The 57671-nt window shown below is 70.5% G+C and carries 44 protein-coding genes, 3 pseudogenes and 2 riboswitches (2 of these 49 cut by a window edge); of the genes and pseudogenes, 22 read left to right on the top strand and 25 right to left on the bottom strand.

Annotation, left to right across the window (positions count from 1 at the left end; translation table 11 throughout):
• The 6 genes and pseudogenes from ACQKM2_RS07085 to ACQKM2_RS07060 all read left to right on the top strand — a co-directional run.
• Window positions 1-844, top strand: partial view of an NAD(P)/FAD-dependent oxidoreductase gene (locus ACQKM2_RS07085; RefSeq protein WP_427707281.1) — the 3' portion only. The gene continues 269 nt to the left of window position 1, outside the view; only the last 844 of its 1113 coding nucleotides appear in the window; its start codon lies off the left edge, out of view; its stop codon occupies window positions 842-844.
• A 175-nt stretch (window positions 845-1019) separates the two neighbouring features.
• Window positions 1020-2078: an AMP-binding protein gene (locus ACQKM2_RS07080; RefSeq protein WP_427707280.1), complete on the top strand. Its 1059-nt coding sequence runs from the start codon at window positions 1020-1022 to the stop codon at window positions 2076-2078.
• Complete coding sequence (locus ACQKM2_RS07075) at window positions 2078-3490, top strand: aldehyde dehydrogenase family protein (protein WP_427707279.1); 1413 nt, start codon at window positions 2078-2080, stop codon at window positions 3488-3490. The genes ACQKM2_RS07080 and ACQKM2_RS07075 overlap by 1 nt, the downstream gene beginning before the upstream one ends.
• A gap of 27 nt (window positions 3491-3517) precedes the next feature.
• On the top strand, window positions 3518-4399 hold the full coding sequence (locus ACQKM2_RS07070) for an LLM class F420-dependent oxidoreductase (protein ID WP_427707278.1): 882 nt from the start codon (window positions 3518-3520) through the stop codon (window positions 4397-4399).
• 126 nt (window positions 4400-4525) lie between these two features.
• Window positions 4526-5158, top strand: a pseudogene (locus tag ACQKM2_RS07065) (histidine phosphatase family protein); the annotation flags it as partial.
• 269 nt (window positions 5159-5427) lie between these two features.
• Window positions 5428-6573, top strand: coding sequence for a DUF475 domain-containing protein (locus ACQKM2_RS07060; RefSeq protein ID WP_427707277.1), 1146 nt, complete (start codon window positions 5428-5430; stop codon window positions 6571-6573).
• 173 nt (window positions 6574-6746) lie between these two features.
• Here ACQKM2_RS07060 and ACQKM2_RS07055 read toward each other — a convergent pair whose 3' ends face one another.
• The gene (locus ACQKM2_RS07055) at window positions 6747-7655 is read right to left on the bottom strand and encodes an aldo/keto reductase (protein WP_427707276.1); all 909 of its coding nucleotides are present in this window, start codon (window positions 7653-7655) and stop codon (window positions 6747-6749) included.
• 719 nt (window positions 7656-8374) lie between these two features.
• Here ACQKM2_RS07055 and ACQKM2_RS07050 point away from each other — a divergent pair.
• The 5 genes and pseudogenes from ACQKM2_RS07050 (at window position 8375) to ACQKM2_RS07030 (ending at window position 14129) form a co-directional block, all read left to right on the top strand.
• Entirely contained in the window at window positions 8375-9202 is an 828-nt protein-coding gene (locus ACQKM2_RS07050) for a polysaccharide deacetylase family protein (RefSeq protein WP_427707275.1), read from the top strand.
• A pseudogene (locus ACQKM2_RS07045) lies at window positions 9169-9579 on the top strand (glycosyltransferase family 2 protein); the annotation flags it as partial. The gene ACQKM2_RS07050 and the pseudogene ACQKM2_RS07045, both read left to right, overlap by 34 nt.
• Before the next feature lie 418 nt (window positions 9580-9997).
• Window positions 9998-11998 carry a hypothetical protein gene (locus tag ACQKM2_RS07040; RefSeq protein WP_427707274.1) on the top strand — a complete coding sequence of 667 codons (2001 nt, stop codon included), beginning with the start codon at window positions 9998-10000 and terminating at the stop codon, window positions 11996-11998.
• Window positions 11999-12002: 4 nt separating this feature from the next.
• Window positions 12003-13481, top strand: a complete 1479-nt coding sequence (locus tag ACQKM2_RS07035; RefSeq protein WP_427707272.1) for a branched-chain amino acid ABC transporter substrate-binding protein — start codon at window positions 12003-12005, stop codon at window positions 13479-13481.
• A gap of 219 nt (window positions 13482-13700) precedes the next feature.
• Window positions 13701-14129 (top strand): nuclear transport factor 2 family protein, encoded by a 429-nt coding sequence (locus ACQKM2_RS07030; protein ID WP_427707271.1) that lies wholly within the window; start codon window positions 13701-13703, stop codon window positions 14127-14129.
• Between the two features lie 506 nt (window positions 14130-14635).
• Here ACQKM2_RS07030 and ACQKM2_RS07025 read toward each other — a convergent pair.
• Complete coding sequence (locus ACQKM2_RS07025) at window positions 14636-15724, bottom strand: C40 family peptidase (protein WP_427707270.1); 1089 nt, start codon at window positions 15722-15724, stop codon at window positions 14636-14638.
• A gap of 97 nt (window positions 15725-15821) precedes the next feature.
• Between ACQKM2_RS07025 and ACQKM2_RS07020 the strand changes: the two are divergent.
• Window positions 15822-16001, top strand: a pseudogene (locus tag ACQKM2_RS07020) (HSP18 transcriptional regulator); the annotation flags it as partial.
• A 317-nt stretch (window positions 16002-16318) separates the two neighbouring features.
• Here ACQKM2_RS07020 and ACQKM2_RS07015 read toward each other — a convergent pair.
• Both ACQKM2_RS07015 and kdpF (ACQKM2_RS07010) read right to left on the bottom strand, forming a co-directional pair.
• The gene (locus ACQKM2_RS07015; protein WP_427707269.1) at window positions 16319-18865 is read right to left on the bottom strand and encodes an ATP-binding protein; all 2547 of its coding nucleotides are present in this window, start codon (window positions 18863-18865) and stop codon (window positions 16319-16321) included.
• 1 nt (window position 18866) lies between these two features.
• Entirely contained in the window at window positions 18867-18956 is a 90-nt protein-coding gene (kdpF, locus tag ACQKM2_RS07010) for a K(+)-transporting ATPase subunit F (RefSeq protein WP_427707268.1), read from the bottom strand.
• Between the two features lie 211 nt (window positions 18957-19167).
• On the opposite strand from kdpF (ACQKM2_RS07010), the gene ACQKM2_RS07005 reads away from it, so the two are divergent.
• Complete coding sequence (locus ACQKM2_RS07005; protein WP_427707267.1) at window positions 19168-20730, top strand: Na+/H+ antiporter; 1563 nt, start codon at window positions 19168-19170, stop codon at window positions 20728-20730.
• A gap of 315 nt (window positions 20731-21045) precedes the next feature.
• Here ACQKM2_RS07005 and ACQKM2_RS07000 read toward each other — a convergent pair whose 3' ends face one another.
• The 10 genes from ACQKM2_RS07000 to ACQKM2_RS06955 form a co-directional block, all read right to left on the bottom strand.
• Window positions 21046-21120, bottom strand: a complete 75-nt coding sequence (locus ACQKM2_RS07000) for a 50S ribosomal protein bL37 (protein ID WP_427707389.1) — start codon at window positions 21118-21120, stop codon at window positions 21046-21048.
• A gap of 17 nt (window positions 21121-21137) precedes the next feature.
• Window positions 21138-21944: an SDR family NAD(P)-dependent oxidoreductase gene (locus ACQKM2_RS06995; protein ID WP_427707266.1), complete on the bottom strand. Its 807-nt coding sequence runs from the start codon at window positions 21942-21944 to the stop codon at window positions 21138-21140.
• Between the two features lie 649 nt (window positions 21945-22593).
• A complete protein-coding gene (locus ACQKM2_RS06990) occupies window positions 22594-25140 on the bottom strand; it encodes an ATP-binding protein (RefSeq protein ID WP_427707265.1) in 2547 nt (848 codons plus the stop codon).
• Window positions 25141-25176: 36 nt separating this feature from the next.
• A complete protein-coding gene (locus ACQKM2_RS06985; protein ID WP_427707264.1) occupies window positions 25177-25866 on the bottom strand; it encodes a response regulator in 690 nt (229 codons plus the stop codon).
• A 124-nt stretch (window positions 25867-25990) separates the two neighbouring features.
• Entirely contained in the window at window positions 25991-26707 is a 717-nt protein-coding gene (locus ACQKM2_RS06980; protein WP_427707263.1) for a potassium-transporting ATPase subunit C, read from the bottom strand.
• 6 nt (window positions 26708-26713) lie between these two features.
• Entirely contained in the window at window positions 26714-28822 is a 2109-nt protein-coding gene (gene kdpB / locus ACQKM2_RS06975; RefSeq protein ID WP_427707262.1) for a potassium-transporting ATPase subunit KdpB, read from the bottom strand.
• Window positions 28819-30483, bottom strand: a complete 1665-nt coding sequence (gene kdpA / locus ACQKM2_RS06970; protein ID WP_427707261.1) for a potassium-transporting ATPase subunit KdpA — start codon at window positions 30481-30483, stop codon at window positions 28819-28821. Before kdpA ends, kdpB (ACQKM2_RS06975) begins: the two co-directional genes overlap by 4 nt.
• 6 nt (window positions 30484-30489) lie before the next feature.
• Window positions 30490-30579: a K(+)-transporting ATPase subunit F gene (gene kdpF / locus ACQKM2_RS06965; RefSeq protein WP_427707260.1), complete on the bottom strand. Its 90-nt coding sequence runs from the start codon at window positions 30577-30579 to the stop codon at window positions 30490-30492.
• A gap of 240 nt (window positions 30580-30819) precedes the next feature.
• Window positions 30820-31575 carry a DUF4118 domain-containing protein gene (locus tag ACQKM2_RS06960; RefSeq protein ID WP_427707258.1) on the bottom strand — a complete coding sequence of 252 codons (756 nt, stop codon included), beginning with the start codon at window positions 31573-31575 and terminating at the stop codon, window positions 30820-30822.
• 34 nt (window positions 31576-31609) lie between these two features.
• Window positions 31610-31699 (bottom strand): potassium-transporting ATPase subunit F, encoded by a 90-nt coding sequence (locus tag ACQKM2_RS06955; protein WP_427707257.1) that lies wholly within the window; start codon window positions 31697-31699, stop codon window positions 31610-31612.
• A 238-nt stretch (window positions 31700-31937) separates the two neighbouring features.
• On the opposite strand from ACQKM2_RS06955, the gene ACQKM2_RS06950 reads away from it, so the two are divergent.
• From ACQKM2_RS06950 to ACQKM2_RS06920, 7 genes are all read left to right on the top strand, one after another.
• Window positions 31938-33827, top strand: a complete 1890-nt coding sequence (locus ACQKM2_RS06950) for an APC family permease (RefSeq protein WP_427707256.1) — start codon at window positions 31938-31940, stop codon at window positions 33825-33827.
• A 255-nt stretch (window positions 33828-34082) separates the two neighbouring features.
• Window positions 34083-36233, top strand: coding sequence for a potassium-transporting ATPase subunit KdpB (gene kdpB / locus ACQKM2_RS06945; protein ID WP_427707255.1), 2151 nt, complete (start codon window positions 34083-34085; stop codon window positions 36231-36233).
• 113 nt (window positions 36234-36346) lie between these two features.
• On the top strand, window positions 36347-36679 hold the full coding sequence (locus tag ACQKM2_RS06940) for a PadR family transcriptional regulator (RefSeq protein ID WP_427707254.1): 333 nt from the start codon (window positions 36347-36349) through the stop codon (window positions 36677-36679).
• A 2-nt stretch (window positions 36680-36681) separates the two neighbouring features.
• Window positions 36682-37056, top strand: a complete 375-nt coding sequence (locus tag ACQKM2_RS06935) for a DUF1048 domain-containing protein (RefSeq protein WP_427707253.1) — start codon at window positions 36682-36684, stop codon at window positions 37054-37056.
• A gap of 143 nt (window positions 37057-37199) precedes the next feature.
• Window positions 37200-38438 carry a serine hydrolase domain-containing protein gene (locus ACQKM2_RS06930; protein WP_427707252.1) on the top strand — a complete coding sequence of 413 codons (1239 nt, stop codon included), beginning with the start codon at window positions 37200-37202 and terminating at the stop codon, window positions 38436-38438.
• Between the two features lie 276 nt (window positions 38439-38714).
• A complete protein-coding gene (locus tag ACQKM2_RS06925; protein ID WP_427707250.1) occupies window positions 38715-40652 on the top strand; it encodes an amino acid transporter in 1938 nt (645 codons plus the stop codon).
• Between the two features lie 76 nt (window positions 40653-40728).
• Window positions 40729-40902, top strand: a complete 174-nt coding sequence (locus ACQKM2_RS06920; protein ID WP_427707249.1) for a hypothetical protein — start codon at window positions 40729-40731, stop codon at window positions 40900-40902.
• Window positions 40903-40945: 43 nt separating this feature from the next.
• Here ACQKM2_RS06920 and lysA read toward each other — a convergent pair whose 3' ends face one another.
• On the bottom strand, window positions 40946-42280 hold the full coding sequence (lysA, locus tag ACQKM2_RS06915) for a diaminopimelate decarboxylase (protein ID WP_427707248.1): 1335 nt from the start codon (window positions 42278-42280) through the stop codon (window positions 40946-40948).
• 16 nt (window positions 42281-42296) lie between these two features.
• Entirely contained in the window at window positions 42297-42659 is a 363-nt protein-coding gene (locus tag ACQKM2_RS06910; protein WP_427707246.1) for an SAV_915 family protein, read from the bottom strand.
• 293 nt (window positions 42660-42952) lie between these two features.
• Here ACQKM2_RS06910 and ACQKM2_RS06905 point away from each other — a divergent pair, with 293 nt between their 5' ends.
• The gene (locus ACQKM2_RS06905; protein WP_427707244.1) at window positions 42953-43462 is read left to right on the top strand and encodes a universal stress protein; all 510 of its coding nucleotides are present in this window, start codon (window positions 42953-42955) and stop codon (window positions 43460-43462) included.
• A 209-nt stretch (window positions 43463-43671) separates the two neighbouring features.
• On the opposite strand, the gene ACQKM2_RS06900 is transcribed toward ACQKM2_RS06905, so the two are convergent.
• The 5 genes from ACQKM2_RS06900 to ACQKM2_RS06880 are packed head-to-tail and all read right to left on the bottom strand — an operon-like array spanning window position 43672 to window position 51046.
• On the bottom strand, window positions 43672-44487 hold the full coding sequence (locus ACQKM2_RS06900; RefSeq protein ID WP_427707388.1) for an ECF transporter S component: 816 nt from the start codon (window positions 44485-44487) through the stop codon (window positions 43672-43674).
• A 53-nt stretch (window positions 44488-44540) separates the two neighbouring features.
• A complete protein-coding gene (locus tag ACQKM2_RS06895; protein WP_427707243.1) occupies window positions 44541-46196 on the bottom strand; it encodes an ABC transporter ATP-binding protein in 1656 nt (551 codons plus the stop codon).
• Window positions 46193-47380, bottom strand: a complete 1188-nt coding sequence (locus ACQKM2_RS06890) for an energy-coupling factor transporter transmembrane component T (RefSeq protein WP_427707242.1) — start codon at window positions 47378-47380, stop codon at window positions 46193-46195. The genes ACQKM2_RS06895 and ACQKM2_RS06890 overlap by 4 nt, the downstream gene beginning before the upstream one ends.
• A 4-nt stretch (window positions 47381-47384) precedes the next feature.
• Window positions 47385-48311 carry a hypothetical protein gene (locus tag ACQKM2_RS06885; RefSeq protein WP_427707240.1) on the bottom strand — a complete coding sequence of 309 codons (927 nt, stop codon included), beginning with the start codon at window positions 48309-48311 and terminating at the stop codon, window positions 47385-47387.
• The gene (locus ACQKM2_RS06880; RefSeq protein ID WP_427707239.1) at window positions 48308-51046 is read right to left on the bottom strand and encodes a prenyltransferase/squalene oxidase repeat-containing protein; all 2739 of its coding nucleotides are present in this window, start codon (window positions 51044-51046) and stop codon (window positions 48308-48310) included. Before ACQKM2_RS06880 ends, ACQKM2_RS06885 begins: the two co-directional genes overlap by 4 nt.
• A 143-nt stretch (window positions 51047-51189) precedes the next feature.
• Window positions 51190-51325, bottom strand: a riboswitch (cobalamin riboswitch).
• A 79-nt stretch (window positions 51326-51404) separates the two neighbouring features.
• A riboswitch (cobalamin riboswitch) is annotated at window positions 51405-51538 on the top strand.
• A gap of 97 nt (window positions 51539-51635) precedes the next feature.
• On the opposite strand from ACQKM2_RS06880, the gene ACQKM2_RS06875 reads away from it, so the two are divergent.
• Window positions 51636-53048, top strand: a complete 1413-nt coding sequence (locus tag ACQKM2_RS06875) for a hypothetical protein (RefSeq protein ID WP_427707238.1) — start codon at window positions 51636-51638, stop codon at window positions 53046-53048.
• Window positions 53049-53281: 233 nt separating this feature from the next.
• On the opposite strand, the gene ACQKM2_RS06870 is transcribed toward ACQKM2_RS06875, so the two are convergent.
• From ACQKM2_RS06870 to aceA, 4 genes are all read right to left on the bottom strand, one after another.
• Window positions 53282-53770 (bottom strand): DUF4430 domain-containing protein, encoded by a 489-nt coding sequence (locus ACQKM2_RS06870; RefSeq protein ID WP_427707237.1) that lies wholly within the window; start codon window positions 53768-53770, stop codon window positions 53282-53284.
• A 438-nt stretch (window positions 53771-54208) separates the two neighbouring features.
• Entirely contained in the window at window positions 54209-55102 is an 894-nt protein-coding gene (locus ACQKM2_RS06865) for a 3-hydroxybutyryl-CoA dehydrogenase (protein WP_427707236.1), read from the bottom strand.
• Window positions 55099-56697: a malate synthase A gene (aceB, locus tag ACQKM2_RS06860; protein WP_427707234.1), complete on the bottom strand. Its 1599-nt coding sequence runs from the start codon at window positions 56695-56697 to the stop codon at window positions 55099-55101. Before aceB ends, ACQKM2_RS06865 begins: the two co-directional genes overlap by 4 nt.
• 112 nt (window positions 56698-56809) lie before the next feature.
• On the bottom strand, window positions 56810-57671 hold the 3' portion of the coding sequence (gene aceA / locus ACQKM2_RS06855) for an isocitrate lyase (protein ID WP_427707232.1). It continues 425 nt past the right edge of the window; only the last 862 of its 1287 coding nucleotides appear in the window; its start codon lies off the right edge, out of view; the stop codon is at window positions 56810-56812.

Raw genomic sequence — 57671 nt, 5'->3', positions numbered from 1 at the left:
CGGCCTGCTCGTGCTGTTCACCGACGAACACCAGGTGCAGGAGTTCCGGCACACCCAAGCCGCCCAGCGGGCAGCCGGAGTGGATGTCGAACTCGTGACCGCCGCCGAAGCAGCGCGACTCAACCCACTGGTCGACGAGCGAAGCATCGTAGCGGCAGCCTGGTCGCCCGAGGCGTACGCCTGCGACCCCGCCGCGATCGTGCGCGGCTACGCCACAGCCGCCCGGCAGGCCGGCGCCGTCCTGCACACGGGAACACCCGTCACCGGCATCGACCCGGACGGGCGGGTCCACACGCCTGCGGGAACCATCCGCGCCGACACCGTCGTCTGCGCGGCGGGTCCCTGGGCGGGAACGGTCGCCGCCATGGCCGGCGTGCGCGTTCCTGTGACCACGTACCCCGTCGAAATGATCCTGGCCGACACCGCCGGCGGTGTCCCGCGCAACGCTCTGCCGATGACCATGCACCCGTCAAGCCTGCGCATCCGAAGCTGGGGGGAGCGCATTCTCGTCGGGATGGGCCGCCCCGCTCCCGGCGAAAGCCGACAGGCATGGCTGCAAAGGGTGTCACACCACCTCGGCACGACCTTCCCGGCCCTCGACGGCAGCCGCCTCGGACACGGGTGGAGCGGAGACCTCGACGTCAGTCCGGACGGGATGGCCTTCATCGGGCGCGACCACTCCCGCCGGTTCTTCTACGCGGCCGGATTCTCCGGTCAGGGACTGTGCCAGGCACCTGCCGCCGGGGAGATCGTCCGAGACCTCGTGCTCGGCAAGGAATCCTGGATCGACACGGCAGGCCTCTCCACCGCCCGTTGCCCCAGTGGTTCGGCCGAGACCGGATAGGAAGAGGCGGGCGCGGACCGTGAGCACTGCGAGGCCGTAGAAGAAGCGCAGGAATGGGCCGCGGCACCGGGTGGGCCGGCGTCGCGGCCCTGCGCGAGGCACCGCTCGGTGAGACCGGCGACCGGACCAACGCGCAGTTTCCAGGTATCTGTTCAACTACCCTGAGAGGAAGACCATGGTCGAGCACACTGGCGGTGAATTCGTCCGGGAGATGATGCGGTGGCACTTCAGTCCGGAGACCGGGTCACCGTTCTGGTTGAATCGGGCCAAGGACCTCGAGTTCGATCCGCTGACCGATGTCCGGGATTTCGACGATCTCGGTTTGTTTCCCAATGTGGTGGACGAGCTGCGCGATGTCGGCATCCGTGACCTGATCCCCCGTGGCTACGGCGACGAGCACGGGGTGGCCGTTTACGAAAGCGGCGGTACCACTGGGCAGCCCAAGCGAGTTGCGTACGCCGCGGAGTGGCAGCGGGGCAGCGTCGCATGGTTCAGCGAGCGGCTGGATGCTCACGGCGTACCTCGGAACGTCGACTGGGTCAGTGCGGTTCCCAGCGGCCCGCACAACGTCGGAGCGATGGCGGTCGACACCGCGATGGCTCGGGGTGGGCTGAACTTCAGCATCGATCTGGACCCGCGATGGGTGAAGAAGATGCTCGCGCAGGGCCGGACGGACATGGCCGAGGCATACACCGATCACATCATCGAACAGGTCGCCTACATCCTGGCCGGTCAGGACGTAGGCGTACTCTTCGGCACCCCGCCGATGCTGGAGCGCCTCGCGCAGCACGATGATCTGGTCGAGCTGGTGAACCGGAAGGTCCGCGCGATCATCTGGGGCGGTACACATCTGGACGCCGACACCCGGGATCTGCTGCGCGACGAGGTGTTCGTGAACGCCAAGATGGTCGGCGGGTACGGCGGCACGATGATGCTGGGGACATCGGTGGAGCGACCCGGCCTCCGTGACGACGAGCCGTGTGTGTTCGACTCCTTCGCCCCGTACACCACGTTCCGGGTGATCGACCCCGACACCGGCCAGGTTGTTCCGTACGGCGAGCGCGGGCAGATAGTCGTGCATCACATGAGCCGAACGGCCCTGCTGGTCAACAACATCGAGCGGGACTACGCAACCCGGATCGCACCGTTGGACGGCGGCTTCGGTGATGCGGTAGCCGACGTCGCACCCGTGGCGTCCTTCGGCGACACGAAGGTGATCGAGGGCGTGTACTGATGTTGCCCCTGGACGCTCTCGGCCCCGGCGGCCCCTATCGGTCCCGCCGCCAGGAGACCATCCAAGATCTTGCCGGAAACCAGGTCGCGACACTGAGTCTCGCGCCCCCGCTCTACATCACCCGCGCGATAAGGGCCATGCGCCGAGCGCCGGCGCTACCCGTCGACGCACGGATCGCGGCGTTCGCACAGGCGGGCCGAGCCTTCGCCACGCAGTCGATCGGAGGACTGACGCCGGAGGAATACCAGCGCACCGTCAGCGCGGTCACCGGGATACCGATCACGGTGGTGCGGAATGCCACCGACGAGATCTCGCGGGCCGCCGAGCGGATCCGGCAGAGCGTAGAGAACGCGCGGCCCGTCGCCGCGGCCGCCTCGTGGCGCGATCCGCGGGCCGAGGGCGGTGCGGCGGTGTGGACCCGGCGCGGTGAGGTGTTCGCGGTCCATGCGGCGGGCAATCACCCCGCGGTGCACCAGGGTTGGTTCGACGCCCTCGCGCTCGGCTATCGCGTCGCCGTGCGTCCCTCCCGCCGTGAGCCGTTCACTCCGCATCGGCTGGTCACTGCCCTGCGCGAGGCCGGTTTCGCCGACGAGGGAATCTCGTTGCTGCCCACCGACCACAACGCGGCCGACAGCATCCTCCGCCACGCCGACTTCGGAATGGTGTACGGCGGTGCGGATGTCGTGGCCAAGTACGCGGGCGATGGACGCATTCTGCCGCAGGGTCCCGGGCGCTCCAAGATACTCATCACCGCCGAAACCGAGTGGGAGCCGATCGTCGACACCCTCGTGGAGTCGATCAGCGGTGGTGGGGGTGTCGGTTGCGTCAACGCCACCGGCGTACTGGTCGAGGGCGACCCCGCCCCCGTGGCCGCGGCGATCGCCGAACGCCTCGCCGCGCTGCCCAGCCTGCCCCCGACGGACGAACGCGCGGTCCTGCCCGTGATGCCCCTCGATCCGGCCCGCCGATGGGACGCGCATCTGCGGCAGCGCGCGGCGGGCACCAAGGCGTGGCTCGGCGGTGACAGTATCGTCGGCGATCTCGGAGACGGTTCCGCGGCGCTCAGGCCGGCGGTGCACCAGCTGGACAGCCCGTTCGCCGAACAGCTCGGGATGGAACTGGGCTTCCCCTGCGTGTGGGTTGCTCCGTGGGACCGCGAGGCCGGGATCCGGCCGCTGCGCGACACCCTCGTCCTCACTGCCGTCACCGCCGACGAGAACCTGATCGACGAATTGGTGGCCGAGCCGTCCATCGCCAACGTATACGTCGGTGACCATCCGACGACGTGGATGGAGCACGGACTGCCGCACGACGGCTACCTCGCCGAATTCCTCATGCGCACCAAGACGATTCGACGCCGACCGACCTCAATGGACAACTCCGAGATCAGGCCGTCCCGCTCGGCGGGATGACGGGAGAACGAAAGGTACACAGGCACAATGCCTTCCCAACGCCCCTTACGCTTCGGTGTCAACATGTTCGTCCCCGGTTCGCGGCACGAGTGGCGCGCGAAGTGTCGCAGAGCCGAGGAACTCGGTTTCGATGTGGTCGGAGTGGCCGATCACCTGGGATTCCCCGCACCGTTTCCCGCCATGGTGCTCGCAGCTGAAGCGACCGAACGGGTACGGCTGACCACGTTCGTGTTGAACACGCCGTTCTACAACCCCGCTCTTCTCGCGCGTGACGTGGCGAGCACCGACCAATTCATCGACGGTCGTATGGAACTCGGGCTCGGAGCAGGCTATGTGAAGGCCGAGTTCGACGCCGCGGGGATTCCGTTCCCCAGCGGCGGAAGGCGGGTCGAACAGGTGGAACGAACGGTCACCACGCTGCGACGGCTGTTCAACGATGCTGAATACCAGCCGCGTCCAGCCCAGCCATCCGGGCCACCACTGCTGATTGCGGGCTGGGGCGACCGGCTGCTGCGGCTGGCCGCCACGCACGCCGACATCATCGCCTTTCCCGGAGGCTGGGCCAGCACCACCGGTGATGAACTCCATCTGGCTGGAATCGCGCAGATGGAAGAAAGACTCAGCTATGTGCGCGGCCTGCTCGGTGACCGCGCCGATGCCGTGGAGCTGAATCTCCTGGTGCAGCAGGTGATTCCGCCATCCGAGCACCCCTCGATGCCCGACAGGTTCGTGCCGCTGCCACCCGACGCCGCGCACAGCCCCGAAGAGGTACCCAGCGTGTTGATCGGAACCCCCGCGGATATGGCCCAACAGATCAAGGAACGCCGAGAACGCTACGGCTTCACCTACTTCACGATCATGGAATACAACATGGAGAGCTTCGCGCCGGTCATCGCCGCGCTTCGCTGAACAGCACACTCCGCCGCCATGCCGCCGACGACGACGGGGGCTGTGATCGAAAGGGGGTACCCGATGCGTGTCGGCCCGGCAACCAGTCGTGGAGCAGCCGGCGCGAACCTCGCGCTCGCCGCCCAGGGCAGCTCCACAACCCTTGTGCTGCTACGCCACGGTGAGACGGCATTGACGCCGGAGAAGCGGATATCCGGCAGCGGCGGCTCGGATCCGGCGTTGTCGGAGACCGGGCGACGGCAGGCCGAGGCGGCCGGGAAGGCACTGGTGGCACGCGGCGCGGTGCAGGCGGTGGTGTCCTCACCGCTGCGCCGGGCCCGGCAGACGGCCGAGGCGGCGGCACGACGGCTGGGCCTGGAGGTCCACGTCGACCAAGGGCTCACCGAAGCGGACTTCGGTGTCTGGGAGGGACTCACGTTCGCCGAGGTGCGCGAGCGCCACCCGGACGAGCTGGCCGCGTGGCTCGCTTCCCCGGAGGCGGTGCCGGGCGAAACCGGGGAGACGTTCACCGCGGTTGCCCGCCGGGCCGCGCACTCGCGGGACCGGCTCCTGGCTGGGTACCAGGGGCAGACAGTGTTGGTCGTTTCGCATGTCGGGGTGTTGCGAACGCTGGTTCGGCTCGCGCTGGGTGCGCCGCCCGCGTCGCTGTTCCGAATGGACCTGTCGGCGGCCTCACTGTCGGCCGTGGCCTATTACGGGGATGGGACTGCGTCACTGAAATTCCTCAACGACACGTCGCACCTGGCGGACCACCGCTGACCTTGGTGTGAAACGTGATCGCGTGACGTCGGGAACCGGCCGTCGGCATGAGTCGCCCGTTTCACGGGACCAGGGGTGCTGCTGGGCGTGGAACCTCTCGCGCCCCAGCACCTGCCGCTCCAGAGGGGCCGTCCACAAGGGTGTGCACGCCCCGCGCCGTTGGCCGGTATGCGTCAGGTCTGTGGGGCATCGCTCTAGACTTCAGGGTCAATGCTTCGTAAAGCCACGTACGGTGCGGGGGAGCCCCGCGCAAAACGATTGGGTAACCAGTGCTTCTGAAGACGTTCGGCTGGTCGTTCGCGGTGACGGCGCTCGGCCTGGTAGCGGCAGTGTTATACGGGGGATGGGCCGGCTTCGGGATCGTGGCGATCCTGTCCATTCTTGAGATCTCGGTGTCCTTCGACAACGCGGTGGTCAACGCCGGGATCCTGAAGAAGATGAATGCCTTCTGGCAGAAGATCTTCCTCACGGTCGGCGTGCTCATCGCGGTGTTCGGCATGCGCCTGGTCTTCCCCGTCGTCATCGTGGCGATCAGCGCCAAGATCGGGCCCATCGAGGCCGTCGACCTGGCGATGACCGACAAGGACATGTACAAGCAGCTGGTGACGGACGCCCACCCGTCCATCGCCGCCTTCGGCGGCATGTTCCTGCTGATGATCTTCCTCGACTTCGTCTTCGAGGACCGCGACATCAAGTGGCTCGCCTGGCTGGAGCGCCCGCTCGCCAAGCTCGGCAAGATCGACATGCTGTCCGCGTGCATCGCGCTGATCGTCCTGGTCATCGCCTCGATGACCGTCGGCGCCAACGCCCACCAGCACGGCGGCCTCCACGTGGACAAGGCGCAGACCGTCCTGGTCTCCGGCGTCCTCGGCCTGATCACCTACATGATCGTCGGCGGTCTCTCCGGCTACTTCGAGAACAAGCTCGAAGAGGAGGAAGAGGCCGAGCACGAGGCGGAGGAAGCGGCCAAGAAGAGCGGCAAGCCCGTCTCGGCCGTCGCCATGGCCGGCAAGGCCGCGTTCTTCATGTTCCTCTACCTTGAGGTCCTCGACGCCTCCTTCTCCTTCGACGGTGTCATCGGCGCCTTCGCCATCACCAACGACATCGTGCTGATGGCCCTCGGCCTCGGCATCGGCGCCATGTACGTCCGGTCGCTCACGGTCTACCTGGTCCGCCAGGGCACCCTGGACGACTACGTCTACCTGGAGCACGGCGCGCACTACGCGATCGGCGCCCTCGCCGTGATCCTGCTCGTCACCATCCAGTACGAGATCCACGAGGTCATCACCGGCCTCGTCGGCGTCCTGCTCATCGCCTGGTCCTTCTGGTCCTCCGTGCGCCGCAACAAGCGGCTGGCAGCCGAGGGAAAGCACATGGGGTCCCACGAAAAGGCCGAGGTTTCCTCCGGCGTGTGAGCCGGGCCGCCGGCGCGGTCCGCGGGACCGCCGCCAGGCGCCATGGTCGTGCGTGAGGCGAAAGAGGCTTGTCGCGGCCATGGCCCGCGGCCCGTGCAGAACGTCACCGGCCCGGCGTCCGTCGGGGTGATCGGCCTCGAACTGGCCGAACGTCTCCTTCTGCCCTCGCGAGTTCAGGCGGCGGCGGTGAGCGCCCCGAACTGCTCGTCGTCGAGCCGCACCCGTGCGGCGTTGACGTTCTCCTCCAGATGGACGGCACTGGACGTGCCCGGAATCGGGAGCATCACCGGGGAGCGGCGCAGCAGCCAGGCAAGGGCGAGCTGTGCGGGGCTCGCGTTGTGCAGCCGGGACGCGGCGTCCAGCGGGCTGCCGGGGCGGGCGAGTTCGCCTGTGGCGATCGGGAACCAAGGGATGAAGGCGATGTTCTCGGCCTCGGCATACGTGAGCACGTCTTCAGCCGACCGGTTCGCGAGGTTGTAAAGGTTCTGCACGGAGACGATGTCAGCGTGCGTGCGGGCCTCCTTGAGCTCCTCGACCGTCACCTCGGACAGTCCGAGGTGACGGAGCTTGCCCTCCTGCTGCAGCTGGGCCAACGCGCCGAGCTGCTCGGCCAGTGGGACGTCGGGGTCGATACGGTGCAGCTGGTACAGATCGATGCGTTCGAGACCGAGGTGTCGCAGGCTCAGCTCCACCCGTTGACGCAGATACTCGGGCCGGCCGTTGGGGCGCCAGTCGTCCGGACCCGGACGCGTCACGCCGCCCTTGGTGGCGATGACCAGGTCGTCGGTGTAGGGGTGCAGAGCCTTGCGGATCAGCTGCTCGTTTACGAACGGGCCGTAGGCGTCAGCCGTGTCGATGAAGGTGACGCCCAGCTCGACCGCTCGGCGCAGGACCCGGACGGCCTCGTCCGGATCGCGGGGTTCGCCCCAGACACCTGGACCGGTCAGTTGCATGGCGCCGTATCCGAGACGGTTCACCGGCAGGTCGCCGCCCAAGGCGAATGTGCCGGAGGCGTCGGCCGGACGTGTGCTGGACCGTGTGCCCAAAATCAATCCTTGAGAGTCGCATACCGAAAGGGACATGGGCTGCAGGGATCACAGGTGTGGGTTCCCCGGCAACCTCACCGAGCATGCCCCATCACCCGGACATCGGTAAGGGGTGATTTTCCGTCAGCGACAAGGCCATCCCCCGTGGGGACGTGTCCCCTGCTCGACCAGCCGACCAGTTCGGTGCCGATGTGGGCAAGGCCGGCCGCCCGCAGCAGGGCTACATGACCGGACACAGGCAGCGAGTTCTCGGCGCAGGGCGGATGGGAGGAGGCGTCCTCCTGACTGGGAAAGCGGGCCGGCTCAGGGTCGGCGGCCGCTCCGGACCACCAGAACTGCCAGCCTCGTGGACGAAGGCCAGCCCGGGATGACCGTGGAGAGGGCCTGCTGGGATTCGGGATGCATATACGGGGAGGCAACGATGTCCAGCTGACACCCCACGCATCCCCAGCCTGTGCCGGCACCTGCCGGCGGGTCAGGAGTCCACCCGAAGCGGGCTGCCTGCTGGCGATTCAGCCGACGCGTGCATTGAGATGCAGTATGAGTGCGACGGCGGCCTCTCCGGACCTCTGGTGCCGGTGGGCACGGTCTACGCAGCCGGTGCTCCCGAAGAACGTGGCCGGGGCCACGCTGGTGAGCAGCGCGCGTCGAACGCGCCGTGGCTTAAGGGTTCCCAGGGCCAGATCTCCTTACATTCCGTATCCGATGGTGGGCCCGTCCTCGACACGCGGAGCGGCCTCCCGATCAGCCTGGGCGTGCGCCCGGGCACGGTGGCACTCACCTTCGACGACGGGCCCGACCCCGCCTGGACTCCGCAGATCCTTCGGGTACTGCACGAAAAGCAGGTGCCGGCGACGTTCTTCGTCGTCGGCCGGCATGTGGCCGGGCACCCCGAGCTCGTCCGGGCACAGACGGCAGCCGGACACGAGGTGGGCCTGCACACCTTCACCCACGCCGACCTGGCCACCGCGCCCGTGTGGCAGACGCGCCTGGAACTCGCGGCCAGCCGCGCCGTCCTGGCGGGAGCCACCGGGGAGAACACGATCCTCCTGCGACCGCCGTACTCGTCCATGCCCGACGCGGTCGGCAACCGCGACTGGCACGCGGCCCTGCGCGCCGGCGCGCTCGGATACCTGACCGTTCTGTCCACCCGGGACGGACTCGACTGGGAGGCACACACCCCCCAGGACATCGTCGACGGCGCCACCCCGCAGGACGGCCGCGGAGCCGTTGTCCTCCTGCACGACGGCGGCGGCGACCGCTCCCGGACCGTGGCCGCCCTGGGCCCGCTCATCGACACCCTCAAGGCACGCGGATACCGCTTCACCACCCTGAGCGAGGCCGTCGGACTACCGTCCCAGACCACCCCGGCCCCCACGTTCGACCGCTGGTACGGCACCGCCCTGATCGGCCTGATCCAGGCAGCCGTCGCCGTGCCCCCCCCGCCGCCGCGGGGTTGCTGTACGCGGTCGCGCTGCTCACCGCCGCTCGCCTGCTCCTGCTCGCCGCAGCCGCGGCCGCACACCGGAGGCGCAGCTGCCCCCAGGCCGTGCCCCTGCCCCTGCTGCGCGTCTCGGCCGTGATCCCCGCCCACAACGAGCAGGCGACCATCGCCTCCTGCGTACGCGCCCTGCTGCACGGCGGCTGTCAGGACATCGACGTCGTCGTGGTCGACGACGGCTCCACCGACGGCACCACGGCCGCAGCCCTCACCGTGGCGGACCCCAGGGTTCGGGTCGTGACCCAGCCCAACCAGGGCAAGCCCGCCGCTCTGAACACCGGCGTCGCCCACGCCGCCCACGACGTGATCCTCATGGTCGACGCGGACACCGTCATCGCCCCGGGGGCGGTGGCACACCTGGCCGCCGCCATGGTCGACCCCGCGGTCGGCGCCGTGGCGGGGAACACCAAGGTCGCCAACCGCACTGGTCTGCTGCCCCTGTGGCAGCACCTCGAGTACGTCATGAGTTTCGGCCGCCCTCGCCGCCTACGCCCTGCGCACGGACAACGAAAGCCTGCGCCACCTGTGGCTCGTCCCCCTCCAGCAGACCGCGTACCGCGCCGCACTGTGCCTGGTCACCATCCACGCCCTGGTCGCGGCGGCACTCGGAGCCAGCCCCAGGTGGCGGAACCCCGCCGGCCCAGCCCGTTCGGAGACACAGGCCGCACATCCGGCCACGGTATGAAGTCCCACTCTCTGGTGGAACAACGGCACAGCGCTCCCCACGCTCAGGCCTACGGCACGGCCCGCTGGTGGTTCGAGACCGGCGGGCGCCGCGGAGCGGAACGATTCCAATGGCCGAAACCCCTGTCTGACTGCGGCTCCGGATGGCAGTCTCTACTTCTCGGAAACGTCGTCCCGGGGGGGATCACGCGTGATGGAGCCGGGTACGGGCATGGGCCTGCGAGGCCGCAGCGGCATACTGTCGCTGGTCGACGCGTGCCTGAAGGAGGACCCGGCGGCCGAGCGGCCCCTGACCGTACTCCTCGGCCCCGCGGGCAGCGGAGCCAGCGAGGCGCACAGCGCCCTCATGGAGCGCTTCGGGCCCGACTACCCCTTCGCCTTCGTCAACTTCGGCGGGGCCCAGTCCCTGCTGCCGCGTTACGCCCTCGGACTCCTGGCCCGCCAGCTCGAACGCAAACTGCCCCGCTACGGCCGTTCCCACTTCCCGCTGCTCAGCCTCGGCCTGCTCGCCTCCGACCAGGAGCTGCGCATGCGCAGCCTTCCCGACGGCCGGCGCGTGGTGCGACGGCAGCTCGACCGGTTCCAGGAGGAGAACGAGGCCCGGCACGGCGACTACCTGGCCGCCTTCTTCGAAGTGGCCATGGGTGCGGTCGGCATGCCCGAAGGCGCCTCCACCGCCGCGCACGCCCTCTTCCAGGACGCCCTGCGGCGGGGCCGCCGCACCATGCCCGGACTGTTCGGCGGCAGACCGGGCAATCGGCTCACCGCCGGGGCCACCTGGTACGGACGCCACCCCATGACCCGCAGCGCGGACCCCATGGAGGCGCTCGTGGAGCTCAACCTCTGGCGCCACGAGGGCGACGAGAACGAGCAGGAGCGGCTCGACCTCGTCCTCTTCTCGGCCTTCCTGGAGGACCTCAGACGCAACACCGCCCGCAACTTCATGCCCCGCTCCTACCTGCTGCTCCTCGACAACTCCCACACCGAGTACGGCCGCCGCTTCCTCGACCTGCTGCTGCGCGCCCGGCACGACGAGACGGTCGTCGCCGGTCACGCGAGCGACCCGCTGACCGTCGTCGCCAGCTCCAACCGCTGGCTGCCCCGCTGGGGCCCGGCCACCGGCGAGTCCTGGCCCTGGCAGCTGCGGGGCCCCGACCGGGCCTCCCTGGCCGACTGGAACGCCCATCGGCCCACCCGCGACAGCGAGGACTCGTGGTGGTACCCGTTACGCCTGCGCGACCTCAACCTGGACGAGGTGCGGATCCGGATAGAACTCCAGCTCGGCGGGAACAGCGATCTGGCCCCGCTGACCAGGCTCACCCCCTTCGTGCACCGCCTCACCGGCGGACTGCCGCGCGCCGTCCACCAGGTACTCGACGTGCTCCGCCAGGCCGGGCCCCCTCGGGAGTCGGGCCCTCAGCAGGACCGCTGGCTGCGCACCCTGCCGGACCGGCCGCTGCGCGCCGGGGAGGACTCCGCCTCCCTCGCCGACACCGCCCTCGGGCACCTCCTGCGCGACTTCGACGGTACCCAGCGCGCCACGCTCGCCGAATGCGCGGCGGCCCGGGACTTCTCCGTCGCCACCCGGCTGCTCAGCCCGGACGACTCCCTGTTCGGCGACATCCGTTCCCGCTGGCTGCTCAACGGGCCCGTCGCCGTCGTCCCCGTACTCCACCCCTGGCTGCGCCGTCTGCTGCTGTGGCGGCTAGCGGCGCGTCCGGACAGGTGGGACGCGGTGCACGAACTCCTCGCCGAGTACTACCGCGGCGAGGGCAAACCGGTGCAGGAGATGTACCACCAGCTCGCCCGCGGGCGGACCGAGGAGGTCACCGCCCACCTGGCGCGGCGCTTCATCGCCGTACCGGCCGCGCAGTGGATCTCCGAGCTCGACGCGATCACCGCCGCGCCGAACCGCCTGCCCGCCGACAGCGGTCCGTTGGAACTCCTCGCCGGGCTCGTCCAGCGCAGGCCCGGGCGCGTCATGGACACCGAGTCCGTGATCCACACCCTGGTGACCACCCGCTGGGTGTGGAGCGATCCGCTCGCCGACCCCGCCATGCGGCTGGGCGACCTGATGGCCGACGGCTACACCCAGCTGTCCCAACTGCGGAGGAACGACATAGTGGCCCTGTTCAACGAGGCGGAACGGTACCGTCACTGGCGCGATCCCCAGACCGCGGGCTGGGAGGGCTGAGCGCGTGCCCAGACTCGAATGGCCCCTGCACGTCGTACGCCGCGTCGCCCTCGCCGCCGTGGCCGCCGTCGTACTGGTCGCCGCGTTCTGGCTGGGGGCCGGCTGGCTTCAGGAGCGCCAGGCGAGATGCGGGGACGGAGTCGTCGAACAGGGACCGGACGACGAGTGTGTCGGAGTGACCGACGGCTCCTACGCCTTCGCCCCGCACCTCGACGCCGTCAGCAAGAAGATCGAGGAGGAGAACCGCAGGGTCCTCGCCAACGCCGACAAGGAACCGTACGTCAGCGTCGCCTACTTCACCTCGTTCACCACCACGGCCGAGGACAGCAACTCGGCCGAGGGCGTCCGCCACGAACTGCAGGGCGCCTACCTCGCCCAGTACCGGCACAACCAGGGCGACCTCGCCGCCACCCCGAAGATCCGCTTGCTCATCGCCAACCCGGGCAGCAGGTCCGTGCGGTGGAAGCACACCGTCGACGAGCTGATCGCCCGCAAGGACTCCCCGGACCGGCTGGTCGCGGTGGCGGGCCTGGGGCCCAGCACCAAGGAGAACCTCGCGGCCATCCAGCGCCTCTCCGAGAACGGCATCGCCATGGTCGGCGCCACCATGACCGCCACGAACATCCAGGGCATCAACGGCTTCGTACGGATCGCCCCCACCAACGAGGACGAGGCGTACGCGGCCGCCGGCTACCTCAAACGGCGCGGCGTCGCCACCGCCGTCGTCCTCCAGGACGTGGCGGAGGGAAACCTCTACGCCTCGACCCTCGGCACGGCCTTCACCAAGGCCTTCCAGGAAGGCGACAAGCACAGGCTCGTCTCCGAGCGGATGACCTACGACTCCTCCGTCAGCAGCGCCTGGCAGAACGAACTGCGCTACATCCCGGGGCAGCTGTGCCAGCAGCGCCCGCAGCTCGTCTACTTCGCGGGCCGCGGCAGGCACCTCACCCACTTCCTCGACGCGCTCTCCAACCGCAGCTGCACCGACCAGCAGTTCACCGTGTTCGCCGGGGACGACACGACCAACCTGAGCGCCGAGCAGCTCGCCCACGCCGCCGAGACGGGCATCGAGGTGCTGTACACGGGCCTCTCCCACCCCGACATGTACCGCTCCGCGCCCCAGGCGGTGTCCGCGCCGTCCGCGAAGAACTTCCAGCCCGGCGGGCTGCTGGACCAGTGGTTCCCGCACGACCCCCGTGCGGACGGCGGGGCGCTGATGGGCCACGACGCGGTCCTCACCGCCGCCCACGGCATCCAGATGGCCGCCCGTTGGCAGGGACAGGTCGCCGGTGACGCCGTGGCCCGGATGTTCCACCAGATGGACGGCACCCAGCAGGTGGCCGGGGCCAGCGGCTTCATCTCCTTCCAGAACAACGGCAATCCGCGCAACAAGGCCGTCCCGATCCTGCGCCTCAACGGCAAGGGCCAGGTCGAATTCGTCGAGGTGTCGGCGGCGGAGGGCAAGCCGCCGCAGGAGCAGTGACGCCGTCCTGATTCCGCACGTTATTCGAGTCCGGTGAGCCCCGCGATCTCCGCGGGGTCGTCGAGGGCCCCGGGGCGCACGGCGAGGGACCGGAGTCGGGGCAGTCCCTTGAGCGGTGCGAGGCTGACGGATGTGTCCCACCAGTCGAAACATCCTGGTCGTGGGGGTGAGGGGCCCATTAGGGTGCCTGGCGGACACGCATGAGGTAGGAGGAAGTTGATGAGCACTAAAGATCCAAAGGTCGCGGCGGTCGAGAAGTTCTTCACCGCCTACGCTGCCGGTGACGTAGATGGCATGAGCGCCGTCCTGGCTCCGGACATCGAGTGGAGCATTCCCGGACGCCACCCGCTGTCCGGCATCAAGCGAGGGGTCGCCGAGGTCCGGAGCTTCTTCGACCAGTTGGGCAAGGCCGGGTTCCAGGCAGACCCCATCTTCTTCGGCAGCAACGACGACTACGTCGTCGACATTCACCGCGGATGGACCACCGAAGGGGTGGGCGAGGTGGACACCACCTGGGCCCTGGTGTGGCACTTCAACGCCGACGGCCAGGTCGACCGAGTGATCAACCTCAGCGGGGACCAGCATCAGATGGACAACTTCATCTGGGGGAACTTCTCCCTGGCACCGCTTCCCGACCGTCTCGGCTGACCGAGATGACCCTCGGCAACCAACCCTCGGACCGCGGGCACCGGTTGTAGAGGAACACGGAATGCTCCCACGGGTTGCCCCGCTGTCAATCGCGGGGCAACCCGTAGGGCTCGTCCCGTTGCAGGAGCTGAGCAAGGCCCGAGCAGGTCCGGCATGCGGCCGGCCAGGAGGCGGACACCGACCCCCGGCTCCTCGCAGTGGTACCGGACACCTTCATGCGGGCCCTGCCCCACACCCTCCGGAACGTCCACGCCCCCGCCGGGACGCAGGTTCGCGTCGACGTCGACGGCCGGGCGGCGGCAGCTGGGCCGCCCCGGATCGTGTCCGTCGTCTACTGACCTCGGACCTACCCGGGGCGGAACCACCCGCCGACACACCCCCAGAAGCCGCCGGGCCCGCGCCGGACCACCCCGCGCCTCGTCCGGACGAGCCGAGCGCCCGGCTGATCACCGGTACCGCCGGCGCCGCCAGGATCTCAACTCGAACGGACTGCTGTCGTAAGGGCGTCAGCGGGTGAGGAAGCGGGTGGCGCCGACGTAGACGCGGCCGGTGGAGCCGATGGGCTCCTCCCTGACGGGGTCACCCGTCCGAGGTGAGTTGATCATCATGGGTTCGCCGTTGCGCGTTCCCGTGTAGATGCCGACGTGGGTGACCTCGGTGCCGGTGGCGGGGCGGAAGGCGACGACGTCGCCGGGGCGGAGGTCCTCCGTACGGCTGATCCTCACCCCCGCGGCCGATCCGGCGGGTACCTGTCCGCCGCCGGCGTCGAACTGGGGCTGGGCGTCGCGGGGGATCGTCACGCCGAGCGCGGAGTAGACCTGGCCGGTGAGGCCGGAGCAGTCGTAGCCGAATCCGGAGGTGCCCGACCACAGGTAGGGCAGGCCCAGGAAGGCGCGTGCGGCGGCGACGACGTCCGCGCCGCTCGGCGCGGACGGCACCCTTGCCAGGTCGTCGGCCCGGAAGAACACCCGGCCGCCGGCGGGGGAGTGGGCGGTGACCACTCCGGGCAGCGGGCCGGCCTCCACCGGGAAGGAGGTGTTGTACGAGTACTCGCCGACCTGCCCGGATCCGCGGCCGTCGAGCGCGGCCCGGGCGGTGGCGAAGCCCCGGGCCGTGGGGCGGGCGACGCGTTCCTCGTGCGTGCCGCCGGGCGGGCGCCGGTGCTCCCGGGTCAGTTGGCGGTCGGGAATCCAGCCGGGGTAGGCGCCCCGTCCGGCCTGGTCCCTGGGGGTGGGCTGGCCGTGCACCCATACGTGGTCCCAGAGCAGACCGCCGTGCCACTCGCTGCGGTCGACGGTCACCCGGATGCCGTGGAGGGCCTGCGTCTCCCCGGCGACCTCGCGCCGCTCGTCCAGGGTCATGCCGGCCAGCCAGCCCCGGACGTCGGCGGGACGGGTGGTCGCCGGGGCGTCCACGGGGCGTACCTGGTCGGGGCTGACCCAGACCTGGGCGACCGTCACGTCGACGTAGCAGGTCGGGGCGCCGTCGCAGGGGCGTGGCGCGGCTGTGGGGGCGCCAAGGGCCGAGGCGGCCGGAGAGATGAGGGCGAGGAACGCTGCGGCAGCGGCCGTCAGGACGGTCTTCACGGAATCCATGGGTCGATCCTGTCCAGGACGCCACACCCGCGAACCCATCCCACCCGGTCGGCCCCGACGGCGGTCACGACCCGCTCCGGATCGGACGTCTCGGGTTGCCGATGCAGCTGGGCCGACCCGGCAGGGCCGCCAGGCTGCCGAACGCCGCTACTTGCGGCTCCGTCCCGGCAAGGCCGGCAGCACCGGCGAGGAGCGCGTCCAGGCCACCCGTGACACGCGCGCCGCCGACCGCAGCGTGAACGCCCGGGCCCGCGACAACGCGGGCGCCCTGCGCCGCCCTGAGGCCCGAGGATTCCGAGCTTGCCGACCGCATCGACGGCCTGACGGGCTGTGAACAGGAGGAACGCGACACCGATCGCCGAGCGCTGCTCACCGGCCCAGCGGGTGGCCTGCGTGAAGCGTCGTTCGGGAACCAGCTGCCGTCCGGCGCGGTCGACCGGTCCCAGTACGTCGTCACCGGCGCCGGCCTCCAGGGACCGCGCGGCTTCCTCACCCACGACCGCACCGGGGCCATCACCGGAGCCGACCTCGGAGGCCCACTCTTCAACCGGGTCTCCCCGAAGGCCCGGTAACGGCTTTGGAGCCGAAACCCGATCAGAGGCGTTCTGCCCGTGCATCGGTCGCGACGGGCAGGGACAGGACCATGGTCAGGCCCCCGCCCGGAGTGTCCTCGGGGGTGAGCGTGCCGTCCATCGCCTCGGTCAGGCCCCGGGCCAGAGCGAGCCCGAGGCCGAGTCCGGCGGTGTTGTCGCGGTCGCCGAGGCGCTGGAAGGGTTCGAACATGCGCTCCCGGTCGTCGGCGTCGATCCCGGGGCCCCGGTCGGCGATCCTGATCTCGACCCGCCCGGCCAGCGCGCTGGCGGTGACCAGCACGGGGAGGTCGGCGGGCGCGTGGCGGACCGCGTTGCCGACGAGGTTGGCCAGTACGCGTTCCAGCAGGGGGGGATCGGCCAGCAGCGGCGGTACGGCTTCCAGGGTCTGCACGTCCAGGGCCTGCAGGCCCTCCGGTACCGGGTCCAGGGAGTCCAGCGCGGCCGGCAGGACCTCCTCGAGGGTGGTGGCACGCAGGTCGAGGGTGAGGGCGCCGGCCTGCAGGCGGCTGAGGTCGAGCAGGTTCTCGACGAGGCGGTTCAGCCGGTTCAGGGACGCTTCGGCGGAGCCCAGCAGCTCCGCCCGGTCCTCGGCGGAGAAGTCGACGTCCGAGGCGCGCAGGGAGGTGACCGCCGCCAGTGCCCCCGCCAGCGGTGTCCGCAGGTCGTGGCCGACGGCCCGGAGCAGGGCGGTCCGCAGCCGGTCGGCCGCCTTGATCGGCTCGACCTCGGCGGCGGCCTCGGCCAGGCGGGCCCGTTCGACGGCCGCGCCGACGTGGGCGGCGAACGCGGCCAGGACCCGGCGCTCGGAGGAGGGCAGCGTACGGCCGCGCAGGACGAGGAAGGCGCCGGGCCCGGCGGCGACCACCAGGGCGGGATCCGGAGAGCCGTCGGCAGCGGGGGCCTGCGGGGCCAGTTCGACGGTGTTCATGCCGAAGGTCTCCCGGGCGCGCTCCAGCAGCGCGGGAATGGTCTGGTCGCCGCGGACGATGCTTCCGGCGAGGGAGGACATGGTCTCCGCCTCGGCCGTGGCGCGCGCGGAACGCCGGGAGAGCCGCAGGGACCGGTCGGCCGCGGCGGCGACGGTGGCGGCCACACCGGCGAACACCGCCAGTGCCAGCACGCTGTCCGGGTCGCTCATGGTGAACTCGCCGATGGGCGGCATGAACCAGTAGTTCAGGAGCAGGGCCGCGGTCAGCGCCGCGAGCAGGGCGGAGGCCACTCCGCCGATGCATGCCACGGCCACGACGGTCACCAGGAACAGCAGGGCCTCGCTCGTGAGGTTGAGGGTGCCGCGCATGCGGTCGAGGGCGAACGTGAGCAGTAAGGGGAGCACCAGCGCGGCCACGGGTCCGGCGACGAGCCGGGAGGTGGGAAGCGTGCGGCGCCGAGAGGGCAGGAGGCGGCCGTGGCCGGCCCGCTCGTGGGTGACCATGTGGACGTCGATGTCCTCGGACAGGGCCACCACCGTCTCGCCGATCCCGCGGCCAGTGAGGAAACGTTCCAGCCGACGGCGGCGGCTCGTGCCGAGGACGAGCTGGGTGGCGTTCTCCGCCGTCGCGAAGTCCACCAGTGCGGTGGGCACTTCGTCCCCGACGACCGAGTGGTAGCTGCCGCCCAGGCTCTCGACCAGCGCCCGCTGCCCGGCCAGTGCCGCGTGGGAGACGCCGGCGGCGAGCCCGTCGCTCCGCGCCACGTGCACGGCGAGCAGTTCGCCGCCCGCCGCCCGGCCGGCGATGCGGGCCGCGCGTCGGATCAGGGTCTCGCCCTCGGGGCCGCCGGTGAGGGCGACCACGACCCTTTCCCTGGTTTCCCAGACGGTCCCGATGCCGTGCTCGGTGCGGTACCTGTGGAGGGCCTCGTCCACGCGGCCGGCCAGCCACAGCAGCGCCAGCTCCCGCAACGCGATGAGATTGCCGGGACGGAAGTAGTTGGCGAGGGAGGCGTCGACCCGTTCAGGGGGATAGATGTTGCCGTGCGCCATCCGGCGCCTGAGCCCCTCGGGAGGTATGTCGACCAGCTCGATCTCATGGGCGCGCCGCACGAACTCATCGGGTACGGTCTCGCGCTGCGGCACACCGGTGATCTTCTCGACGACATCGCGCAGCGACTCCAGGTGCTGGACGTTGAGGGTCGTGACCACGTCGATCCCGGACGCGAGGATCTCCTCGACGTCCTGCCAGCGCTTCGCGTGCCGCTCACCCCCGGGCACGTTGGAGTGCGCGAGTTCGTCGATCAGAACCACCTGCGGCCGCCTGGAGAGCACCGCCTCCCGGTCCAACTCCGGGTACCGGCCGCCCCGGTACTCGAGGTCGGCAGGCGGCAGGCGTTCGAGTCCGTGGAGCTTGGCCTCCGTGTGCCGGCGCCGGTGGCACTCCACGAGGCCGGCCACCACGTCCGCGCCGCGGGCCACCCGGCGGTGCGCCTCGTCGAGCATCGAGAACGTCTTGCCGACTCCGGGAGCCGCGCCGAGGAAGACCTTGAGCCTTCCGCGCGGTACGACGGGCTGCTCCGGCACGGTCGCCGGGATCGTCTCGTTCGTGGTCGTCATGTCAGAACTTCTCGGGGAAGAACAACGCCAGGACCAGATACCCGACGATGCAGACCGCGACGACGATGCCCACGACATTCTCCGTGCTCAACCGAACCGACTCCTCGATACGTCCTCAACCTCACCAGCGAACAGCAGCGAAGCCATGGACGAAACGTCCCTTACGCACTCCTGATGCCGCTCGGCGGGGACTTTGACGGCGTATTGACGCCCATTGCGCCGATAGGGTGAAGGCGGTGTGCCGGGAAGCCTGGTCGGCGTCGCGGGACCGCATGGTCCGCGTCGATTCGGGTGGGGGCGGAATGCGCAGCGTCGGTACGGTCTTGATCCTCGTGGTGTTGGCCACGCTGGTGGCAACGGGTGCCCGCCGATGGCGAATTCCCGTGCCCTCGCTGCTCGTTGTCGCGGGCATCGTCGTCGCACTGGTGCCCGGCACTCCCGAGATCCGCGTCAGCCCCGAGGTCATCGGCCTCGTCGTCCTGCCGCCCCTGCTGTACGCCGGCGCCGAGGAACTTCCCTGGCGGGAACTGCGCCTGGTGTGGAAGCCGGTGAGCGTGCTCGCGGTGGGTCTGGTGCTGGCCTCGGCGGCCGCGGTCGGTGCGGTCGCCTCGCTGCTCACCCCGCTGTCCTGGCAGATGGCGCTGGTCCTGGGCGCCGTCCTCGCGAGTACGGACCCGGTGGCCGTCACGGCACTGGGCCGGCGCCTCGCCCTGCCGCCCCGGGTTCAGGTGCTGGTGCAGGCGGAGAGCCTTTTCAACGACGCCACCTCGCTCGTCCTCTTCCGGGTCGCCGTGGTCGTCGCCACGGCCTCCGCCGGAGTCTCCTGGCAGGCGGCGGGCGCCGAGTTCGCTCTGCTCGCCGGTGGCGGCGTCCTGATCGGGGGTGCGGTCGCGGGAGTGGTGGCGCTGATCCGCCGCAGGACCGAGGACCCCGTACTGGAGACCGTCATCACCCTGGTGACCCCGTACGCCGCGTACGTCCTGGCCGAGGCGGTGCACGCGTCGGGCGTCACCTCCGTCGTCGTGGCGGGCGTCGTGATCGGGGGGCGGGCGGACCGGTTGACCAACGCCCGGATACGGCTCCAGCTGCACGCCGTCAACGGGACGGTGGTCTTCGTCCTGGAGAGCGTCGTCTTCAGCCTGATCGGACTCACCCTGCCGGCACAGGTAGCCGCTCTGACGGCCGCCGACCGGGCCTGGCCCCTGTATGCGCTGGCCGTCGCCGCGACACTGATCGCCGTGCGCCTGCTGTGGGTGCTCCCGCTCTCGGTCGTCGTCCAGAGCAACGCCGGCGCACGTCCTTCCTGGCGGGTCCCCGCCGTACTGACCTGGGCGGGCACGCGCGGTGTGGTGCCGCTGGCCGCGGCGCTCTCCATCCCGGTCGCGGCGGACGGCACGGGGCTGCTGGGCCAGCGCCCGCTCGTTCTCGTACTGACCACTTCGGTCGTGGTGTTCACCCTGGTCGCCCAGGGCTTCACCCTGGGCGGCGTGGTCCGCCGCTCGGGCATCGCCCTCGAACCCGACCACACCGAACGCGAGGAGGCCTCCACCCGCTGCAGCCTCGCCGCAGCAGGAATCCGGAGACTGGACGAGATGACGGACATCGAAGCCGTCCCCGACGTGGTGGCGGACCGGCTGCGGCGCAGCCTCCAGGCCCGCCTCGAACACGCCCGCGACCGCCTGGAGGAGGCCGACCTCGCCGAATCCGCCGACCACGTCTACCGGCTGCTGCGCCGCGACCTCATCCGGGTGGAGTCGGCGGAACTCCACCGGCTGTACGACGAACAGCACATCGGCGAAACCACCCGCCGAAGGCTCCAGCGCTCCCTGGACCTGGAGGAGGCGCGCCTCGACCTGGCCGGCTGAGGCAGGCGGTGGCGGTGGCGGTGGCGGTGGCCGACGGTCGGGGACGGGCAGGTCTGTCAGTGCACGCGCAGCGCCTCCGACCAGGGAAGATCCGGGTCCACCTGTGCCCGCTGTCAGTAGGGCGTCAATAAGGAGCAGTGCGCCGTCAGAGAGGCGTCAAGGTGGGGAGACGGTGTGCCGTGGCGACCGCAGAATGACCGACGGGGGAGCGGGCCGCTCCCCGTGACGCGAGGCCGGCGAGGGTGTGACGACCAACGCCGAGGCCGCACCGGTCCGGACCGCGGGGGTCGGACCGGTACCGATATGCGCGGAAGGTTACTGGCCGGGCTTGCGGCCGTGGTTGGCGCCCTTCCTGCGGCGGAACCTCTTCTTGCGGGCACGCTTCGACACGGCTGTGGCGGTTCCCTTCAGGCGGTGTGGCCGACGAGGAGGTCGGCGAGCTTGTTGAGGCGCTTGACGGTGCGGTCCTCGGTGGCGGCGGGGGCCGGGGCGACCCGTTCGGAGCGGTCGTAGTAGGCGCCGTTGACGATCTCGGTGGCCGGGTCGCAGAGGTGTACGACGTGTCCGGCGCCATCGGCGGCGGACACGCCCTCGTGGGCGTAGAGGGGGAGCAGACCGGTCTCGCAGATGCCGGGGTGGACGGAGACGGCCGTGACCCGCGGGTCGGACGCGAAGACGGTCAGCGCGAGCTGGGACTGCGCATAGGCGGCGAGCCTCGAGTAGCGGCGCTCCCGGTTCGGGTCGCTCCACTGGATCGCGCCGGTGCGGTGGAGAGAGGACGACACGTTGACGACCCGGCCGCCCGGCTCGCTGGTGAGGGCCGGCTCCAGGAGGTTGGTGAGCAGGTAGTGGGCGAGGAAGTTGACCTGGAAGGCGATCTCGTTGCCGTCGACGGTGAGGGTGTGGCGCTCGGGGGCGGCGATGGCCGCGTTGTTGACGAGGACGTCGAGACGCGGGTGTTCGCGTACGACAGCGTGGGCCAGGTTCTCCACCTCCTCCAGGCGGGTGAAGTCGGCGGCGAGCGGCCGCACGGAAGCCGCACCGATGCCGGCCGTGGCGATGAGCCGGTCGGCGGCGGCCCGCGCCTCTTCGGCCGTGCGGCCGTGGAGGAGGACGACGGCGCCGTGCTCGGCGAGCCGGCGGGCGGTCTCGTAGCCGATGCCGGAGGTGGCGCCGGTGACGAGGACGGTGCGTCCGGACAGGGAAGAAGTCATGTGGGATTCCCGGATGAAGGCATGGCTGACATGCCCAGGGCCCGGCGGGAGGCCGGGACGTGGGCTCAGGTCATGCGGTGAAGGTGCTGAAGGTGAGCACGCGTACGCAGCCTCGGCCGTAGTCCCTCGGGACTACGGCGCGCCGTACGCGGAGTGACGCGGGCCGATGACCGACGTCAGATGTCAGACGACCGGGCGGCGGACGGCGGGCGCCGTCGGCTGCACCTGATTCGGTGGCCGATCGTCGTAGCGTGGACCGCTGTTCATGAACGCCATCCCACCGTACGGGGCGATCGGGAGGCAAGTCTTCCCGGGCTCCTTGACGGCCTTCTGATGTCTGCCGTCAGCGGCGCATCAAAGATCGACTTCCGGGCGGAAGGAACCCGTCAAGGAGTGCGGCCCGGGCCCCGGGCGGGCGTCAGACTGGTGCGGCGACGGTACGGGAAGACGGTCCCGGGGTGCGCGGCCCCGAAGGGCGGTGACCTGAACACCGCTGATTGCGGCGCCGAGTCCGGCTCGTGGGGGGTTCGGGCGAGGCGAACGCGTGCCTGGTCGACCGTCGCGCAACACATGAGCCGTCCGGCTTTCCGGTGTGGGGATACCGGGGCCGGACGGCTCGCGTGCTTCTGGGCGGAGCGCCGGTGGGGGGTCAGGTTACGGCTGAGGTCGGCAACTCCGCGGAGACCGGGGGAGTGCCGCCCGCCATGGGGAGGGTGAGGACCATGGTGAGGCCGCCGCCCGGGGTGTCCTCGGCGGTGAGGGTGCCTCCGATGGCCTCGGTGAAGCCGCGGGCGACGGCGAGGCCGAGGCCGACTCCGGCGCCGCGCGGGGCGTCGCCGTGGCGCTGGAAGGGTTCGAAGATGCGGTCCTTGGCCTCGTCCGGGACGCCGGGGCCCCGGTCGACGACGCGGAGTTCGACGCGGCTCCCCAGGGCGCTCGCGGAGACGTTGACGGGCCGGCCGTGGGGGCTGTACTTGACGGCGTTCTCGACGATGTTGGCGACGGCCCGTTCCAGCAGGCCCCGGTCGACGGCGACCATGGGGAGCGTCTCGGGGATGTCGAGTTCGACGCTGTCCTCCGGTACGCCGCCCAGGGCCATGGGGACGACCTCGTCGAGGTCGGTCTCACGGATGAGGGGGACGACGGTGCCGGTGTTGAGGCGGGACATGTCGAGGAGGTTCCCGATGAGGGCGGCGAGCCGGTCGGCGCCGTCCTCGATGCCTTCGAGGAGTTCGGCCTTGTCGTCCTCGGACCATTCGACGTCGTCGGAGCGCAGGGAGGTGACGGATGCCTTGATGCCGGCGAGCGGGGTGCGCAGGTCGTGGCTGACGGCGGCGAGCAGGGCGGTACGGATGCGGTTGGCCTCGGCGAGTTCGCGGGCTTTGCCGGCTTCGTCGACGAGGCGCTGCCGGTCGAGTACGACGGCTGCCTGGGCCGCGAAGGCGCCGAGGACGCGGCGGTCCTCGGCCGGGAGGACCCGGCCGGTGAGGGCGAGCGCCATGTTCTCGCCTATGGGCAGATCGACGTCCGCGTCCTCGGGCCGGGCCACGGAGCCGGTGCCAACAGCTGCGGCCGTGGTCCAGGGGTCAACCTCCGTGGTCCGCTCCAGCAGGACCACCGACTGCATGGCGAAGGTCTCGCGCAGCCGTTCCAGCAGGGCATCGAGGGAGTCCTCGCCGCGTAGGACGCTGCCGGCGAGGAAGGAGAGGATCTCGGATTCGGCGCGCAGGCGGGCGGCCTGGTGGGTGCGCCGAGCCGCGAGGTCGACCACGGATGCCACCGACACCGCCACACCCACGAAGATCGCGATGGCCACGATGTTCTTCGGGTCCGAGATGGTGAACTCGTGCAGCGGCGGGGTGAAGTAGTAGTTCAGCAGCAGGGACCCGAACGCCGCCGACGCGAGGGCGGGGAGCAGCCCGCCGAGGAGTGCGGCCGCCACGGTGAAGGTGAGGAAGAGCAGCATGTCGTTCGCGAGTCCGAGCTCCGGAACGAAGTGGCTCAGCAGGACGGAGAGCAGGGCGGGGCCGGCGATGCCGGTGAGCCAGCCCCAGATGATGCGGGCCCGGCCGAGCCGCGCGCCGCGGGCGGCGACGGGCAGGCGGCGGCCCTTGGCGGCTTCGTCGTGGGTGACGATGTGGACGTCGAGGTCCGGGCCGGACTCGCGGGCGACGGTGGCGCTGACGCCGGGGTTGAAGACGGACTGCCAGGAGCGGCGGCGGCTGACGCCGAGCACGATCTGGGTGGCGTTGCAGCCGCGGGCGAACTCCAGCAGGGAGTCGGAGATGTCGTCGCCTATGACGTGGTGGAAGGTGCCGCCGAGGTCCTCGACCAGGGTGCGCTGGACGGCGAGTTCCTTGGGCGAGGCGGAGGTCAGGCCGTCGCTGGCGGCGATGTACACGGCGAGGACCTCGCCGCCGGCGCCCTTCTCGGCGAGGCGGGCGGCGCGGCGGATGAGGGTGCGGCCCTCGGGGCCGCCGGTGAGGCCGACGACGATCCGCTCGCGGGCCTGCCAGGTCGAGCGGATGTTGTGCTCGCCCCGGTACTCCTGGAGGTACTCGTCGACCCGGTCGGCCACCCACAGCAGCGCGAGTTCGCGCAGCGCGGTCAGGTTCCCGGGCCGGAAGTAGTTCGAGAGGGCCGCGTCGACCTTGTCGGGCTTGTAGACGTTGCCGTGGGCCATGCGCCGCCGCAGGGCCTGCGGGGACATGTCCACCAGCTCGATCTGGTCGGCCCGGCGCGCGACCTCGTCGGGGACCGTCTCGCGCTGGCGGACCCCGGTGATCGTCTCGACCACGTCGCCCAGCGATTCCAGGTGCTGGATGTTCACGGTCGAGACGACGTCGATACCGGCCTGGAGGAGCTCCTCGACGTCCTGCCACCGCTTGGCGTTGCGCGAGCCGGGCACGTTGGTGTGGGCGAGTTCGTCCACCAGGGCGACGGCGGGCCGCCGCGCGAGGATCGCGTCCACGTCCATCTCGGTGAAGGTGGAGCCGCGGTACTCGATCTCGCGCCGCTCGATGATTTCCAGGCCGTGCAGCATCACCTCGGTCCGCGGCCGGCCGTGGTGCTCGACGAAGCCGACGACGCAGTCGGTGCCCCGCTCGACCCGGCGGTGTGCCTCGGAGAGCATCGAGTACGTCTTGCCGACGCCGGGTGCCGCGCCGAGGTAGATGCGGAGCTTGCCGCGTCCCATGTTCTGGCTCTTCTTCTCTGGTGGTGATCGGGGTGATCAGGGCTCGAAGCGGTATCCCATGCCCGGTTCGGTGATCAGGTACCGCGGGTGCGAGGGGTCCGGTTCCAGCTTGCGCCTCAACTGGGCCATGTAGACGCGCAGGTAGTTGGTGTTCTCCCGGTAGGTCGGGCCCCAGACCTCCAGCAGCAGCCGGCTCTGGGTGATCAGGCGACCGGGGTGGGTGAGGAGGATCTCCAGCAGGTGCCATTCGGTCGGCGTCAGGCGCACGGTGCGTTCGCCCCGGTACACCTTCTTCGCGACGAGGTCGACGGTGAACTCGTCAGTCGTGATCAGGGTGACCTTGTCGGGCTGGGTGGTCGTCGGCGCCTCCTGCCTGCGGGCGGCTGCCCGTAGCCTGGCGAGGAGCTCGTCCATGCTGAACGGTTTCGTCACGTAGTCGTCGGCGCCCGCGTCAAGCGCCCGGATCTTGTCTTCCGAGGTGTGGCGGGCGGACAGCACCAGTATGGGGACCAGGCTCCAATGACGGACGCCCTTGATGACTTCTATGCCGTCCATGTCGGGCAGCCCGAGGTCGAGGACGATGACGTCCGGTTTTTGCGCGGCCGCGAGTCTGAGGGCCGAGCCGCCGTCTCCGGCCTCCGTGACCTCGAATTTGCGCGCCTGGAGATTGATCTTGAGCGCGCGGACGAGCTGGGGATCGTCCTCCACCACCAGCACCCGGGTCATGGGTGTGCAGCCTTTCCCTCGTTGCGGGCACGGTAAGAAGCCGGCGGGGCGCTGGGGGTCCCTCCCAGCGGTAGCTGGGTGAGGTTCGCGCCCCGCCGGCTCTCAGGTCGTGCGATGTGGAGCATCAGCTCTTGGTCAGTGCCTTGAGCGCGATGTTGAGCTTGAGGACGTTGACGCGGGGCTCTCCCATGAACCCCAGGGTGCGTCCCTCGGTGTTCTGCTCGACGAGCTTCTCCACCTGCTTTACGTCGAGCTTGTTCTTCTCGGCGACCCGGTGGACCTGGAGCTCGGCGTACTCCGGGGAGATGCTGGGGTCGAGGCCGGAGCCGGAGGAGGTGACGGCGTCGGCCGGCACGTCCTCCGGCTTGACCGTGTGGCCGGCCGTGGAGTTGTCGGCGATCACGGCTTCCTTGGCGGCGACGACCTGCGCGCAGAGGGTGCCTTCCGCGGCGTCCTCGGTGCACTTGCCGTTTACGGCACCGTTGTCGGCGGCCCTGTTGGTGGCGCCGGAGAGGATCAGTGAGTACTGGGTGTTGACGCTGTTGACGCCGAGACCGTTGGAGGGGCGTGGCTGGAACCACTTCAGGTCCGGCTTCGCCGCCTCTTCGGGGTCGTCCGGGTTCTGCTTGGGCAGGTTGTAGGTCTGTCCGATGAGGGAGGAGCCGACGACGTTGCCGCTCTTGTCCTTGATCTCGGAGCCGTTGGCCTTGTCGTTGAAGAGGGCCTGGGCGATCCCGGTGACGGCGAGCGGGTAGATGACCCCGCAGATCACGGTCAGGACGAGCAGGGCCCGTAGGCCGGCCCCGATCAGACGCACGGTGCTGGATACGGAAGAGTTCATTGCCGATCAGCCGATTCCGGGGATGAGGGAGATGAGCAGGTCGATGATCTTGATGCCGATGAACGGGGCGATCAGGCCGCCGAGTCCGTAGAGGCCGAGGTTGCGGCGGAGCATCTTGTCCGCGCTGGTCGGCTTGTACTGCACGCCCTTCAGCGCGAGCGGGACGAGCGCGATGATGATCAGCGCGTTGAAGATGACGGCGGAGAGGATCGCGGACTCGGGGGAGGCCAGGCCCATGATGTTGAGCTTGTCCAGGCCCGGGTAGACCACGGCGAACATGGCCGGGATGATCGCGAAGTACTTCGCGACGTCGTTGGCGATGGAGAACGTGGTGAGCGCGCCGCGGGTGATGAGCAGCTGCTTGCCGATCTCGACGATCTCGATCAGCTTGGTGGGGTTGGAGTCCAGGTCCACCATGTTCCCGGCCTCCTTGGCGGCCGAGGTGCCCGTGTTCATCGCGACGCCGACGTCGGCCTGCGCGAGGGCGGGCGCGTCGTTCGTGCCGTCGCCGGTCATCGCGACGAGCTTGCCGCCCGCCTGCTCCCGCTTGATGAGGGCCATCTTGTCCTCGGGCGTCGCCTCCGCGAGGAAGTCGTCCACGCCCGCTTCCTCGGCGATGGCCTTGGCCGTCAGCGGGTTGTCGCCCGTGATCATGACGGTCTTGATGCCCATGCGGCGCAGCTCGTCGAACCGCTCGCGCATGCCCTCCTTGACGACGTCCTTCAGGTGGATGACACCGAGCACCCGGGCGCCCTTGTCGTCCTGGATGGCGACGAGCAGCGGGGTACCGCCGGCCTCGGAGATCCTGTCGGCGAGCGAGCCCGCCTCGTCGGTCACCTGGCCGCCCTGCTCCTTGACCCAGGTGATGACGGATCCGGCCGCGCCCTTGCGGGTCTGCTTCCCGTCCACGTCCACGCCCGACATGCGGGTCTGGGCGGTGAACGCGATCCACTCGGCGTGCTCCAGCTCGCCCTGGTGGCGTTCGCGCAGCCCGTACTTCTCCTTCGCGAGGACGACGATGGAGCGGCCCTCGGGGGTCTCGTCGGCCAGCGAGGACAGCTGGGCCGCGTCGGCCAGCTCGGCCTCCGTGGTGCCCTTGACGGGGACGAACTCGGAGGCCTGGCGGTTGCCGAGGGTGATGGTGCCGGTCTTGTCGAGCAGCAGCGTCGAGACGTCACCGGCAGCCTCGACCGCACGCCCCGACATCGCGAGGACGTTGCGCTGGACCAGGCGGTCCATGCCGGCGATGCCGATCGCGGACAGCAGGGCCCCGATCGTGGTGGGGATCAGGCAGACCAGCAGGGCCGTGAGCACGATCATCGACTGCTTGGCGCCCGCGTAGATCGCGAAGGGCTGGAGGGTGACGACGGCGAGCAGGAAGACGATGGTGAGGGACGCGAGGAGGATGTTGAGGGCGATCTCGTTGGGCGTCTTCTGCCGGGCGGCGCCCTCGACGAGGGCGATCATGCGGTCGATGAAGGTCTCGCCGGGCTTGGTCGTGATCTTGACGACGATCCGGTCGGAGAGGACCTTCGTGCCGCCGGTCACGGCCGAGCGGTCACCGCCCGACTCCCGGATGACGGGGGCGGATTCACCGGTGATGGCGGACTCGTCGACGGAGGCGACGCCCTCGACGACGTCTCCGTCGCCGGGGATGGTGTCGCCGGCCTCGCAGACCACGAGGTCGCCGATCCTCAGCTCGGTGCCCGGGACCTGCTCCTCGCCGAGGCCGTTCTTGGTCAGGCGGCGGGCGACGGAGTCGGTCTTGGCCTTGCGCAGGGTGTCGGCCTGGGCCTTGCCGCGGCCCTCGGCGACGGCCTCGGCGAGGTTGGCGAAGATCGTGGTCAGCCACAGCCAGGCGGTGATGGCCCAGCCGAACCAGTCCGTCGGGTCCTTCAGCGCGAGGGCTGTGGTGACGACCGACCCTACGAGGACGACGAACATGACCGGCGACTTGATCATGACGCGGGGGTCGAGCTTGCGGACGGCGTCGGGGAAGGACTTCAGGAGCTGCTTGGGATCGAAGAGTCCGCCGCCCACGCGTCCGGCGGCGGCCGGTTTGTGGCCGGTGGGCACGTCCTGGTGCGGAGCCCTGGTGGGTGTGGCGGTGCTCATGATGCGAGCCCTTCGGCGAGCGGTCCCAGCGCGAGGGCGGGGAAGTAGGTCAGACCGGTGACGATGAGGATCGTGCCGACGAGGAGGCCGGTGTAGAGCGGCTTGTCGGTACGGAGGGTGCCCGCGGTCTCGGGGACGGGTTTCTGCTCGGCGAGCGAGCCGGCCAGCGCGAGGACGAACACCATGGGCAGGAAGCGGCCCAGCAGCATCGCGATGCCGATGGTGCTGTTGAACCACTGGGTGTCGGCGTTCAGGCCGCCGAAGGCGGAGCCGTTGTTGTTGGCGCCGGAGGTGTAGGCGTACAGGACCTCGGAGAAGCCGTGCGCCCCGGAGTTGAGCATGGAGTGCGGCGGGGTCGGCAGGGCCATGGCCGCGGCCGTGAAGCCGAGGACCAGGGCCGGGGTGATCAGGATGTAGCAGGCCGCGAACTTGATCTCGCGGGTGCCGATCTTCTTGCCGAGGTACTCGGGGGTGCGGCCGACCATCAGGCCGGCGATGAACACCGCGATGATCGCCATGACGAGCATGCCGTAGAGGCCGGAGCCGACGCCGCCGGGGGCGATCTCGCCGAGCTGCATGCCCAGCAGCTGGATGCCGCCGCCCAGGCCGGTGTAGGAGGAGTGGAAGGAGTTGACCGCGCCCGTGGAGGTGAGGGTGGTGGCGACCGAGAAGATCGCGGAGGCTCCGATGCCGAAGCGGGTCTCCTTGCCCTCCATGGCGCCGCCGGCGACCTCGAGGGCCGGGCCGTGGTGCGCGAATTCGGTCCACATCATCAGCGCGGTGAAGCCGAGCCAGATCGTCGCCATCGTGGCGAGGATCGCGTAGCCCTGGCGCAGGTTCCCGACCATGCGGCCGAAGGTCCGCGTCAGCGCGAACGGGATGACCAGGATCAGGAAGATCTCGAACAGGTTGGAGAACGGGGTGGGGTTCTCGAAGGGGTGGGCGGAGTTGGCGTTGAAGTAGCCGCCGCCGTTGGTGCCCAGCTCCTTGATGACCTCCTGCGAGGCCACGGCCCCGCCGTTCCACTGCTGGGTTCCGCCCGTGAACTGGCCGACCTCGTGGATCCCGGAGAAGTTCTGGATCGCCCCGCACGCGACGAGGACGAGCGCGCCGATGACGGAGATCGGCAGCAGGATGCGGACGGTGCCGCGCACCAGGTCGGCCCAGAAGTTGCCGAGCTCGCCGGTGCGGGAGCGGGCGAAGCCCCGTACGAGGGCGACCGCGACGGCCATGCCCACCGCGGCGGAGACGAAGTTCTGGACGGCGAGGCCGCCGGTCTGTACGACGTGGCCCATGGCCTGCTCGCCGTAGTACGACTGCCAGTTGGTGTTGGCGACGAACGAGGCGGCGGTGTTGAACGCCTGGTCCGGGTCGATCGACTGGAAGCCGAGCGATCCGGGCAGGACGCCCTGGAGCCGCTGGAGGGCGTAGAGGAAGAGGACGCTCACCGCGGAGAAGGCGAGGACGCCGCGCAGGTAGGCGGGCCAGCGCATTTCTGCGGTGGGGTTGGCGCCGATGGCCTTGTAGATCCACTTCTCCGGTTTGTAGTGCTTCTCGGAGGAGTAGACGCGGGCCATGTGGTCGCCCAGGGGGCGGTAGGCCAGTGCGAGCGCGGCGATCAGTGCGAGGAGCTGGAGCACACCAGCGAGAACGGGACTCATCGGTGGCTAGAACCTCTCCGGCTTGACGAGGGCGAGGATGAGGTATCCGAGCAGGGAGACGGCCACGATGAGGCCGACGATGTTTTCGGCGTTCAAAGCTTGGTCACCCCCCGGGCGATGAGAGCCACCAGCGCGAAGACCGCGACCGTGGTGACGACGAAGGCCAGATCGGCCACCGTGAGCTCCTGGATGAAGAGGGAAGAAATGAATCGGCCAGCTGGCCGATGACGAGATAACCGTGTCTTCATCCCGGCGTTAAGACGCCTTGACGGGGTCCATACGGGCCCACGGGAACTCTTAACGGGACCCATACGCGGCAGACCGGTGAGCCGTGCGTCAGCACTGGTGGGGGAGGCTTGCCGTGTCCAAGGCGGCGCCTGCCTGCGCGGCCAGCGCGACCGCCACCAGACGGGCCTCTTCAGAGGGCAGGGGGTGGCCGGGCGCAGGTTCGAGGAGGAAGCGGCCGTAGTAGTGTCCGCCGCCGACGACCCGCAGCTCGGTCTCGCCGTCCGGCGGCCACGCCGTGTACTCCGTGATCCGGTCTCCCTGGCGGAACCACAGGCTGCCGTCGTGCGCCAGCCGGGGCCGGTGGCCCATCAGGGTCCCGTACTCGAAGCGGCAGCCGCGCAGCCCCAGCAGGCCCACGAGCTCGCGGCGGACGTGCTCGACGACTGCGTCCGGCGAGGCGCCGGCCTCGGCCAGCCGAGCGCTCCCTTCGAGGCTGGACAGGTGCGCGGCGCCCGTGATCACGGTCGTGCGCAGGCGGCGAGTGCGTACGGCCAGCTGGCCGACGATCAGGCCGACGACCAGCAGGAGGACGGCCGTCTGGATCTCGTCACCGTCGGAGATGGCGAAACGCTGGTACGGCTCGGTGAGGAAGAAGTCGTACCAGGCGGCCGCGGAGAGCGCGGCCAGCGCTCCGGCGGCCCGTGTGCCCGAGGCAGCCACGGCGACCACCGCGACAACCAAGATCAGAGCCTCGTTCGTCGCGGAAAGATCCGTACGGAAGGGTACGAGCGCGAGCGCCACGAGGAGGGGTGTTGCGAGGGCCGCGAGCAGCGCGACCCGGTCGTGGAAGCGGAACCCGGACATGTGATGCCTCCGGTCCGGACATGGCGATCCTGAGTCAGAACCTCTCGGGCTCGATCAGGGCGGTCACCAGGTTTCCGAGCAGGACGATGGCGATGATGAGCCCGATCGCGTTCTCCGCGTTCATCGGCACGTCTCCTCGCCGTTCGTCGGGCGTGTGTCGCCCACTGCAAGCGTGCCCCCGGGCGTGGGGGAGCCGCGCACCCCGGCGAGGTCTTGACGCACCCCATACGGCTTTCCGCCCCCGGCGTCAGGAGCGCGTGAAGAGTGGCGCGCCCGGCGTATGGATTCCGCCAAGAGCACTGGCCATCCTGCTGTGCGGTCCCGACGCTGGCCTGACTTTGTCCAACGGAGGAACAGCGAAGATGGCCATGCACATGGAAAAGCCGACGGCGGCGGGACGGGCTCCCGGTACGGAGGAGCCGCCTGATACCGGCGTGGCGGCGTCCGTGGAATTGGCGCCGGACCGGCACAAACTGACCTCCCTGCAAGGGCTTGCCGCGCTGTCACTCGACGCCATGGCGTCCGTCGCCTACGGGCCCGAGTCGATCGTGCTGGTGCTGGCCGCGGCCGGCGCGTACGGGATGGGCTTCACCCTCCCGGTGACGCTCGCCATCGCGGCCCTGCTGGCCGTGCTGGTGGCCTCGTACCGCCAGGTCATCGCGGCGTTCCCGGACGGCGGGGGCTCGTACGCCGTGGCGAAGAAGCACCTCGGACGGCGTACGAGCCTGGTGGCCGCTGCCTCGCTGATCCTCGACTACGTGCTGAACGTCGCGGTCTCCGTGACGGCCGGCGTGGCCGCCCTGACATCGGCCTTTCCCGGGCTGTACGGGGAGCGGGTGTGGATCTGCCTCGGGGTCCTCGTCCTGGTCACCGCCGTCAACCTGCGGGGCGTGGTCGATTCGGCAAAGGCGTTCCTGGTCCCGACCGCCCTGTTCGTCGGCTCGATCCTCGTCATGATCGCCGTCGGGCTGTTCCGGGACGGGCCCGTCAGTACCGCCTCCGCCGCCGGGCACGCCTCCGTACTCGGTGAGGGCGCCACCACGGTCGGCGCGCTGCTCCTGCTGAAGGCCTTCGCGGCCGGCTGTTCCGCCCTGACCGGCGTCGAGGCCGTCGCCAACGCCGTGCCGTCCTTCCGGACCCCGGCGGTCCGCCGCGCCCAGCGCACCGAGGTCGCGCTCGGCGCCCTCCTGGGCGTCATGCTGATCGGCCTGTCGGTGCTGATCGGGCGCTTCCACCTCCAGCCCGTAGAAGGCGTCACCGTCCTCGCGCAGCTCGCGGACGCCTCGTTCGGGCACAACGCAGCCTTCTACGTAGTCCAGTTCGCCACCATGGTGCTGTTGGCGCTGGCCGCGAACACCTCCTTCGGCGGCCTGCCCGTCCTGATGAGCCTGCTCGCCCGGGACAACTACCTGCCGCACGTCTTCGCGCTCAAGGCGGACCGCCAGGTGCACCGCCACGGTGTGGTGTGGCTGGCGCTCGTCTCCTCCGTGCTGCTGGTGTTCTCCGGGGGTGACACCAACACCCTCGTGCCGCTGTTCGCGATAGGGGTCTTCGTCGGCTTCACCATCTGCCAGGTGGGCATGGTCCGGCACTGGTACGCCGAACGCCGGCGCGGATGGCAGGGGAAGGCGGCCCTCAACGGCTTCGGCGCCCTGCTGACGGGCGTGTCGGCCGTCGTCGTCACCGCGACCAAGTTCACCGAGGGCGCCTGGCTGATCGTGCTCGCGCTGCCGCTGCTCGTCCTCGGCTTCGAGAAGATCCACCGCACGTACGCCGACATCGGCGAGCGTCTCGAACTCGGCCGGATCCCGGTCGCACCGCACCGCTCGCGATCCCTGGTCGTGGTGCCCGTTTCGGGACTGTCGCTGCTGACCTGCCAGGCGTTGACCGCCGCACGCTCCCTGGGGGACGAGGTTCTCGCCGTGACGGTCACCCACACCGCCCCCGAAGACCGGCAGGCCGCCGAAGCGCTGCGCCGGGACTGGGAGCTGTGGAAGCCCGGCGTGGAGCTGATCGAGCTCTCCGCGCAGACCCGGTCCCTCGGACGCCCCGTGTCCGGCTACGTGCGCGAGCTGACGCGGGACCACCCGGACGCCCAGGTCACCGTGCTCATTCCGGAGACCGAACCGGCCCGCCTGTGGCAGCGGCTGTTGCAGAACCAGCGGGGCTCGGTCGTCGCCCACGCGGTCCGCCGGGACACCGACGCGGTGATCTGCCGGCTGCGTTTCCGCATCACGTCGGACGCTCGCTGACGCGTCCTTCACGGCGGTTTGACGCGGCCCGTACGCCGCCGTAAGGAAGGCGCCAATTCCCCTGACGGAAAGGGGATCGCATGACCAACAGGCAGTAGCTTCCTGCCTGTTGCGCCGCCGGGGGTCTCACATCCTCATATGACGGCCGAGGGGGTCGATGGAGAAGGCCCCCGGTGGCGACACTCCTCACCCGCACCCACCTGCGTCCCGTCGCGGACGAGGGGTGCCCAGCCGCACTCACCAGAAGGTCTCTGCATGGCTCCCGCCGCAGCCCAGCACGTTCCTCCGGGTCCCGGGACCCCGTCACGGACCCCGGCCGACCGGCCCTCGCGCAAACGCCCCGGCCAGGCGAACCTGCTGGAGCCCGAGCTCCTCGCCACGTCTGCCAGGGATGCCGTCGGCAAGCTCCACCCGCGAGAACTGGTCAAGAAGCCGGTGCTGTTCGTCGTCGCCGTCGGATCCGTGCTGACCACCCTCTCCGCGCTCATCCATCCGTCGGTCTTCACCTGGGTGATCAGCGTCTGGCTCTGGCTGACGGTCCTGTTCGCCAACCTCGCCGAGGCCGTCGCCGAAGGCCGGGGACGCGCCCAGGCCGAGTCACTGCGCAAGGCGCGTACGGACACGGTCGCCCTGCGGCTGGAGCACTGGACGTACGGGGCGAACCTGCGCCAGGCCAGGACCGAGGCCGTCACCCCGGCCGAGCTCCAGCCCTTCGACTTCGTCCTCGTGGAAGCCGGCGAGCTGATCCCGGCCGACGGCGATGTGGTAGACGGCGCCGCGATGGTGGACGAGTCGGCCGTCACCGGCGAATCGGCCCCGGTGCTGCGGGAGTCGGGCGGCGACCGGTCCGGCGTCACGGGCGGGACGACCGTGCTGTCCGACTCGATCGTCGTACGGGTCACCTCGCGCCCCGGCAACAGCTTCATCGACCGGATGATCGCCCTGGTGGAAGGCGCGTCCCGGCAGAAGACCCCGAACGAGATCGCCCTGAACATCCTGCTGGCCGCCCTGACCGTCATCTTCGTCCTGATCGTCGTCTCCATCCAGCCGATGGCGGCCTACGCGGGAGCCGCCCAGTCGACGACCGTGCTGGTCGCGCTCCTCGTCACCCTCATCCCCACCACGATCGGCGCGCTGCTCTCCGCGATCGGCATCGCCGGAATGGACCGCCTGGTCCAGCGCAACGTCATCGCGATGAGCGGACGCGCCGTCGAGGCCGCCGGTGACGTCAACACCCTCCTCCTCGACAAGACCGGCACCATCACCCACGGCAACCGGGAAGCCGCGGCGTTCATCCCGCTCCCCGGCATCGACCACACCAAGCTCGCGGAAGCGGCCCAGCTCTCCTCCCTCGCCGACGAGACCCCAGAAGGCCGCTCCGTCATCGCCCTCGCCGAGCGGTACGGACTTCAGCCGACCACGGCAGAGGAGCTCAGCAACCCCCGTTTCACCGAGTTCAGCGCCCGCACCCGGATGAGCGGCATCAACCTCAGCTGGGCCAACGGGGCCGGCTGCGCGATCCGCAAGGGCGCGGTGGCACAGGTCTGCGACTGGGTGGCGGCACGCGGCGGAACGGTACGGGCCGAGGCCGTCGCATGGTCGGCCTCCGTGTCCGAATCCGGGGGCACCCCGCTGCTGGTCGCGGTCCACGACTGGGACGGGCCGCGGGTGCTCGGGATCATCCACCTGAAGGACGTGGTCAAGGAGGGGATCCGGGAGCGCTTCGCGGAGCTGCGTGCCATGGGGATCCGTACGGTCATGGTGACCGGCGACAACGAGCTGACGGCCCGCGCCATCGCCGCCGAGGCGGGCGTCGACGAGTACCTGGCGGAAGCCGCGCCCGAGGACAAGCTGGCCCTCATCAAGCGGGAGCAGGCCGGGGGGAAGCTGGTCGCGATGACCGGCGACGGCACCAACGACGCCCCTGCCCTGGCCCAGGCCGACGTGGGCGTCGCCATGAACACCGGCACCTCGGCCGCCAAGGAGGCCGGGAACATGGTCGACCTCGACTCCAGCCCCACCAAACTCATCGACATCGTCGAGATCGGCAAACAGCTCCTCATCACCCGGGGCGCCCTGACCACCTTCTCCATCACCAACGACGTCGCGAAGTACTTCGCGATCATCCCGGCGATGTTCACCGCGGCCTACCCGGGCCTCGAAGCCCTCAACATCATGGGCCTGAGCAGCCCCCGGTCCGCCATCACCTCGGCGATCATCTTCAACGCGCTGATCATCGTCGCCCTCATCCCGCTCGCCCTGCGCGGCGTCCGCTACAAGCCCGCCTCCGCCCACGACCTGCTGCGCCGCAACCTCGGTGTCTACGGCCTCGGCGGGCTCGTCCTGCCGTTCGTCGGGATCAAGCTCATCGACCTCCTCGTCTCCCACATCCCCGGCATGGGATGAGCTCCGAGCCGCGTCCCCCTTCGCAGCTAATCCGTCTTGCTAAGTACCGGTAGTCAGCGTTACTGTGTACCAGTAGTCAACGACGCTGAATAGCTCAGGGGAGGAGGCGTTCCATGGCCAAGCTGCTGACCGAGATGCTCAAGGGCACGCTGGAGGGCATCATCCTCGCGTCCCTGGCCGGCAGGCCCGCCTACGGGTACGAGATCACGGCACGCCTGAGGGAGCAGGGCTTCTCCGACATCGCCGAAGGGACCGTCTACGCGCTGCTCGTCAGGATGGAGAAGCGTGGTCTCGTCGACGTGGCGAAGGTCGCCTCGGAGAAGGGGCCCCCGCGCAAGGTGCACTCCCTCAACGCCCAGGGGCGGGAATACCTCGATGAGTTCTGGGGGACGTGGAGCTTCCTCGCGGAACGACTGGAACAGCTCCGTGAAGGGGAGGGCGGGTAGTCATGTCCGACGTCGAGAAGAGCGGGATCATCGCGAGGGTGATCGGGCCCAAGAAGCGGTGGCGGGCGTACAAGGCGCGCGTCAAGGAGCTTCCCGGCGGTCACCGTACGGCGGTCGAGGCGATCGAGCGGCACCTGATGCACTTCGTGCCGGTCGACGCCGACAGCAACGCGTCGATGTTCGAGGACCTCGCGGACCTGTTCGAGCAGGCCGTGGCGGACGGCACGCCGATCCGCGACATCGTCGGGGAGGACCCGGTGGAGTTCGCCGAGACCTTCGCGCAGAACTACTCGGAGGGCGGCTACGTCCCCGCCCGCGCGCGCAAGCGGCTCACCGACGACATCGAGCACGCCGCCGCCGAAGACGGGACCGTCTGACGGCGACACGGCGCAGGTCCACGGGGGTGGCCCCCGGCGGGCCACCCCCGTGGCACGTCAGTGGTGGTGTCACAGCGGCGACGCCACGCATCGCGACCGCCACGCCGGAATGGGTTTCACAAGATCGAACAGGGGGATTCACGGTGGGACAAGGCAACAAAGGCTTCTCCGAAGCAGGACTGCGCAAGCTGCGCGAGGTGCTGCAACGGCACGTGGAGTCCGGGAAGATCCCCGGACTCGTCGCCCTGGTGAGCCGGGGCGGGGAGACCCACGTCGAGGCGATCGGGACGATGCGCCACGACGGCGGCCCGCCGATGCGCCGGGACACCATCTTCCGGATGGCCTCGACGACCAAACCGGTCGCGTCCGCCGCGGCGATGGTCCTGCTCGACGAGTGCCGAATACGGCTGGACGACCCGGTGGACCGGTGGCTGCCGGAGCTCGCCGACCGGAGGGTCCTGAAGCGGGCCGACGGCCCGCTGGAGGACACCGTGCCGGCGCGGCGTCCGATCACCGTGCGGGACCTGCTCACGTCCACGCTCGGGCTCGGGCTGGACATGACGGCGCCGACCTCCCCGATCATGGGCGCGTTCTTCGCGCGGGGGGTCTACGGCCAGGAGGACGGGTGGCTGCTGCCGGCACCGGAGCCGGACGAGTGGATGCGCAGGCTGGGCACGCTCCCGCTGATGCACCAGCCCGGGGAGCGGTGGCTGTACAACGTCGGCGACGACGTCCTCGGAGTGCTGGTGGCCAGGGTCGCCGGCCAGTCGTTCGAGGCGTTCCTGCGCGAGCGGGTCTTTGAGCCGCTGGGGATGAAGGACACCGGTTTCCACGTGCCCGCGGACAAGATCCACCGGCTGCCGCCCCTTTACGCTCCCGATCCGCAGACCGGCGAGTTCGTAGTGGCGGACGCGGCCGAAGGGGGACACCACAGCAAGCCCCCGGCGTTCCAGTCGGGCGGCGGCGGACTCGACTCCACCGTCGACGACTACCACGCCTACTTCCGGATGCTGCTGGGCCACGGGACACACGGCGACCGGCGGATCCTGTCCCGGCCCGCCGTCGAGCTCATGACGACCAACCGCCTCCCCGCCGAGCAGCTGGCCGACCGGGAGGAGCGGGCCCGCAAGCTCGTCCACCTGTCACACGGCCAGGGACAGCACGGCGGCTGGGGCTTCGGCATGGCGGTGCGCACGTACCGTGGTGACTACGCGCCCATCGGCCAGTTCGGCTGGGACGGCGGAACAGGCACCACCACGTACGCCGACCCGGCCAACGGGCTGGTCGGCATCCTCCTCACCCAGACCGGGATGTCCACTCCGGATTCGGCGCGGGCCATCAACGACTTCTGGACCACCCTCTACCAGGCGATCGACGACTGACCTGTCGACCTGGTCGAGGCCGGCGCGGCACATCGCAGCGGAAGGCCTCGACCGGGTGCCTGTCTTCGCCATCTCGATGTCTCCTCACCGGACGTGCGGTTTCCGCTCCCAAGCAGGAGTGCGTTCGCTACGCCGCCGGAAGGAAAGGCGTTAAGAGCGCGTCAGGATTCCGTCAGGCGGGGTTATAGACGTATTGGCTGCGTTCTTGCTGCGTACGCTGGCCCAGCTGTCGACTCCGATGGCTGAATCCATGTTGTACGACAGGAGCGTCCCACGATGGCCACCCCTGCCCGCTCCTCGCGTCTGCGCGCCTGGATGCTGGAAGGCCTGACCGCCGAGAACAATTCGCCCGCGGCCAAGGAGGCGGCGTCCCAGCCGCACGGCCGGCCCTGGTGGCGGGTGATGTGCCTGACGGGTCTGGACTACTTCTCGACCCTCGGCTACCAGCCCGGCATCGCCTTCCTCGCGGCCGGTCTGCTCTCGCCGCTGGCGACCATCGTGCTCGTGCTGCTGACCTTGTTCGGTGCGCTGCCCGTCTATCGGCGGGTGGCCGAGGAGAGCCCGCACGGCGAGGGTTCCATCGCCATGCTGGAGAAGCTGCTGTCCTTCTGGAAGGGGAAGCTGTTCGTCCTGACCCTGCTGGGGTTCGCGGCGACCGACTTCCTCATCACGATCACCCTCTCGGCCGCCGACGCGACCGCGCATATGGTGGAGAATCCGCACCTCACCAGTGCTCTGCACGGCCACGAGGTGCTGATCACCCTGGTCCTGATCGCGCTGCTGGGCGGGGTGTTCCTGAAGGGGTTCAGCGAGGCCATCGGCGTCGCCGTGGTCCTGGTGGGCATCTATCTCGCCCTGAACGTCGTCGTGGTGGCGGTCGGGCTGTGGAACGTGTTCACGCAGCCGCAGGTCGTCACCGACTGGACGACCGCACTGACCGCCGAGCACGGCAACCCCTTCATGATGATCGCCATCGCTCTCGTGGTGTTCCCCAAACTCGCGCTCGGCCTCTCCGGTTTCGAGACCGGTGTCGCCGTCATGCCGCACGTCCAGGGCGATTCCTCGGACACCGAGGAGAAGCCCGCCGGGCGGATCCGCGGAGCCAAGAAGCTGCTGACCACGGCGGCCGTGATCATGAGCGTCTTCCTGATCTGCTCCAGCCTCATCACCACCCTGCTGATCCCGGCCGCCCAGTTCCAGCCGGGCGGTGAGGCCAACGGCCGCGCCCTGGCCTACCTGGCCCACGAATACCTGGGCTCGGCCTTCGGCACCGTCTACGACGTCTCGACCATCTGCATCCTGTGGTTCGCGGGTGCCTCCGCGATGGCGGGGCTGCTCAACCTGATGCCGCGCTACCTGCCCCGCTACGGCATGGCCCCGCACTGGGCCCGCGCCCTGCGCCCGATGGTCATCGTCTTCACCCTCGTCGCGTTCCTGGTGACCTGGATCTTCAACGCCGACGTCGACGCCCAGGGCGGCGCCTACGCCACCGGTGTGCTGGTCCTGATCACCTCGGCGGCCGTCGCCGTGACCATCGCCGCCCGGCGGGCCGGGGAACGCGGCTGGACCATCGGCTTCGGGATCATCTCCGCCGTCTTCGTCTACACCACCGCCGTCAACGTCGCCGAACGCCCCGACGGCGTGAAGATCGGCGCCTGCTTCATCGCCGGCATCATGGCCCTGTCCCTGCTCTCCCGCCTCGCCCGCGTCTTCGAGCTGCGCGTCACGCACATCGAGTTCGACGACATGGCCGAGCGGTTCATCCGCGACACCGCCAACCGCACGATCCGGTTCATCGCCAACGAGCCCGACAACCGGGACCTGGAGGAGTACCGGCAGAAGAAGGCCCAGATCCGCGCGGACAACGACATCCCCGCCGAGGACGACGTGATGTTCGTCGAGGTCACCGTCCTGGACGCGTCCGAATTCGAATCCGGCATGCGCGTACGCGGCGAAGTCCTCCACGACCGCTACCGCGTCCTGACCCTGGAGAGCTCCAGCATCCCCAACGCCCTCGCCGCCCTCCTGCTCCACGTCCGCGACGAGACCGGGCAGCGGCCCCACATCTACTTCGAGTGGACCGAGGGCAACCCGATGGCCAACTTCTTCCGGTTCTTCCTCTTCGGCCAGGGCGAAGTCGCCCCCGTCACCCGAGAGGTCATCCGCGAAGCCGAACCGGACCGCGCCCGCCGCCCCCACATCCACGCCGGCTGACCGACGGCGCAAGGAAGCCGGCAGGAATCCCGCCGGACAGTCGCCAAGGCGCCCGTCCAGCGGGATTCTGGCTGTTGTGACCCCTCGCTCGCGCCCGGACCACGAAGTCCGCCGGACCGTACTCGTCCTCGGGGCGGCCGGCCTGACCGCCATCGCCACGGGAGCCGTACTCGACGCCCTGTGGCTGCTCGGGATCGGGGTCTGGAGCGTCATCGCCGCGATGGTGATCGAGCTCGTCTACCAGCCGTAGACGCGTACCCCACCCCAGGCCCGGCAGGACCGGCGAGCCGGCCTCACCCGCCGATGTCCCGCACGCGGAGGTCCTCCAGGGTCTCGCGCCGGACCAGGAGCCGGGCGGTGCCCTGGTCGACCGCGACCACCGGCGGCCTGCCCACCATGTTGTAGCCGGACGCCATGGACAGCTGGTACGCCCCGGCCACCGGTACGGCGATCAGGTCGCCGGGCCGGACGTCACCGGGCAGTTCCACCCCGGCGGCGAGCACGTCGCCGGCCTCGCAGTGCCGGCCGACGACGGTCGCCGTACGGGGAGGGGCCGAGGAGGCCCGGCCTATCAGCCGGGGCGCGTACCGGACCCCGTACAGGGCGGGCCGGGGGTTGTCGCTCATGCCCCCGTCGACGGCGACGAACAGCGTGTCCCCGGTGTGCTTGACGGCCAGGACCCGGTACAGGGCGACCCCGGCCGGGCCCACCACGGCCCGGCCCGGTTCGATGGCCAGCCGCGGGACGGACAGCCTCGCTGCCGCACAGGCCCCGATCAACTCGCTGCGCAGCTTGCGGGCGAGCGCGGCGACGTCCAGGGCCGTTTCGCCCGGCCGGTAGGCGATGCCGTGGCCGCCGCCCAGATCGAGCTCGGGCAGTACGGGGCCGTGCGCGTCGCGGATACGGGCCATCAGCCCGACCATGCGGCGCAGGGCGGTGACGTAGGGCTTGACCTCGGTGATCTGGGAGCCGATGTGGCAGTGCAGTCCGGTCAGCTCCAGCTGCGGCTGGGCCAGCACCCGCGCCACGGCGTGCAATGCGGACCCGTCGCTGAGGGAGAGCCCGAACTTCTGCCCGTCGGTACCCGTGCGGATCTTGTCGTGGCCGCCGGCGGAGACGCCCGGGACCACCCGCACCAGCACCTTCTGGTGCCCGTCCGGCCCTATGGCGGCGGCGATGCGGGCGATCTCCGAAGGGCTGTCGATCACGATCCGGCCGACCCTCAGGCGCAGTGCCGTGCCGAGGTCGTGCGGCGACTTCGCGTTGCCGTGCAGCACGATCCGCTCGGGCGGGAACCCCGCCATGACGGCCAGTTCCAGCTCCCCGGCCGAGCACACGTCCAGGCCCAGCCCCTCTTCCTGCACCCAGCGCACCATCGCGCGGGAGAGGAACGCCTTCGCCGCGTAGAGGACCTCGGCGCCGGGGAACGCGGTCCGGTACGTCCGGCAGCGCTCGCGGACCTCGCCCTCGTCCAGGACGTAGACGGGAGTGGCGAACCGCTCCGCCACCTCCGCGAGGTCGACGCCGGCGACGGCCAGGCCGCCGTGTGGGAGCCGGGTCGTGGAAGCCGGCCAGACGGAGAGGTCGTCCGTACCCGGTGCCGAGGCCGGAATGACAGCGGTGGTCATCGCGCGGTCTCCCTTCTCACGCGGCCGAGGCCGAAGAGGCTCGCCGAGGCTTCGGGGCGAGCGCGGGGGAACCACTGGTGACGGACCTGGTGACCGCGGGTGCGGTGAACGTCGGATCCACGGTCAACAGCACCACCCCGAGCGGCTCGGACATCGCCCGGAGCGCCGGCTCGGAGAGCCTGATCCACGGGTGCTCCGCGCCGAGCGTGGCCGCCAGTCGGCCGGGGTCGGTGAACCCGACCGCGGTCCGTGCGCCCAGCGGCGTGCGGAACAGGCGGACCACCACCTCGGCGGTTCCCGGCCGGACGGGGACGTAGAGGAGTCCGGCCGGGACGCGTTCCTCGGGCTCGGGGTCGTCGTCGTAGTGGAACAGGCACATGGGGCCCTCCTGGGGAGCCGTGAACAGAGAAGGACGGTGCCCCGGGTGCGGGGAGGCGTCCGGGGCGGCCACTCGAAAGCTATCCCCGTGCCGGTGCCCCTGCGGCCAGCCCCTGACGGGATCTTGACGGCGTGGGCCGGAGTTCATACGGCGTGCTGACGGCCGGGGACGTGAGGCGTCAGCAACGCATCAGAGTCGCTGCCGACCGCGTCAGAGGACCGTCAGCGAACCGTCCGCGGAAGGTGTCCCTGCCGTTGGATGAGCCTCCCGGACGGAGCCATGAGGGAGGAAGCGTGCCGAAGGTGGTCGTCGGTGTCAGTGAGGGCCTGGGCGGCCTCGGAGCACTTCACCGGGCTGCTGTCGAGGCCCGGCTTCGGCGGGTCGAGCTGTGCGCCGTGCTGGCGTGGCAGGCTCCGGACGGCGGACCGGGCAGCCGCACCTCCTGCGGGGTGCCGGTCCTGGCGCTGTGCCGGTCGGCCGCGGCGGACCGGCTGCGCGAGGTCCTCGGCGCCGCGTTCGGTGCCGGTACTCCGGCCGTCACCGTCACGGCCCTCACGGTGCGGGGCACGGCCGGCGCCGCGCTCGTCGACGTCGCGCGCGATCCGGAGGACCTGCTCGTGGTGGGCGCGGGCCCGCAAGGGCCGCTCCGCCGCATCCTCCGCCCCTCAGTGGCCCGCTACGTCCTCGCGCACGCGGCCTGCCCCGTGCTGACCGTACCCCCGTCCCCGCTCCAGGCCGAGTACGAAGCGGCCCACCGCCGCAACTCCTGGCGGCTGCCGCTCGACGCCCGGGATCTCGCCTGACCCCGTAGGGCCGCTCTCGCGCCCGGCCGGCATCGCTGTCCTGTCGGGCCCGTTCACCCGGGGCGAGCGTCGGTCGAGCTGCCGGATCACCAGCCGCTCGTGCCCATGGAGCAGAAAGGCGGCGTTTCGCTGCTGCTGCGCCCCCTCGCCGTGCTCCGGCCAGTGATGGCTGCGTTGTTCAGTGGTCCAGCCGGCGGCGAGGACCGGAGTCATCCGGACGGCTGGTCATGAGGAAGCCCCGAGTCATCCGTTGTCTTCGTGTCGCCCGGAGCCCCGGCCGCAGTGGGAGTGGGCAGGAAGCGGATGGGGGCCTGGAAGCGGGCCTTGCGGGCGGCGCGGCGGAAGACGGTGAGGACAGCGGGGCCGGCGAGGCAGATGCAGATGAAGTTGGTGACGGCGCGCCCGGTGTCCCAGCCGAGGGAGGTGGCCAGGTCGAAGGCGAGGTAGCGGTGGAACTGCTCGGTGAAGGGGAGGCCTGGAAGGTAGGCGATGGAGCTGTTGGGGTCGAGGGAGAAAGGCCAGAAGGAGAGGTTGAGGAGGAAGCCGAAGAGGTAGCCGGAGACGGATCCGTAGGCGGCCAGGAGGGCGACCTCTCGGCGGCCGGTGGCTCGGGGGAGGAACCCGGCGAGCATGCCGACGAAGGCGCAGCCGAACATCTGGTACGGCATCCACGGGCCGACGCCGCCAGTGATGAGGGCGGAGGCGAAGAGGGAGGTGCAGCCGAGGGTGAAGCCGAAGCCGGGGCCGAAGACGCGGCCGGCCAGCACGAGGATGAAGAAGACGGTCTCGATGCCTGCGGTACCCGCGCCCAGGGGGCGGATGGCGGCGTTGACGGCGGAGAGGACGCCCAGCATGGCCAGGGCTTTGGAGTTGATGCCGCCTTCGGCGATCTCGGAGATGACCACGGAGAGGACGATGACGAGGAGCACGCCGAAGATGAGGGGCGGGGCGTAGTTGGAGCCGAACTTCCCCGGGGCGACGAGGAAGGGCCAGAAGAAGGCGACGATGCCCAGGAAGGCGGCCATGGCGATGACGGCTGCGGCCCGGGGGCGGATCTTGATGGCGGGACTCGGCGCGGTCACGAGGCGGTGTCCGTTCCGGTGTCGTCGCCGAGGGCTGCGACCGCCTGGGCGACCGTGAGGTACGGGAGCGGGGAGAGGACCTTCGCCGTCTGCGGGGCGAAGACGGGGGAGGCGACGATGACGTCGGTAGTGGGTCCGTCGGCCACGATGTCGCCTTCGGCCATGACGACGACGCGGTCGGCGGCGCGGGCGACGAACTCGACGTCGTGCGTGGAGATCACGACGGCCCGGCCCTCCGCGGCGAGGTCGTTGACGATGCGGATGAGTTGTTCCTTGGCCCGGTAGTCCAGTCCCCGGGTGGGTTCGTCCAGGAGCATCACCCGCGGGGCCGCGGCGAGTTGGATGGCGAGGACCAGGGCCAGTTTCTGCCCCTCCGACAGGTCGCGCGGGTGCGTGGTGTCGGGGAGGCCGGGTACGAGTCGGTCCAGGATCGCGCGGGCCGATGTGCCGGTGGCGGTAACGGCCGATTCGGCGTCCGCCTGGTCGAGTTCCTGTTTCACCGTCTCCAGGTAGAGGAGGTCGGTGGGGGTCTGCGGGACCAGGCCCACGAGCTTGCGGGCCTCGGTGGCGGACAGCTTGCGGGGGTCGGCGGGCTCCGCCGTGTCCGTCGGTATGCGTACGGTGCCGGCCGCACGGGGGCCCGAGCCCTGGAGGGCCCACAGGAGGGAGGACTTGCCGGAGCCGTTGCGGCCCATGAGGGCGGTGACCTCGCCGCCGTGCAGGGCCAGGTCCACCTCGCGTACGGCCGGCACCCCCTGGTAGCTCACAGTGACGCCGCGGGCGGTGAGAAGGCTGGGCCGGTCGGCGTCGAGCGGCGGGCGGGCCGGCTCGGGGGTGGTGCCGGTCAGCCGGGTGCGCAAGGGGGCCGCGGCCCGGCGGGCGTCGCGGATGGAGAGGGGGAGCGGGGCCCACCCGGCGGCGCGGCCGAGCTCCACGATCGGCGGCGCGATGGACGTCGTACGGAAGATCTCGGCGGGTGGGCCGGACGCGACGCGGCCGTCGCCGGGGAGGTGGATGACGCGGTCGGCGTACTGGACGACGCGTTCCAGGCGGTGTTCGGCCAACAGGACGGTGACGCCGAGGTCGTGGACGAGGCGGGTGACCGCGGCCAGGACGTCCTCGGCCGCGGTGGGGTCCAGAGCCGAGGTGGGCTCGTCGAGGACCAGGATCCGGGGGTGGGCGGTGAGGACGGAGCCGATGGCGACGCGTTGCTGCTGGCCGCCGGAGAGTTCGTGCAGCGCGCGGTGGCGCAGGTCGGCGAGGCCGAGGAGGTCGAGGGTCTCCTCGACGCGCTTGCGCATCGTGGCGGGCGGGACCGCCAACTGCTCCATCGTGTAGGCGAGTTCCTCCTCCACGGTGTCGGTGACGAACCCGTCCAGCGGATCCTGCCCCACGACCCCCACCACGTCGGCCAGTTCGCGTGGTGGGTGCGCGGCGGTGTCGCGGCCGTCGACGAGGACGCGGCCGGAGAGGGTGCCGCCTGTGAAGTGCGGGACGAGGCCGTTGACGGCGCCGAGGAGGGTGGATTTCCCGACACCCGTGTGGCCGACGACGAGGCAGAGTTCGCCTTCGTCGATCGTGAGGTCCACGTCGCGCAGGACCGGTTCGGCCGTGTCCTCGTACTGGACGGTGACCTGGTCGAAGTGGATCACTTGGGTTCCTCGGTGCGCTGGGCGGGGACGGTCGGTCGGGCCGGTGGTGCCGGGGGAGGAGCCAGGAAGCCCGCAGTGCCGGCCAGAATGATCGCGGCCGCGGGGACCAGCGGCAGGGTCGGCCAGCTGAGCGGATAGATCGAGGGGTTCAGTTCGGCCGCGTTGAAGCCGACGTTCGCGAAGAGGAGCACGGCGGACAGCACTCCGCAGCCGGCGACGGCCCATTCGGCGAACCGCCAGGGGTCGGGCCGGTAGGTGGTGCGGGTGATGCGGCGACCGCCCAGCCGCAGTCCTGCGAAGCAGAGGAGTGCACCCGCGCCCATGGCGGGCAGACCGAGCAGCCTGGGCGCGGTGGCGTCGAGGAGTCCGTACGCCCCGGCGCACAGGCCGCACATGCCGAGCAGCATCAGGGCTCCGGTGGCCCGGCGGGAGCGGCGGGTCGCGGTACCGGCGCGGCCGTAGCCGCGCGAGTCCATGGCGGCGGCCAGGCGCAGCGAGCGTTCCAGTGCGTCTTCGAGGACGGGTACGACGATGCCGCGCAGGGCGCGGAGCCCCTTTGAGCGGCCGGCGCGCAGCCGCTTGGCGCGGTGGACCCGCTGGACGCTCTGTACGAGCTGGGGGGCGACGCTGATGGAGACGGTGACGGCGACGCCGAGTTCGTACAGGGCGCCGGGCAGGACGCGCAGGGCCCGCTTGGGGTTGGCGAGGGTGTTGGCGGCGCCGATGCAGCACAGCATGCAGGCGAGCCGCAGCCCGTCGGTGGCGGCGGAGAGCAGCGCTTCCAGGGAGACGGGTCCGCCCAGTTGGATGCCCGCGTACCAGTCGGGGGTGGGGATGTGGGGGAGGGAGAAGAGGAAGTGGTCGCGCGGGGTGATGCCGGTGGCGAAGATCGCGCGGAAGGTCACGCGGATCGCGACCACGGTGAGGGCGAGGTACAGGTAGTACTTGAATCCGCGGGCCCAGGGGGCCTCGGTGCGGCGCATGGTGATGACGTAGCCGAGGACCGCGAGGACGAGGAACAGCAGCAGCGGGTTGTTGGTGCGGCTGACGGCGGTGGCGAGGGCGAGGGCCCAGACCCACCAGGCGACAGGGTGCAGGGTGCGGGGCAGGCGGCGGCCGCCCGCGTTCGGCGCCGGGCCGGACGCGGGCGGCTTCACCGATGCGGCGGGGAGGGTACGTGTCACGCGGCTACTCCGTACGACGGCGACGCCTGGCCGCGAACACGGCGGCTGCCCCTATCAGCAACACCAGTGCTCCGGTGGCGACGGCGGGCAGGTACGAGCCCGCATCGTGCTCAGCGTCGGCCGCGGGAGCCGCCTCCACGACTTGGGGGCCGGGGGCTGGTGCCGCTGCCGCTGCCGCTGGGGCACTGGCCGACGGGGTCGGGGTGATGCTCTCGGAGGGGCTCGCCGAGGGAGAGGGGCTCTCCGGGGCCGTGGCGCTCGGCGGCGGTGTCGTCGCCGGCGCGGCCGGAGGCGGGTTCTCGGGCCTGGGGCCGGTGTTGACGTTCGGCGGGAGCGGTTCGGCGGTGCGGGTGTCCTGGGGGGCCGGGGCGCCGGTGGGCTTGGTGTTGTGGGCGCGGAGCTGGTCGGGGGTGACGGTGGGCTTGCCCTCGGTGCCCTCGATGTTGGTTCCGCCGAAGATCCACAGGTCGACGCTGCCGGGCTTGGGCTTGTAGAGCATGGCGCCGAGCTGGCTGTACTCCCAGGTGTTCTGACCGGGGTTCGCGTGCCAGTACGACCAGTAGGCGGAGGCCGGCGGGGTCAGGACGCAGTCGTCCTGCTGCGGGGTCGGGTACTGCCTGCCGCCCTGGTGGCCGCTGTAGCCGATCCGGCAGATGAAGGCGGGGCCATCATGGCCGGTGCCGGTGGTGGCCCAGCCGCCCTGGTTGAGCAGCTCGTAGCCGGTGGTGGGGGTGGTCCCGCAGGAGCGGTAGACCGGGCCGCCCCAGTGGCTGAAGTCCACGGCGAGTACGACGCCCGACGACGTGGTGCACTGGCCCATCGCCTGTGGGGCGGCGCCGGCCGGGGCCGCGGTGGCGGCGAACGCCGCCACCGTCATTCCCAGCGCGGCGGCCGTCCGGGCCAGGGCCCGCATGAACCGGCTGCGGCTCATCCCTCGCTCCTCGGGGTCGCGCGGCGGCGCTTCGCGGCGCGGGTGACGCCCCAGCCGCCGAGGACCAGGATCAGGGCCGCGGCGGCGAGCGTGCCGACCTGGGCGCCCGTGGAGGCCAGCGGGCCACCGCCGGACCCGGAGCCGCCGGTGCCTGCGGCCGTGCCGCCGCCGTTCTCGCCCGGGGTCACGATGACGGGGGTGCCGCCGCCGCCGGCGGAGGTGCCTGCGGACCCGCCGTTGGTTCCGCCCGTGGGGGTGGGAATGGGGTTGGGGGTGGTACCCGTCAGGTCGCGCTTGAGGACGGCGAAGGAGATGCCGGTGGTACCCCCGACGGCCTGCGTCGAGGCGCGGACGTCGGAACCGGGCTGACCGCCCTTGACGACGTTGAAGCCGCCATCGGCGTTCTGCTGGGTGGCCAGGAACTTGCGCGCCTTCGCGATGTTGTCCGCGTACTTCGCGCCCTCCAGGGACATGCCCTGGATCGCGAGGGCGGCGGAGTTGACGGAGTTCCCGGAGGCGCCGGGGAAACCGCCGTCCTCCAGCTGCTGCGTCACCAGCCAGGCGATCGCCTTGGTGACGGAGGCCTGGGATTCGGCGTCGGGGAGCAGATCGACGGCCATGGCGGCCATCGCCGTGGAGTCGACCTCGGCAGCGCTCTTCTCACCGATCAGGCTGGGCCAGGCGCCGGATGCCTCCTGCAGGCTCTTGAGGTAGGCGATCGGTTCGGACGCCGCAGTCTTCTCGCCGGCGCGGAGCTGGGCGATGACACCGAGGGACTGGGAGAAGACCGAGGTGGCGTACGTGTAGTTGCCCTTGGCCGCGCACTGCCGGGGGGTGTCGGTCTTCGTGGTGCAGGTGCCCTGGGCGAGGGCCGCGATCAGGTCGTGGCCGCCGAAGGCGCGCGGGTCGCGGCCGACCGCCTCCGCGAGCAGGGCGGTCTTGCCGATGGAGCCGCCGCCGGCGTACTTGGTGCCGATCAGGGTGTAGGCGTCGATGGTGCGGCCCTTGCCGTCTTTGCCGCCCTTGTCGAGGAAGTCGACGATGTCGCGCAGGGTGGCGTCGTTGCCGCCCGTGGCCGCCAGCGCGTAGGCGCCGTCGATGGTCATTCCGTAGTCGGCGAAGCCGGGGCTGCTCTCGTAGTAGCGGCCCTGGATCAGCTGCTTGGGAGCGGTGAGGTAGGCCACGGCCTTCTTCAGGTCCGGGCCGTCACCGGCCGGGGGCGTGGTCGGGGGGTCGCTCTTCTTGGTGGTGAGGGCGACGAGGTCGCTCTTGGCAGCGGCGACGGCAACGGGCGCCGTGGCGAAGAGCCGCGATTCCGTGTCGTCCTCTTCGAAGCCGAAGCCGCCCGCGGGGAACTGGTGGCGCGAGAGCCAGGAGAGGCCGGCGTCGGCGAAGGCGTCGTCGCCGAGTGCACGAAGGGCCTGGGCGGCCCAGGCGGTGGAGGCGGGACTGCCGGTTGTCATGTAGGAGGCGGAGGGCCAGGCACCGGTCGCCAGCTGGGACTTCTTGAGGTAGCCGCGGGCCTTCTGGACAGCGGCGTCGTGGCCGCCGGCCCGCCTGAGGGCCAGGGTGATCAGACCGGTGGAGTTGGCGTCGCTGTCGCACCTGCCGCCGGTGCGGATGAGGATGCCGGTGAATCCGCCGTCCTCGCACTGCAGGCCGGTCAGCCGGTTCACGGCGTCGGCGGGCGGGGTGACGCCGCCGTTCAGCAGGGCGATGACGGCCATGGCCTGGGCGTCGGACTGGCCGGTGGTGCGGAAGTCGCCCTTGGTGAGGCAGCCGTCGACCGGGGCGCCGTCGCCGGCGTTCCGGGGGCAGACGTACTTCACGAGATCCCCGAGCAGGTCGTGTCCGCCGAAGGCGCGGGGGTCCTTGCCGGTGGCTTCGGCGACCAGTGCGAGGCGCGCGGCGGCGGTGGCGTCGGGGATGCCGTCCTTGCCGGCCGGGTAGGCGTACGCGTCCGTCTGAGCGGGAGCGGCCAGGAAGTCGGCCGCCTTCTTCGCCGCCGGGCTCTTCGGGTCGGCGGACACCAGGGCGAAGACCGCCTCGGTGGTGAGGAAGTGGTTCGCGGTGGTGGCACCGTCGTCGACGACGCGTTCCCCGTCCGTCAGCTTTCCGGTGATCCAGCGGATCGCGGCGGGCGCGTCGACCTTCCCTGCGGGCACGGTGGGCGGAGCCGTGGGAACGGTCGGATCGGGGGTGGTCCCGCCTCCGGCCCGCACCTCGTCGGGGGAGAACGAGGGCTTGCCGGAGGTGCCGCCGACGTCCGTGCCGCCGAACACCCAGGCGTCCACGTCGCCGGGCTTCGGCGTGCGCGCCATCGCGCCGAGGGGGCTGTAGGTCCAGTTCTTCTCACCGGGGGAGGCGATCCAGTACGACCAGTAGGCGGTGGCCTGGGGGGTGAGGACGCAGTCCTCCTTGTCCGGCGTGGGGTATTGGGTCCCGGTGCCCTTGCCGATGCGGCAGATGAACCCGTCGCCGTCGTGGACGGTGCCCACGGTGGTGAAGCCGCCGGTGTGCAGCAGCTCGTACCCGGTGGTGGGCGTGGTGTCACAGCCACGCTCGACCTTGCCGCCGAAGGGACCGAAGTCGACCGCGACGATGGCGCCCGTGGTGGCGGTGCACTGCTCGATCGGATCGGCCGAGGCGGGAGCCGTCCCGCCCACGAAAGCCACGCTCGCGGCGAAGGTCAGGAGCGCCGCCGACATGAGCGACAGCAGTCCCTTGCTGCGCATGCGTTGCTGTGATCGCTCTGCGGTCCCCACCACGGCCCCTCGTGTCGGCCGGGCGGACCTGTGCGTGGCAAAAGGTCTTCCGAAGGCATGACGCCATGGGGAAGCCGTTCGAACCACGCCGTAGTCCGCGACGGCGTTTCTCGCTGCAAAAACCTGGCTCCAGGCATTCCGACTCGCCCGGACGGTGCCGGGCCTACGGTTGCGGGTCAGCGCCGGATTTCGACCGGCTTCCCCTGGAACTGAGTGCTTATCAGTCGGAGTGGACCACGCTGATAAAGACAGCGTCAAGGTGGTCTGCGTCTCACGCGTCACCGGCCCCGGTCCGCGCGACCGCCCGCCGCATTCGTCGCTGGCGGACCTGTGATCGCTCGGGTAGCGTCCTGGGCTGCCACATGGGGGAACCCGGTGTGAATCCGGGGCTGACGCGCAGCGGTGTGGGACGGCAGGGGGCCGTTCACGAGCCCGAATGCCCGTGCGGCGAGGCAATTCACCAGCCGTACCACGCGTTCGGACGGCGGCCACCGTGCTCCGGGCTGCCCGCTCGCAGGAGCATCGGTCAGGTCGGCGTCCCTCATTCCAGGAGCAGGCCATGTCCCGTCCCCGTACCTCCCGCCGTTCTGCGCTCGCGGTGCCCGCCGCGCTCGGCGCCCTCGTTCTCACCGCGCTGCCGGCCTTCGCCACGTCGTCGCCCGCGCAGATCGCCACGTCCAGGACCAATGGTGTGGCATATCTCAAGTCCCTTCAGGCAGCGGACGGTTCGTATGCCGGCGCCGGCCTGTCGAACGAGTGGGCGTTCACCGCTTTCGCCGCCGCCGGCACGGCCGTCGTCGACGTCTACCCGGGCGGCGACACGACGAAGAACGCGCGGACCGTCTACCGCAACCTGCTGTCGACGGCGGGCTGGCCGCAGGCCTCCCCGGTCGTCACCGACTACGAACGCGGCACGCTGAACGCCTACGCCGCGGGCATCGACCCGGCCCGCGTCTCGGCCTCCCGCAACCTCATCGCGAACGTCTACTCCTACTGGCAGACGGCCGAGGCGGGCTACTTCGGTCCGTCGGGGAACTTCAACGGCACGGTCTTCGCGGCCCTTTCGCTGGGCGGCGCCAAGACGCAGGGCGGCGCGCAGCGCGTCCCGCAGGCGCTGACCGACTCCATGGTCACCCGCATCCGCGCCAACCAGCACGTGGACGGCGGCTGGACCTTCAACAAGGCCGAGGGCAACCCCACCGTCCTGAACTCCGCGAGCGACGTCGACATGACGGGCGCCGCCATGGCCGCGCTGTGCGTCTCCGGGGTCCCGAACACCGACACCGACGTCGTCCAGGCGAAGAACTTCCTCAAGAGCACCCTCGTCCCGGGCACCGGTGCGTTCAACTCCCTGTACGGGGTCAACACCAGCTCCAACGGCTGGGGCGTCGCGGGTCTGAACGCCTGCGGATTCAACCCGCAGACCGGCGACTTCCTCACCGGCAGCGGCAAGACCCCGATCGACTTCCTGATCGCCAACCAGTACAACCCGGCCGGCGGCTTCAAGTACAAGCCCTCCGACACCACCCCCTCGGCCTACTCTTCGATCGACGCGCTGCGCGCGGTCGCGGGCGGCGGTTTCACCACCGCCCCGCCGGTCCCGGTCACCCCGGGCGCCCCGCAGTGGGTCGCCCAGTCGACCTTCACCTCCGGGACCGCGACGAAGCTGGCACTGACGGTCGACGACGGCGCCGGAAACCTGAAGGTCTGCTCGGTGGCCTTCACGCCGACGGGTACGACCACCACCCTCGGCGACGTCCTGGCCGCCGCGACCAGCGCGGCCACGCCCTCGGGCTGCGTCACGGCCGTGACCCCGTCCTCCGGCACGGGAACCATCACCAGTGTCAACGGCAAGGCCAACAGCGGCTCGAACACCTGGAAGGTCAGCGTCGACGGCTCCTCCTTCGCCGGGGCGCTCCGCGAGAAGGTCATCAACGTGGGCGACACCATCGCACTGCGGTGGGGCGCCTGACCATCCGGTGGCGGTGGGGGTTGCAAGGTTCCGACGGACGCTCCCACGACCGTTCCCCAGACGGCCAAGGGCCTGCTCAGCGGCTTGGAAGCCGCAGTAGAGCAGGCCCACCGAGTGATCGGAAGGCAGGCGGAAGCACCCTCCCGTGCTTCTGGCGGCCGTCAGCGCAGCCGTTAGGAGGTCCGGGGGAGCGCATACAGCGTGGATGCCCACCGCGCTTCCGTCGGGGTGGACTAGAACGACGTCCAGGTGAAGGCGACCTGGTCGCCCGCGTTGAGCTTGAACTGGCAGCCACCGACGGGGGTGGGAGTGCCGTTGACGGAGATGCTCCAGTAGGCGGAGCCGCCTCCGCTGACGTTCTTGATGGTGTCGACGGAGTAGTCGTCGAAGGACGCGTACCAAGTACCGTCCCAGCCGAAGTAGTTCAGGCGGGCAGCATCGTCGAGCGCCGCGGTCGGAGTGGGAACCTTGGACGGGTTGGCACCGCCGTTGGTGCCGTCGCACTTGTGGGTGCCTCCGGTCGCCGTGGAGACGTCGTGCCCCTTGGTCTTGATCTTGCCCTTGAACAGCAGTCCGTTGGGGCCCTGGACGGTGAGGTCGACCTTGACGGCCGCGTTCGTGTTCGGCTTGGGGGCAGCCTCGGCCACGGCCGGAGCGGTGGCGAGCGCGAGGCCGAGCGCGACGGTGGTGATCACGGAGCGGCGGGCGGGTATTCGGCGCATGGAGTGCCTTCTTCCTGAGAGGGACGACGGTCCGAGCCCGCGATCCCTCCGACCCACGCGCCGACCCTTGCCCGCCTCCCTGGGGGAAGCGGGCAAGAGGTGCCGGCCGGGGCTGGGGGCTTCGCGCTGCAGACCATGACAGTGAGAAGCAGTACGCATCGCACCCCGGGTACTCCGACTCACGGTGCGGTCAGCCCCGTTCACGGTTGCAGGTCAGCGCCGGAATCCCACCGGCTTCCCCCAGTTGTGCGTGCATTCGGTTGTGAGCCCCCGCCGCGTGGGCCGGAGCAGAACGCATCGTACGGCGTGCCGGGCGGGGGCCGGAAGGAAACCCTTGAAGAAGGGCAGCGGGACGGGGCGTGACGACACCACTCGCCACGCCCCGTCGCTCCTCAGCTGCCGGGCACCCTCAGAACCCGGGCGGCGAACCGGGACTTCTCAGTCCCGGTCGTACGTGTGGAACCCGCGGCCGGTCTTGCGGCCGAGCAGCCCCGCCTGAACCATCCGCTGGAGCAGCGGGGGCGGGGCGTACAAGGGTTCCTTGAACTCGTCGTAGAGCGATTCGGCGATCGCGGCGACCGTGTCCAGGCCGATGAGGTCGGCGAGCCTGAGCGGGCCCATGGGATGGGCGCAGCCCAGCTCCATGCCCGCGTCCACGTCCCTCGCGGTCGCGAACCCGGACTCGGCCATGCGGACGGCCGAGAGGAGGTAGGGAATCAGCAGGGCGTTGACGACGAAGCCGGCCCGGTCCTGGGAGCGGACGGCGGTCTTGCCGAGGGTGTCGCGGACGAAGGTCTCGACGGTGTCGGCCACATGTGCCGCGGTGTGCAGGGAGGACACGATCTCGACCAGCGGGAGGACGGGTACGGGGTTGAAGAAGTGCAGGCCGAGTACGTGGTCGGCGCGGCGGGTGGCCATGCCGAGCCGCATGACGGGGATGGCGGAGGTGTTGGTGGCGAGGATCGCCTCCGGGTCCTCCACGATCTTGTCCAGGGCGGTGAAGATCTCGGTCTTGGCGTCGGCGTTCTCGGTGACCGCCTCGATGACCAGCTGGCGGTCGGCGAGGTCCTCCAGATCACCCGTGAACAGGAGCCGAGCGAGGGCGTCCTCTGCCGATATCCGGTCGAGTTTCCCGCGCTGGACGGCGCGTTCGAGGGAAACGGCGATCCGCTCGCGGGCTGCCAGGGCGGCGGCCGCGTCGGCCTCGGCGACGACGGTGTCGAGTCCGGCCCGGGCGCAGACCTCGGCGATGCCGGCGCCCATCTGGCCTCCGCCGACGACTCCGACCCGCTGGATGCCGTGCGTGTCGTGAGGCTGAATCGGGGCGTTCACGCTGTCACCTGCGCAGGAGCGCGACGAACGAGGTGGCGGGAATACGCATCCGGGGTGAAGAAGGCCGGGAGCCGCCCCGAGAGAGCGCCGTCCACGAAGACCTCGCGTGCCTCGACGACCAGGGCCTGCGGATCCTCCGCCTCCAGGGCGGCGCATTCGGCGTCGAGGAGGTCGACGACGGCGGCGCGTTCCACCCGGTCGTGGCGGAGCCACTGCCAGATCTGGACGCGGGCGATCTCGGCGGTGGCCGCGTCCTCCATGAGACCGTACAGGGCGACGGCGCCGTGGCCGCGCAGCCATGCGTCGAAGTAGCGCAGGGCCACGGCGACGTTCGAGCGGACGCCGTCGAGGGTGGGGGGTGCGGCGATCCGGCGTACCGAGAGCAAGTCGGCAGCCGTGGTCTCGACGTCCTGGCGTGTGCGCTCCAGCTGGTGCGGCCGGTTCCCGAGAACGCCGTCGAAGACCTCGCGGCAGACCGGGACGAGCCCGGGGTGGGCGACCCAGGAGCCGTCGAAGCCGTCCTCGGCCTCGCGCTCCTTGTCGAGGCGGACCTTCGCGAGTGCCGCTTCGTTCGCGGCCGGGTCCTTGCTGGGGACATGGGCGGCCATACCGCCGATGGCGTGGGCGCCGCGCTTGTGGCAGGTGCGGACGAGGAGTTCGGTGTAGGCGCGCATGAACGGAGCGGTCATGGTGACGGCAGCCCGGTCCGGGAGCTGGAAGTCGGTACGGTGGCCGAAGGTCTTGATGAGGCTGAACAGGTAGTCCCAGCGGCCTGCGTTCAACCCGGCGCTGTGCTCGCGCAGTTCGTAGAGGATTTCCTCCATCTCGAACGCGGCAGTGATCGTCTCGATCAGGACGGTGGCGCGGACCGTGCCACGGGGGATTCCCAGGAGGTCCTGGGCCAGCACGAAGATGTCGTTCCACAGGCGGGCCTCGTACCGGTTCTCCAGCTTGGGGAGGTAGAAGTACGGGCCGTGGCCGGCATCGATCTGCCGCTGCGCACAGTGGAAGAAGTAGAGGCCGAAGTCGACCAGGGAGGCGGGGACGGGCCGGCCGTCGATCTCCAGGTGTTCTTCGAGGAGGTGCCAGCCGCGCGGGCGGACCATGATCGTGGCGAGGTCCGTACCGAGGCGGTACTCCTTGCCCTCGGGCGTGGTGAAGTCGATGCGCCGGTCGATGGCGTCGAGGAGGGTCAGCTGACCCCCGATGACGTTGCTCCACGTGGGGGCGGTGGCGTCCTCGAAGTCGGCCATCCAGACCTTGGCCCCGGAGTTGAGCGCGTTGACGGCCATCCGGCGGTCCGGCGGCCCGGTGATCTCCACCCGGCGGTCGGTCAGTCCGGGCGCGGGTGGCGCGACCCGCCAGTCGAGGTCGGCGCGGACCGCTGAGGTGGCGCGGGAGAAGTCCAGGGGCGTCCCCGAGGCGAGGTTGCCGGTCCGGCGGCGGCGCTCCTTGAGGATCTCCAGACGACGCCCCGCGAAGGCCGCGTCGAGGCGGGCGATGAAGCCGAGCGCCGCCGGGGTGAGGATCTCGTCGTGGCGCTCACCCGGTGTGCCGAGGACTCGGACACCGGCGGTCAGGGACGTGGATGACATGCGGTTCTGCTCCTCGGGGGTGGGCGGCCGGCGCCCGAGGGAGATGCCTCGGGCGCCTTCGGGCGACGACGGCCGCCGGCTGGGCGTGGCCGGATGGGAGGGAAGACGGTTCCTAGTGGAACTGCTCTTCCTCGGTGGAGCCGGCGAGAGCGGTGGTGGAGGAGGCCGGGTTGACGGCGGTGGAGACGAGGTCGAAGTAGCCGGTGCCGACCTCGCGCTGGTGCTTGACGGCGGTGAAGCCGTGCTGCTGGGCGGCGAACTCGCGTTCCTGGAGGTCGACGTAGGCGGTCATGCCGTGTTCGGCGTAGCCGCGGGCGAGGTCGAACATGCCGTGGTTGAGGGAGTGGAAGCCGGCGAGGGTGATGAACTGGAAGCGGTAGCCCATCGCGCCCAGCTCCCGCTGGAACTTGGCGATCTGGTCGTCGTCCAGCGCGGCCTTCCAGTTGAAGGAGGGCGAGCAGTTGTACGCCAGCATCTGGTCCGGGAACTGCGCGTGGATCGCCTCGGCGAACTGCCGCGCCTGCTCCAGGTCCGGGGTGCCGGTCTCGACCCAGATGAGATCGGCGTACGGGGCGTAGGCGAGGCCGCGGGCGATGACCGGGGCCATGCCGTTGCGAACGTGGTAGAAGCCCTCGGCGGTGCGCTCGCCCGTGCAGAACTCCGCGTCGCGCTCGTCCACGTCGCTGGTCAGCAGGGTCGCGGCGAGGGCGTCCGTACGGGCGATGATCAGGGTCGGGGTGTCGGCGATGTCGGCGGCCAGGCGGGCCGCGTTGAGGGTGCGGACGTGCTGGGAGGTCGGGACGAGGACCTTGCCGCCGAGGTGGCCGCACTTCTTCTCGGAGGCCAGCTGGTCCTCGTAGTGGATGCCGGCGGCGCCCGCCGCGATCATCGCCTTGGTGAGCTCGAAGGCGTTCAGCGGGCCGCCGAAGCCGGCCTCCGCGTCCGCGACGATCGGCGCGAGCCAGTCCGTCGTG

This window comes from Streptomyces sp. NPDC004126 (assembly GCF_050275515.1).
Taxonomy (GTDB): Bacteria; Actinomycetota; Actinomycetes; order Streptomycetales; family Streptomycetaceae; genus Streptomyces.
This window is presented reverse-complemented; position numbering and strand designations above follow the sequence as displayed.

Bases quoted from the DNA above. Each gene is read 5' to 3' on its own strand.
- kdpB (WP_427707262.1), bottom strand. From the start codon at position 28,822: ATGAGCACCGCCACACCCACCAGGGCTCCGCACCAGGACGTGCCCACC.
- ACQKM2_RS06875 (WP_427707238.1), top strand. From the start codon at position 51,636: ATGTCCCGTCCCCGTACCTCCCGCCGTTCTGCGCTCGCGGTGCCCGCC.
- ACQKM2_RS07080 (WP_427707280.1), top strand. From the start codon at position 1,020: ATGGTCGAGCACACTGGCGGTGAATTCGTCCGGGAGATGATGCGGTGG.
- kdpA (WP_427707261.1), bottom strand. From the start codon at position 30,483: ATGAGTCCCGTTCTCGCTGGTGTGCTCCAGCTCCTCGCACTGATCGCC.
- ACQKM2_RS07015 (WP_427707269.1), bottom strand. From the start codon at position 18,865: ATGACGACCACGAACGAGACGATCCCGGCGACCGTGCCGGAGCAGCCC.
- kdpB (WP_427707255.1), top strand. From the start codon at position 34,083: ATGGCTCCCGCCGCAGCCCAGCACGTTCCTCCGGGTCCCGGGACCCCG.
- ACQKM2_RS06910 (WP_427707246.1), bottom strand. From the start codon at position 42,659: ATGTGCCTGTTCCACTACGACGACGACCCCGAGCCCGAGGAACGCGTC.
- ACQKM2_RS06870 (WP_427707237.1), bottom strand. From the start codon at position 53,770: ATGCGCCGAATACCCGCCCGCCGCTCCGTGATCACCACCGTCGCGCTC.
- aceB (WP_427707234.1), bottom strand. From the start codon at position 56,697: ATGTCATCCACGTCCCTGACCGCCGGTGTCCGAGTCCTCGGCACACCG.
- ACQKM2_RS06950 (WP_427707256.1), top strand. From the start codon at position 31,938: ATGGCCATGCACATGGAAAAGCCGACGGCGGCGGGACGGGCTCCCGGT.
- ACQKM2_RS06900 (WP_427707388.1), bottom strand. From the start codon at position 44,487: ATGGCCGCCTTCCTGGGCATCGTCGCCTTCTTCTGGCCCTTCCTCGTC.
- ACQKM2_RS06990 (WP_427707265.1), bottom strand. From the start codon at position 25,140: ATGGGACGCGGCAAGCTCCGCATCTACCTCGGCGCGGCACCCGGCGTC.
- ACQKM2_RS06925 (WP_427707250.1), top strand. From the start codon at position 38,715: ATGGCCACCCCTGCCCGCTCCTCGCGTCTGCGCGCCTGGATGCTGGAA.
- ACQKM2_RS07040 (WP_427707274.1), top strand. From the start codon at position 9,998: ATGGAGCCGGGTACGGGCATGGGCCTGCGAGGCCGCAGCGGCATACTG.
- ACQKM2_RS07005 (WP_427707267.1), top strand. From the start codon at position 19,168: ATGCGCAGCGTCGGTACGGTCTTGATCCTCGTGGTGTTGGCCACGCTG.
- lysA (WP_427707248.1), bottom strand. From the start codon at position 42,280: ATGACCACCGCTGTCATTCCGGCCTCGGCACCGGGTACGGACGACCTC.
- ACQKM2_RS07070 (WP_427707278.1), top strand. From the start codon at position 3,518: ATGCCTTCCCAACGCCCCTTACGCTTCGGTGTCAACATGTTCGTCCCC.
- ACQKM2_RS07055 (WP_427707276.1), bottom strand. From the start codon at position 7,655: ATGTCCCTTTCGGTATGCGACTCTCAAGGATTGATTTTGGGCACACGG.
- ACQKM2_RS06955 (WP_427707257.1), bottom strand. From the start codon at position 31,699: ATGAACGCGGAGAACGCGATCGGGCTCATCATCGCCATCGTCCTGCTC.
- ACQKM2_RS06960 (WP_427707258.1), bottom strand. From the start codon at position 31,575: ATGTCCGGGTTCCGCTTCCACGACCGGGTCGCGCTGCTCGCGGCCCTC.
- ACQKM2_RS06885 (WP_427707240.1), bottom strand. From the start codon at position 48,311: ATGAGCCGCAGCCGGTTCATGCGGGCCCTGGCCCGGACGGCCGCCGCG.
- ACQKM2_RS06995 (WP_427707266.1), bottom strand. From the start codon at position 21,944: ATGACTTCTTCCCTGTCCGGACGCACCGTCCTCGTCACCGGCGCCACC.
- ACQKM2_RS06985 (WP_427707264.1), bottom strand. From the start codon at position 25,866: ATGACCCGGGTGCTGGTGGTGGAGGACGATCCCCAGCTCGTCCGCGCG.
- ACQKM2_RS06940 (WP_427707254.1), top strand. From the start codon at position 36,347: ATGGCCAAGCTGCTGACCGAGATGCTCAAGGGCACGCTGGAGGGCATC.
- ACQKM2_RS07075 (WP_427707279.1), top strand. From the start codon at position 2,078: ATGTTGCCCCTGGACGCTCTCGGCCCCGGCGGCCCCTATCGGTCCCGC.
- ACQKM2_RS06880 (WP_427707239.1), bottom strand. From the start codon at position 51,046: ATGCGCAGCAAGGGACTGCTGTCGCTCATGTCGGCGGCGCTCCTGACC.
- ACQKM2_RS07030 (WP_427707271.1), top strand. From the start codon at position 13,701: ATGAGCACTAAAGATCCAAAGGTCGCGGCGGTCGAGAAGTTCTTCACC.
- ACQKM2_RS07025 (WP_427707270.1), bottom strand. From the start codon at position 15,724: ATGGATTCCGTGAAGACCGTCCTGACGGCCGCTGCCGCAGCGTTCCTC.
- ACQKM2_RS06980 (WP_427707263.1), bottom strand. From the start codon at position 26,707: ATGAACTCTTCCGTATCCAGCACCGTGCGTCTGATCGGGGCCGGCCTA.
- ACQKM2_RS06935 (WP_427707253.1), top strand. From the start codon at position 36,682: ATGTCCGACGTCGAGAAGAGCGGGATCATCGCGAGGGTGATCGGGCCC.